Source organism: Brevundimonas albigilva, from assembly GCF_023503965.1.
In the GTDB taxonomy this organism is placed as follows: Bacteria; Pseudomonadota; Alphaproteobacteria; order Caulobacterales; family Caulobacteraceae; genus Brevundimonas; species Brevundimonas albigilva.
In genome coordinates this window covers 224429-279310 of record NZ_CP097298.1, presented here as the reverse complement: position 1 = coordinate 279310, position 54882 = coordinate 224429, and the positions used below count along the sequence as shown (strand labels likewise).

At 69.4% G+C, this 54882-nt stretch carries 51 protein-coding genes, 1 tRNA gene, 1 other RNA gene and 11 pseudogenes (1 of these 64 running past the window's edge); 41 read left to right on the top strand and 23 right to left on the bottom strand.

Annotated elements, in window-relative coordinates:
* Positions 1 to 17: 17 nt before the first annotated feature.
* From MU852_RS01485 to MU852_RS01475, 3 genes are read right to left on the bottom strand one after another with little or no spacing between them, the layout of a single operon-like run.
* Positions 18 to 494, bottom strand: a complete 477-nt coding sequence (locus MU852_RS01485; RefSeq protein WP_249750723.1) for an Hpt domain-containing protein — start codon at positions 492 to 494, stop codon at positions 18 to 20.
* A 60-nt stretch (positions 495 to 554) separates the two neighbouring features.
* The gene (locus MU852_RS01480) at positions 555 to 1319 is read right to left on the bottom strand and encodes an NAD kinase (protein ID WP_249750722.1); all 765 of its coding nucleotides are present in this window, start codon (positions 1317 to 1319) and stop codon (positions 555 to 557) included.
* Positions 1320 to 1350: 31 nt separating this feature from the next.
* Positions 1351 to 2484 (bottom strand): DUF2336 domain-containing protein, encoded by a 1134-nt coding sequence (locus tag MU852_RS01475; protein WP_249750721.1) that lies wholly within the window; start codon positions 2482 to 2484, stop codon positions 1351 to 1353.
* A 182-nt stretch (positions 2485 to 2666) separates the two neighbouring features.
* On the opposite strand from MU852_RS01475, the pseudogene MU852_RS01470 reads away from it, so the two are divergent.
* The 4 genes and pseudogenes from MU852_RS01470 to MU852_RS01455 all read left to right on the top strand — a co-directional run bounded on the left by MU852_RS01470 (position 2667) and on the right by MU852_RS01455 (position 8631).
* Positions 2667 to 3430 (top strand): annotated as a pseudogene (locus tag MU852_RS01470) (class II aldolase/adducin family protein).
* A gap of 62 nt (positions 3431 to 3492) precedes the next feature.
* Positions 3493 to 4182, top strand: a complete 690-nt coding sequence (locus tag MU852_RS01465; protein ID WP_249750720.1) for a hypothetical protein — start codon at positions 3493 to 3495, stop codon at positions 4180 to 4182.
* Between the two features lie 113 nt (positions 4183 to 4295).
* Positions 4296 to 5426, top strand: coding sequence for an efflux RND transporter periplasmic adaptor subunit (locus tag MU852_RS01460; protein WP_249750719.1), 1131 nt, complete (start codon positions 4296 to 4298; stop codon positions 5424 to 5426).
* A pseudogene (locus MU852_RS01455) lies at positions 5426 to 8631 on the top strand (efflux RND transporter permease subunit). The gene MU852_RS01460 and the pseudogene MU852_RS01455 overlap by 1 nt, the downstream one beginning before the upstream one ends.
* On the opposite strand, the gene MU852_RS01450 reads toward MU852_RS01455, so the two are convergent.
* The gene (locus MU852_RS01450) at positions 8632 to 9138 is read right to left on the bottom strand and encodes a c-type cytochrome (RefSeq protein ID WP_249750718.1); all 507 of its coding nucleotides are present in this window, start codon (positions 9136 to 9138) and stop codon (positions 8632 to 8634) included.
* 149 nt (positions 9139 to 9287) lie between these two features.
* Here MU852_RS01450 and MU852_RS01445 point away from each other — a divergent pair, with 149 nt between their 5' ends.
* The 3 genes from MU852_RS01445 to MU852_RS01435 are packed head-to-tail and all read left to right on the top strand — an operon-like array spanning position 9288 to position 12211.
* A complete protein-coding gene (locus MU852_RS01445) occupies positions 9288 to 9554 on the top strand; it encodes a FeoA family protein (protein ID WP_249750717.1) in 267 nt (88 codons plus the stop codon).
* On the top strand, positions 9554 to 11422 hold the full coding sequence (gene feoB, locus MU852_RS01440; protein ID WP_249750716.1) for a ferrous iron transporter B: 1869 nt from the start codon (positions 9554 to 9556) through the stop codon (positions 11420 to 11422). Before MU852_RS01445 ends, feoB begins: the two co-directional genes overlap by 1 nt.
* A gap of 33 nt (positions 11423 to 11455) precedes the next feature.
* Positions 11456 to 12211, top strand: a complete 756-nt coding sequence (locus MU852_RS01435; RefSeq protein ID WP_249750715.1) for a prepilin peptidase — start codon at positions 11456 to 11458, stop codon at positions 12209 to 12211.
* On the opposite strand, the gene MU852_RS01430 is transcribed toward MU852_RS01435, so the two are convergent.
* The 3 genes from MU852_RS01430 to MU852_RS01420 all read right to left on the bottom strand — a co-directional run bounded on the left by MU852_RS01430 (position 12208) and on the right by MU852_RS01420 (position 13430).
* On the bottom strand, positions 12208 to 12834 hold the full coding sequence (locus tag MU852_RS01430) for a TetR/AcrR family transcriptional regulator (RefSeq protein ID WP_249750714.1): 627 nt from the start codon (positions 12832 to 12834) through the stop codon (positions 12208 to 12210). The two genes, MU852_RS01435 and MU852_RS01430, sit on opposite strands and share 4 nt — an antisense overlap.
* Positions 12835 to 12856: 22 nt before the next feature.
* Positions 12857 to 12932 (bottom strand) — tRNA-Thr (locus MU852_RS01425).
* Positions 12933 to 12992: 60 nt separating this feature from the next.
* Positions 12993 to 13430 carry an HIT family protein gene (locus MU852_RS01420; protein WP_249750713.1) on the bottom strand — a complete coding sequence of 146 codons (438 nt, stop codon included), beginning with the start codon at positions 13428 to 13430 and terminating at the stop codon, positions 12993 to 12995.
* A gap of 109 nt (positions 13431 to 13539) precedes the next feature.
* On the opposite strand from MU852_RS01420, the gene MU852_RS01415 reads away from it, so the two are divergent.
* The 10 genes and pseudogenes from MU852_RS01415 (at position 13540) to secF (ending at position 21478) form a co-directional block, all read left to right on the top strand.
* Positions 13540 to 13893: a phage holin family protein gene (locus tag MU852_RS01415; protein WP_249750712.1), complete on the top strand. Its 354-nt coding sequence runs from the start codon at positions 13540 to 13542 to the stop codon at positions 13891 to 13893.
* Positions 13894 to 13981: 88 nt separating this feature from the next.
* Positions 13982 to 15290 (top strand): annotated as a pseudogene (gene serS / locus MU852_RS01410) (serine--tRNA ligase).
* Between the two features lie 4 nt (positions 15291 to 15294).
* On the top strand, positions 15295 to 15687 hold the full coding sequence (locus MU852_RS01405) for a hypothetical protein (protein ID WP_249750711.1): 393 nt from the start codon (positions 15295 to 15297) through the stop codon (positions 15685 to 15687).
* A 4-nt stretch (positions 15688 to 15691) separates the two neighbouring features.
* Positions 15692 to 16486: a 5'/3'-nucleotidase SurE gene (gene surE, locus MU852_RS01400; RefSeq protein ID WP_249750710.1), complete on the top strand. Its 795-nt coding sequence runs from the start codon at positions 15692 to 15694 to the stop codon at positions 16484 to 16486.
* Positions 16487 to 16615: 129 nt separating this feature from the next.
* A complete protein-coding gene (locus MU852_RS01395; protein WP_249750709.1) occupies positions 16616 to 17260 on the top strand; it encodes a protein-L-isoaspartate(D-aspartate) O-methyltransferase in 645 nt (214 codons plus the stop codon).
* Between the two features lie 121 nt (positions 17261 to 17381).
* Positions 17382 to 18227 carry a LysM peptidoglycan-binding domain-containing protein gene (locus MU852_RS01390; RefSeq protein ID WP_249750708.1) on the top strand — a complete coding sequence of 282 codons (846 nt, stop codon included), beginning with the start codon at positions 17382 to 17384 and terminating at the stop codon, positions 18225 to 18227.
* Complete coding sequence (locus tag MU852_RS01385; protein WP_249750707.1) at positions 18113 to 18442, top strand: murein hydrolase activator EnvC family protein; 330 nt, start codon at positions 18113 to 18115, stop codon at positions 18440 to 18442. The genes MU852_RS01390 and MU852_RS01385 overlap by 115 nt, the downstream gene beginning before the upstream one ends.
* Before the next feature lie 105 nt (positions 18443 to 18547).
* On the top strand, positions 18548 to 18865 hold the full coding sequence (gene yajC, locus MU852_RS01380) for a preprotein translocase subunit YajC (RefSeq protein WP_249750706.1): 318 nt from the start codon (positions 18548 to 18550) through the stop codon (positions 18863 to 18865).
* A 32-nt stretch (positions 18866 to 18897) separates the two neighbouring features.
* A pseudogene (secD, locus tag MU852_RS18075) lies at positions 18898 to 20489 on the top strand (protein translocase subunit SecD).
* Entirely contained in the window at positions 20489 to 21478 is a 990-nt protein-coding gene (gene secF / locus MU852_RS01365; protein WP_249750703.1) for a protein translocase subunit SecF, read from the top strand. Before secD ends, secF begins: the two are co-directional and overlap by 1 nt.
* 72 nt (positions 21479 to 21550) lie before the next feature.
* On the opposite strand, the gene MU852_RS01360 is transcribed toward secF, so the two are convergent.
* Complete coding sequence (locus MU852_RS01360) at positions 21551 to 22756, bottom strand: pyridoxal phosphate-dependent aminotransferase (RefSeq protein WP_249750702.1); 1206 nt, start codon at positions 22754 to 22756, stop codon at positions 21551 to 21553.
* 108 nt (positions 22757 to 22864) lie between these two features.
* On the opposite strand from MU852_RS01360, the gene MU852_RS01355 reads away from it, so the two are divergent.
* The 9 genes and pseudogenes from MU852_RS01355 (at position 22865) to rodA (ending at position 30435) form a co-directional block, all read left to right on the top strand.
* A complete protein-coding gene (locus MU852_RS01355) occupies positions 22865 to 23278 on the top strand; it encodes a TVP38/TMEM64 family protein (RefSeq protein ID WP_249750701.1) in 414 nt (137 codons plus the stop codon).
* An 8-nt stretch (positions 23279 to 23286) separates the two neighbouring features.
* Positions 23287 to 23592, top strand: a complete 306-nt coding sequence (locus MU852_RS01350) for a VTT domain-containing protein (RefSeq protein ID WP_249750700.1) — start codon at positions 23287 to 23289, stop codon at positions 23590 to 23592.
* A gap of 83 nt (positions 23593 to 23675) precedes the next feature.
* Positions 23676 to 24101, top strand: coding sequence for a hemerythrin domain-containing protein (locus MU852_RS01345; protein WP_249750699.1), 426 nt, complete (start codon positions 23676 to 23678; stop codon positions 24099 to 24101).
* Positions 24102 to 24307: 206 nt separating this feature from the next.
* Positions 24308 to 25348 carry a rod shape-determining protein gene (locus MU852_RS01340; RefSeq protein WP_201215772.1) on the top strand — a complete coding sequence of 347 codons (1041 nt, stop codon included), beginning with the start codon at positions 24308 to 24310 and terminating at the stop codon, positions 25346 to 25348.
* Between the two features lie 124 nt (positions 25349 to 25472).
* Positions 25473 to 26570, top strand: a pseudogene (gene mreC, locus MU852_RS01335) (rod shape-determining protein MreC); the annotation flags it as partial.
* 161 nt (positions 26571 to 26731) lie between these two features.
* The gene (locus MU852_RS01330; RefSeq protein ID WP_249750697.1) at positions 26732 to 27250 is read left to right on the top strand and encodes a hypothetical protein; all 519 of its coding nucleotides are present in this window, start codon (positions 26732 to 26734) and stop codon (positions 27248 to 27250) included.
* Positions 27247 to 27963, top strand: a pseudogene (locus MU852_RS18070) (penicillin-binding protein 2); the annotation flags it as partial. The gene MU852_RS01330 and the pseudogene MU852_RS18070, both read left to right, overlap by 4 nt.
* Before the next feature lie 119 nt (positions 27964 to 28082).
* A pseudogene (locus tag MU852_RS18065) lies at positions 28083 to 29012 on the top strand (penicillin-binding transpeptidase domain-containing protein); the annotation flags it as partial.
* 259 nt (positions 29013 to 29271) lie between these two features.
* Entirely contained in the window at positions 29272 to 30435 is a 1164-nt protein-coding gene (gene rodA / locus MU852_RS01320) for a rod shape-determining protein RodA (protein ID WP_249750696.1), read from the top strand.
* 94 nt (positions 30436 to 30529) lie between these two features.
* Here rodA and MU852_RS01315 read toward each other — a convergent pair.
* A pseudogene (locus MU852_RS01315) lies at positions 30530 to 31887 on the bottom strand (MFS transporter).
* A gap of 238 nt (positions 31888 to 32125) precedes the next feature.
* On the opposite strand from MU852_RS01315, the gene cyoA reads away from it, so the two are divergent.
* From cyoA to MU852_RS01275, 8 genes are read left to right on the top strand one after another with little or no spacing between them, the layout of a single operon-like run.
* Positions 32126 to 33286, top strand: a complete 1161-nt coding sequence (gene cyoA / locus MU852_RS01310; protein ID WP_249750695.1) for a ubiquinol oxidase subunit II — start codon at positions 32126 to 32128, stop codon at positions 33284 to 33286.
* Positions 33287 to 33296: 10 nt separating this feature from the next.
* Positions 33297 to 35300 (top strand): cytochrome o ubiquinol oxidase subunit I, encoded by a 2004-nt coding sequence (gene cyoB, locus MU852_RS01305; RefSeq protein WP_249750694.1) that lies wholly within the window; start codon positions 33297 to 33299, stop codon positions 35298 to 35300.
* Positions 35301 to 35302: 2 nt separating this feature from the next.
* On the top strand, positions 35303 to 35944 hold the full coding sequence (gene cyoC, locus MU852_RS01300; protein ID WP_249750693.1) for a cytochrome o ubiquinol oxidase subunit III: 642 nt from the start codon (positions 35303 to 35305) through the stop codon (positions 35942 to 35944).
* Positions 35941 to 36333 carry a cytochrome o ubiquinol oxidase subunit IV gene (gene cyoD, locus MU852_RS01295; RefSeq protein WP_249750692.1) on the top strand — a complete coding sequence of 131 codons (393 nt, stop codon included), beginning with the start codon at positions 35941 to 35943 and terminating at the stop codon, positions 36331 to 36333. Before cyoC ends, cyoD begins: the two co-directional genes overlap by 4 nt.
* A 22-nt stretch (positions 36334 to 36355) precedes the next feature.
* Positions 36356 to 37090, top strand: coding sequence for an SURF1 family protein (locus MU852_RS01290; protein WP_347342364.1), 735 nt, complete (start codon positions 36356 to 36358; stop codon positions 37088 to 37090).
* Positions 37087 to 38418, top strand: a complete 1332-nt coding sequence (locus tag MU852_RS01285) for an ATP-binding protein (protein ID WP_249750691.1) — start codon at positions 37087 to 37089, stop codon at positions 38416 to 38418. The genes MU852_RS01290 and MU852_RS01285 overlap by 4 nt, the downstream gene beginning before the upstream one ends.
* Positions 38408 to 38944, top strand: coding sequence for a response regulator transcription factor (locus MU852_RS01280; protein WP_249750690.1), 537 nt, complete (start codon positions 38408 to 38410; stop codon positions 38942 to 38944). The genes MU852_RS01285 and MU852_RS01280 overlap by 11 nt, the downstream gene beginning before the upstream one ends.
* 59 nt (positions 38945 to 39003) lie before the next feature.
* A complete protein-coding gene (locus tag MU852_RS01275; RefSeq protein ID WP_249750689.1) occupies positions 39004 to 39297 on the top strand; it encodes a hypothetical protein in 294 nt (97 codons plus the stop codon).
* Here MU852_RS01275 and MU852_RS01270 read toward each other — a convergent pair.
* Positions 39294 to 39992, bottom strand: coding sequence for an MBL fold metallo-hydrolase (locus MU852_RS01270; protein WP_283843728.1), 699 nt, complete (start codon positions 39990 to 39992; stop codon positions 39294 to 39296). The two genes, MU852_RS01275 and MU852_RS01270, sit on opposite strands and share 4 nt — an antisense overlap.
* 62 nt (positions 39993 to 40054) lie before the next feature.
* Positions 40055 to 41664, bottom strand: a pseudogene (locus tag MU852_RS01265) (amino acid permease).
* 143 nt (positions 41665 to 41807) lie between these two features.
* Between MU852_RS01265 and hrpB the strand changes: the two are divergent.
* The 3 genes and pseudogenes from hrpB to MU852_RS01255 all read left to right on the top strand — a co-directional run.
* Positions 41808 to 44243: an ATP-dependent helicase HrpB gene (gene hrpB / locus MU852_RS01260; RefSeq protein ID WP_249750688.1), complete on the top strand. Its 2436-nt coding sequence runs from the start codon at positions 41808 to 41810 to the stop codon at positions 44241 to 44243.
* A 59-nt stretch (positions 44244 to 44302) separates the two neighbouring features.
* A pseudogene (locus MU852_RS17635) lies at positions 44303 to 44695 on the top strand (MFS transporter); the annotation flags it as partial.
* Between the two features lie 40 nt (positions 44696 to 44735).
* Positions 44736 to 45584: pseudogene (locus MU852_RS01255) on the top strand (MFS transporter); the annotation flags it as partial.
* Here MU852_RS01255 and MU852_RS01250 read toward each other — a convergent pair.
* Together MU852_RS01250 and MU852_RS01245 are read right to left on the bottom strand one after the other, a co-directional pair.
* Positions 45581 to 45799, bottom strand: a complete 219-nt coding sequence (locus MU852_RS01250; RefSeq protein WP_249750687.1) for a ribbon-helix-helix domain-containing protein — start codon at positions 45797 to 45799, stop codon at positions 45581 to 45583. The pseudogene MU852_RS01255 and the gene MU852_RS01250 overlap by 4 nt on opposite strands.
* A gap of 4 nt (positions 45800 to 45803) precedes the next feature.
* Positions 45804 to 46133, bottom strand: coding sequence for a YbaY family lipoprotein (locus MU852_RS01245; protein WP_249750686.1), 330 nt, complete (start codon positions 46131 to 46133; stop codon positions 45804 to 45806).
* A gap of 190 nt (positions 46134 to 46323) precedes the next feature.
* Here MU852_RS01245 and MU852_RS01240 point away from each other — a divergent pair, with 190 nt between their 5' ends.
* Entirely contained in the window at positions 46324 to 47208 is an 885-nt protein-coding gene (locus MU852_RS01240; RefSeq protein WP_249750685.1) for a DMT family transporter, read from the top strand.
* Positions 47209 to 47212: 4 nt separating this feature from the next.
* Here MU852_RS01240 and MU852_RS01235 read toward each other — a convergent pair whose 3' ends face one another.
* On the bottom strand, positions 47213 to 47389 hold the full coding sequence (locus tag MU852_RS01235; protein WP_249750684.1) for a DUF4169 family protein: 177 nt from the start codon (positions 47387 to 47389) through the stop codon (positions 47213 to 47215).
* A 71-nt stretch (positions 47390 to 47460) separates the two neighbouring features.
* Here MU852_RS01235 and MU852_RS01230 point away from each other — a divergent pair, with 71 nt between their 5' ends.
* Positions 47461 to 47700: a DUF2171 domain-containing protein gene (locus tag MU852_RS01230; RefSeq protein ID WP_249750683.1), complete on the top strand. Its 240-nt coding sequence runs from the start codon at positions 47461 to 47463 to the stop codon at positions 47698 to 47700.
* 72 nt (positions 47701 to 47772) lie between these two features.
* Here MU852_RS01230 and fumC read toward each other — a convergent pair whose 3' ends face one another.
* Positions 47773 to 49164, bottom strand: coding sequence for a class II fumarate hydratase (fumC, locus tag MU852_RS01225; RefSeq protein WP_249750682.1), 1392 nt, complete (start codon positions 49162 to 49164; stop codon positions 47773 to 47775).
* Positions 49165 to 49238: 74 nt separating this feature from the next.
* Here fumC and MU852_RS01220 point away from each other — a divergent pair, with 74 nt between their 5' ends.
* Positions 49239 to 49592 (top strand): RusA family crossover junction endodeoxyribonuclease, encoded by a 354-nt coding sequence (locus MU852_RS01220; protein WP_249750681.1) that lies wholly within the window; start codon positions 49239 to 49241, stop codon positions 49590 to 49592.
* A gap of 5 nt (positions 49593 to 49597) precedes the next feature.
* Here the strand turns inward: MU852_RS01220 and MU852_RS01215 are convergent, their stop codons facing one another.
* The 3 genes from MU852_RS01215 to miaA form a co-directional block, all read right to left on the bottom strand.
* Positions 49598 to 50068 (bottom strand): SspB family protein, encoded by a 471-nt coding sequence (locus MU852_RS01215; protein ID WP_249750680.1) that lies wholly within the window; start codon positions 50066 to 50068, stop codon positions 49598 to 49600.
* A gap of 114 nt (positions 50069 to 50182) precedes the next feature.
* Positions 50183 to 50550: a transfer-messenger RNA gene (gene ssrA / locus MU852_RS01210) on the bottom strand.
* A complete protein-coding gene (gene miaA, locus MU852_RS01205) occupies positions 50551 to 51435 on the bottom strand; it encodes a tRNA (adenosine(37)-N6)-dimethylallyltransferase MiaA (RefSeq protein ID WP_249750679.1) in 885 nt (294 codons plus the stop codon).
* A 73-nt stretch (positions 51436 to 51508) separates the two neighbouring features.
* Between miaA and MU852_RS01200 the strand changes: the two genes are divergently transcribed.
* Positions 51509 to 52576 (top strand): Mrp/NBP35 family ATP-binding protein, encoded by a 1068-nt coding sequence (locus MU852_RS01200; RefSeq protein WP_249750678.1) that lies wholly within the window; start codon positions 51509 to 51511, stop codon positions 52574 to 52576.
* On the opposite strand, the gene MU852_RS01195 is transcribed toward MU852_RS01200, so the two are convergent.
* The 5 genes in view from MU852_RS01195 to MU852_RS01175 are tightly spaced (at most 29 nt apart) and all read right to left on the bottom strand, a layout consistent with a single transcriptional unit that may run on beyond the window.
* Positions 52573 to 52893 carry a YbjQ family protein gene (locus MU852_RS01195; protein WP_249750677.1) on the bottom strand — a complete coding sequence of 107 codons (321 nt, stop codon included), beginning with the start codon at positions 52891 to 52893 and terminating at the stop codon, positions 52573 to 52575. The genes MU852_RS01200 and MU852_RS01195 overlap by 4 nt on opposite strands.
* 10 nt (positions 52894 to 52903) lie before the next feature.
* Complete coding sequence (locus MU852_RS01190; protein WP_249750676.1) at positions 52904 to 53431, bottom strand: dihydrofolate reductase; 528 nt, start codon at positions 53429 to 53431, stop codon at positions 52904 to 52906.
* A complete protein-coding gene (locus MU852_RS01185; protein WP_249750675.1) occupies positions 53428 to 53739 on the bottom strand; it encodes a nucleoside triphosphate pyrophosphohydrolase family protein in 312 nt (103 codons plus the stop codon). Before MU852_RS01185 ends, MU852_RS01190 begins: the two co-directional genes overlap by 4 nt.
* A gap of 7 nt (positions 53740 to 53746) precedes the next feature.
* Positions 53747 to 54598, bottom strand: coding sequence for an alpha/beta hydrolase family protein (locus MU852_RS01180; protein WP_249750674.1), 852 nt, complete (start codon positions 54596 to 54598; stop codon positions 53747 to 53749).
* Between the two features lie 29 nt (positions 54599 to 54627).
* Positions 54628 to 54882 carry the final stretch of a thymidylate synthase gene (locus MU852_RS01175; protein ID WP_249750673.1) on the bottom strand. Its footprint extends 603 nt past the window's final position, so 255 of the gene's 858 nt are visible here — the last part of the coding sequence; its start codon lies off the right edge, out of view — the gene reads right to left on this strand; its stop codon occupies positions 54628 to 54630.

The following is a 54882-nucleotide window of genomic DNA, read 5'->3' as shown; positions in this document are numbered from 1 at the left end:
GTCCTGTCAGCCGGCGATCAGGCCTGGCGGTGCTCGGCGACCTTGGCTTCAAGGGTTTCGGCCAGAACCCGGCCGGTCGGATGGTCATCGGTCTTGATCTGGTCGCGCACCACGGCGCGGATGGCGTCGATATGGGCGTCCAGAACCACGACGGGCGCGTTCATGCGCGTATCCGCGTCGTCCAGCAGGCGGCACAGCGACCCGGCGATGCGCGTCACCAGCGGATATTCGTAGGTCGTGCCCAGGCCCTTCAGGTCGTGGGCGCGGAAGTAGAGGGCCTCGGCGGTCTGGGGCGTGTAGCCCTGGTCGCGGATGTCCGCCTGGGCCTGATCGAGCTTGGCGACCTCGTCGTTCAGCCACTGGCTGAACTGGGCCGACATGGCCTTCAGGGCCTCCTCCGCCTTGGCGATGGCGTCCGCATTGATGCCGAAACCGCCGCCGACCTTCATGCGAAGGGTGTTGGGCGGGCGGATGACTTGCGCGGAATTGCTCATGGCGTACTCCCTACGATCTGCGGCGACGCTAGGGCATCTGCCTTAAGAAGCCGTGACCGCTCACTGGGAGAATTGCTCGGCCATGACCCGCTCCTCATAGGATCGGCCGGCGTCGAACAGCATGGTCAGGGCCACGTCGCGGCGCTCTCGCACCTCCACCCGCGCCACGCGCCGCACTTCGAAGTTGTCGGCGGTGGCCGAGACCGGACGCTTGTCCGGCTCCAGCACCTCGAAGGCGACCTTGGCCTCGTGCGACAGCAGGGCGCCGCGCCAGCGACGCGGCCGGAAGGCGCTGATCGGCGTCAGCGCCAGGATGCGCGCATTCAGCGGAATGATGGGGCCGTGCGCCGACAGGTTGTAGGCGGTGGAGCCGGCCGGCGTCGCGACCATGCACCCGTCGCACGACAGCTCGTCCAGCCGCACCCGGTCGTCGATGGTGATGCGCAGCTTGGCCGTCTGGCGGGTCTGGCGCAGAAGCGACACTTCGTTGATCGCCAGGCCGGTGTGCACTTCTCCGCTCTCGGTCCAGGCGTCCATCTGCAGGGGATGGATGACCGTCCGCTCGGCCGAGGCGATCCGTTCGGGCAGGTCATGCTCGCTGAAGTCGTTCATCAGGAAGCCGACCGATCCCCGGTTCATGCCGAACACGGGCGTGCGGCGTCGCAGGTTGGCGTGCAGGGTCTCCAGCATCTGGCCGTCGCCGCCCAGGGCGACGATCACATCGGCCTCGGATTCCGGTACGGCCCCATAGCGCGCGGCCAGGGCTGCACGAGCCTGCTGCGCTTCCGGGCGGTCGCTGGCGACGAAGGCGAGGGTCAGGGTCACGCGGGGACGTGAACCGAGCTTGGCGGCGATGTCAAATGCCCGCCGGCCTTTCCATCATCTGGCGGAAGGCGCGGGCGGCGGCCGCGCCGCCCAGGGTGGTGGGGGTCCAGCCGCCCTGGCCCGGCAGGCCGCCGGACAGATGACGGACCTCGGTCAGCAGCGACGGAAAGACCGCGCGGTCGACGCCGACGGCGATGCACGCCAGATACAGGGGTTCGGCCGTGGGGGACCGGATCGCGCCGCGCACCTGGGCCAGGCTGAAGCCGCCCAGCGCCATCAAGGCCTGCTCGAACAAGCCGAAGCGCTGTTCGCGCAGCGCCCGCACCAGAAGGCCGGGACGAAGCTGGCCGGCGCTCTTGAGCTTTTCGACCAGCCGACGTTCCATTTCCTGGCGCTCCAGGTCCTCGGCCCGCCCCGACGGTTGGGGCACGGTGCGACAGGCCGCGCCGCCGGCGGCGACGTGGGCGGCGTCCTGTATCGCGGCGTTCAACAGCCGGTCGTCGATGCGGAACCGTTCGCTGATCGACTGTCGCAGCGCCTGGCCGACCCACTGATAGAGCTGCTGGGCCATCTCTTCGCTCAGGCGGGGATGGCGGGTCAGGGGCGCGCGCAGGCCGGCGATCCGCTGCGAATGGGCCACCAGCCGCCGCATCGCCGCCTCGCCGATCTCGGCGGTGCGATTGGAGGCCAGGGCGGTCATGGTGACCGCCTCGCCCCGGTCGATGATGGCCTCGACCACGGGTCCGGCCAGGTGCGGACGTCGCGCGACCGCGATCTGATGTTCCAGGGTGGACTCGATCAGGACGCGCAGCAGGTCGGCGTCCTTGAGCAGGGGGCTGGCCAGGATGACGGGACGCGCGATCTCGATCTCGTCCAGGGCCAGCATGTTGATCAGCGCCGGCGGCGCCCAGGACGCGTCGGCCAGACGCTCGGACAGCAGCTGGCGCACATCCCGCTCGGCCTGGGCGGCCAGGGTGACGAAGATCTCGCTGAGGACCGGCTCCATCTCGCTGCCGGGCGGGGCGGCGTCGCACAGGGCGACGACGCCGAGCAGCAGCCGCTGGCGGTCGTCCGGCGATCGGCTGTGGGCCAACTGCAGCAGACGCGACACGTCGGCGGCTCCCGAAGCGTCGGAGGACGGCCTGAACTGTAGAACAGCGGACACGGCGGCTCCTGGCTCCAGGATGGAATCACGCAAAGGACTGTGCCGTCAGGGTCGTGAAGGTGCGGTTAACGAGGTGTGAAACGGAAGGGTTAACGGCCGGCGGCTGGCGCGGATTCGGTTGACGCCGAGGCGGCGACGGGGGACGCTGCGGGCAAAGCCCAGCAGAGGCAGGAGGAATGGCAATGGCGGACGGCGCCCCCGTTTCGATGAAGTCCCGCGTGAGCGAAGCCGAATGGCGGACGCGCGTTGAGCTGGCCGCGCTCTACCGGTTGGTCGCCCTGCACGGCTGGGACGACATGATCTTCACCCACATATCGGCCCGCGTGCCGGGGCCGGAGCATCATTTCCTCATCAATCCGTACGGCTTCTATTTCGACGAGATCACGGCCTCGTCCCTGGTGAAGGTGGACCTGGACGGCGACATCGTCGGCGAGACGCCGTATTTCATCAATCCCGCGGGCTTCACCATCCACTCGGCGGTCCACGCCGCGCGCGAGGACGCCAAATTCGTCATCCACCTGCATACGGTCAACGGGGTCGGAGTGGCGGCGCAGCAGGGCGGCCTGCTGCCCATCAGCCAGAACGCGTGTTTACTGCAGCATCAGGTTGCGTATCATGGTTATGAGGGGTTGGCCCTGAACCATGACGAGCGCGAGCGTCTGGTGGCCGACCTGGGGGACAAGCCGCTGATGCTGCTGCGCAACCACGGCACATTGGCGGTCGGGGAGACCGCGGCGCAGGCATGGATCGGCATCTTCTTCCTGGAACGGGCCTGCGCGCAGCAGGTGGCGGCGCTGTCCGTCGGGCGCGAGCAGGTGCTGATCGCGCCCGACGAAGCGCAGGCCGAGACGAAGGAGCAGGGACGGGGATCGGTTTCATCTCCGCCCTGGCCTGGCCCGGCGCGCTGCGTCAGCTGGATCGAAAGTCGCCTGGCTACGACGTCTGAGCCTGGCCGCCGGCGGCGCCGTCGCGATCGCCGCTTCGCAGGCGCACGCCAGCGCCTGGGTCATGCCGCGCGGACAGGGCCAGGCGATCGTCAAATATGAGCGGATGGAGGCGCAGACCGCCTTCGATCCCGCCGGGATCGAGCAGCCGCTGCAGGCGCTTCGACGCGACGACGCCCTGGCGCTCCACGCCGAATACGGCGTCGCCGATCGGCTGTCCGTCCAGCTCAAGGCCGAAGTGCAGTCGGGAGAGGACGCCTTCGTCGACTACGAGGGCCGCGGGCCGATCGAGCTGGGCCTGACGTGGCAGGTTCACCGCGGCGCCGCCGGGGCCGTCAGCGCCTACGTGGGCTACGCCCAGGCCGGGGTCGGGCGAAACGCCGGCTATGCGCCTCCGGGCGTGGGCGAGCACGATTGGGAGGCGCGGGTTGCGGCCGGACGCAGCTGGGGGCCGGCGCGCGGGCTGGACGGCGTCTTCGTGGAGGCGCAGGCCGCGCGGCGGCTGCGCGACCAGCTTCCGGACGAGACCCGGCTGGACGCCACGGCGGGCGCCCGCTTCGCCGGGCGCTGGATGGCGCTGGCCCAGGCCTATGGCGGCGCGGCCGACGCCGGGGCGCGGTGGCTGTCGGTGGAGGCGTCGCTGGTGCGCGACGCCGGCGACTGGAGCCTTCAGGCGGGATGGCGGCGCACGGTGGCGGGCCGCGAGACGCCGATTTCCAGCGGGCCGATCGTCGCGGTCTGGCGACGGTTCTGAAAAGAGGCGATTTCCGCGACGGAAACGGCCGGGCGGCGCGTTACAGAGACTTAATCTTGCGTTGGCGGCGCCAGCCGTTAAGCGTGCGCCACTCCCCGTCTTGCGAGTCTCGCGTGATCAAACGGCACTTCTTCCTCATCGCGGCCGCGGCGCTGCTTGTCCTGATGGTCGTGGCCGCGATCGTGCGGATCACCTTCGCCTCGTCAGGGCCGGAGGGCGCGGCCGGTCCCGCGGGCGGCGCGCGACACGCGCAGCAGGTGTCGCAGGTCGAAGTGACGCAGCGCCCCTTCTCGGACCAGATCCGGGTGCTGGGCGTGGCGCGGGGCGCTCGCTCGGTGAACATCACCTCGTCGACGACGGAGCTGATCACGCGGGTGATGTTCAAGGACGGTCAGCGCGTCAGCGCCGGCGCGCCGCTGGTCGAGCTGCAGGCGCTGGAAGAGGACGCCGCCATCATCGAGGCGCGCGCGCAACTGGCCCAGGCTCAGCGCGAGTACGACCGGTACAAGGCCCTGGCGGACCGGGGCGTCGCGCCGCGCGTGACGGCCGAGAACGCCGAAACCGCCCTGGAGAGCGCCCGCGCGTCGCTGGAGGCCGCGCGTGCGCGGCGCGGCGACCGGGTCATCCGCGCGCCTTTCGCCGGCACCCTGGGGCTGACGACGATCACCCCCGGCACCCTGATCAATCCGGGCGCGGTGATCACGACCCTGGACGACACCTCGACGATCCGCGTCGATTTCCCCCTGCCGGAACGCTATTTGAACCAGCTGCGACCCGGCACGCCGATCGTGGCGACCGCCGACGCCTATGGCGACGAGCCCTTTTCGGGCCGGATCGACCTGATCGACACGCGCGTCAATGAGACCACCCGCGCCGCGACGGCGCGGGCCGTCTTCCCCAACCCGGGCGGGCGCATCCGCCCCGGCATGCTGCTGCGCGTCGCCGTTCAGCAGGGTCAGCGCCAGGCGCCGTCGGCGCCGGAGTCGGCGATCCAGTACGAGGGCGCCGGCGCCTTCGTCTATCGGATCGCGCGCGGCGACGACGGATCGACCGCCCAGCGCGTCGAGATCGAGACCGGCGCGGTCGAAAACGGTTTCGTCGAAATCCTGTCGGGGATCGAGCCCGGCGACCGGATCGTGGGGTCCGGCCTGAACCGCATCCAGCCGGGCTCGCCGATCGTCGTGGCCGGCCAGGGTCAGAACCAGGCCCAGCGTCAGCCCGCGGCGCAGGGCGCCGCCCGATGATGTTGTCCGATGTTTCGGTCCGGCGGCCGGTCTTCGCCGCCGTGGCCGCGATTGTGCTGTGCGTGATCGGCGCGGCGGCGTTCTTCTTCCTACCGGTGCGCGAGCTGCCGGACGTGGATCCGCCGATCGTGTCGGTCAACACCACCTACGCCGGCGCCTCGGCCGAGGTCATCGAGAGCCGGATCACCGAACCGATCGAACAGCAGATCGCCGGCATCCAGGGCGTCGAGCGCATCAACTCGACCAGCCGCGACGGTCGCTCCAACGTCAACATCGAGTTTTCGCTGGACCGCAATATCGACGACGCCGCCAACGACGTGCGCGACCGCGTCAGCCGCGTGGTCGGCAACCTGCCCGACCAGGCCGATCCGCCCGAGGTGGCCAAGGCCGACTCAGACAGCCAGCCGATCATCATCGTCTTCCTGCGGTCCACGACGATGAACCGCCTGCAGCTGACGGACTACGCCGACCGCTATCTGGTCGACCGGATGGCGACCGTGCCCGGCGTCGCGCAGGTGAACATCTACGGCGACCAGCGCTATTCGATGCGGATATGGCTCGACCCGGCGGCCCTGGCGGCGCGCGGCCTGACGGTCACCGACGTCGAGACGGCGCTGACCACACAGAACGTGGAACTGCCGGCGGGTTCGCTGGAGTCAACGGACAAGGACTACACGGTCCGGGTGGCGCGCAACTACGCCCGGCCCGAGGATTTCCGCCAGCTGCCGATCGGCACGCGCGGCTCCGCCTCGGCGTCCAATGCGGTGGCGACCGGGACCGGCAGCGGCTCCTCGGCCATCATCCAGGGTCAGCCCACCTATGTGACGCGCCTGGGCGACGTGGCCCGCGTGGAGGAGGCGCCGGAGGAGGAGCGTCGCCTGTTCCGCGGCAACGGCATGGATCAGATCGGCCTGGCCGTGACGCGTCAGGCCCAGTCGAACGACCTGGCCATCTCCGAAGGCGTCCAGAAGATGATCGAGGAGATCCGGCCCAGCCTGCCGCCGGGCGTGACGATCGAGGTCGGGTCGGACAATTCGGTCTTCACCTCCCACGCCATCGACGAGGTCTGGATCACCATCGGCATTTCGATGGCGCTGGTGGCCCTGGTCAACTTCATCTTCCTGGGCAGTCTTCGCGCGGCGCTGATCCCGTCGATCGTGGCGCCGATCTGCCTGCTGGCCACCTTCATCGTGCTGGCCCCGCTCGGCTTTTCGCTGAACCTGCTGACGCTGCTGGCGCTGGTCCTGGCCATCGGCCTGGTCGTCGACGACGCCATCGTGGTGGTCGAGAACATCCAGCGCCGGCTGGACCACGGCGAGCCGCCGCTGGTGGCGGCCGAGCGCGGGGCGCGGCAGGTCTTCTTCGCCGTGGTGGCCACCACCATCGTGCTGCTGTCGGTGTTCGCGCCCTTGCTGTTCCTGCCGGGGTATGTCGGGCGGTTGTTCGTGGAGCTGGCGGCCGCCATCGCCGCGGCCGTGGCCTTCTCGGCCTTCCTGGCGCTGAGCCTGTCGCCGATGCTGGCGTCCAAGATTCTGAAGCCCGCCCACGGCGGCGGCTGGGTCGCGCGGCGCGTCGACTGGGCCATGGACCGGCTGAAGACGTCCTACGGCCGTTCGCTGGATCTGCTGCTGGGCCGCCGCATCGCCGTCATCGGCGTGGCCGGGCTGATCGCCCTGGTCGCGGCGGGGGCGGTGGGGATGTTCCTGGTGCTGCCCAACGAGCTGGTGCCGGACGAGGACCGGGGCCGCGTCACCGTGCGCGTCGCCGGGCCCGAGGGCGCGGGCTTCGACTACACGCGCAAGATCATGATGGGGCTGGAGCCGCTGCTGGCGGAATATCGCGCGGACGGAGAGGCCGACAGCTTCCTGATTTCCGCCCCCGGCTTCGGCGGCGGCAGCTTCAACTCCGGCAATGCGGTGCTGGTCCTGTCGGATTGGTCCAAGCGCGACCGTTCGGCGGCGGAGATCGCGCAGGAGCTGAACGGCAAGCTGCGCAATCAGACCGACGCCCAGGTCAACGCCTCGACGCCCGGCGCCTTCCAGCGCGGCGGCGGCAATCGAACTCCATCGAGCTGATCGCGACGGGCACGGACTATCAGCAGATCTACAACTGGCTTCAGCCGCTGCTGGCGGCGGCGCAGGGCAATCCCGGCTTCTCGCGGCCGCGCCTGAATTACGAGCCCAATTCGCCCCGGCTGCTGGTCGATGTCGATCCGCAGAAGGCGGCCGCGCTGGGCGTCTCGTCCCAGTCGATCGGCCGGACCCTGGAGACCATGTTCGGCTCACGCCGGGCGACCACCTACATCAAGGGCGGGCAGGAGTACGACGTCATCCTGCAGACCGACCGCGACAACCGGCGCGAGGTCGCGGACCTGGAGGCGCTGTACGTGGCGACCGGCGGCGGGCAGCTGGTGCCCCTGTCCACGGTCGTGAAGACCCAGACCACGGGCGACACGCCGGACCGGCGGCGCCTGGATCGCCAGCGCGCCATCACCCTGCAGGCCGACCTGAACCCCGGTATGACCATCGACGACGCGGTGCAGTTCTTCCGCGCCGAGGCGGCCAAGCAGCCGCAGGGCGGGGTGATCGTCCAGTGGGGCGGGGCGGCGCGCGATCAGCAGGAGGCGGGCGGCGCGGTCGTCGCGGCGTTCGGCCTGGCGCTGCTGCTGGTCTTCCTGGTCCTGGCGGCCCAGTTCGAGAGCTGGATCACGCCGGCGGTCATCATGCTGACGGTGCCGCTGGCCGCCGCCGGCGGGCTGTTCGGCCTGCTGATGGCCGGGTCCAGCCTGAACATCTACAGCCAGATCGGCCTGATCATCCTGATCGGGGTCGCGGCCAAGAACGGCATCCTGATCGTGGAATTCGCCAACCAGCTGCGCGACCAGGGCCGCTCGATCCGCGAGGCGATCATCGAATCGTCCTCGCTGCGCCTGCGTCCGATCATCATGACCTCGATCGCCACCGCCTTCGGCGCCCTGCCGCTGGTGCTGTGGCAAGGGGCGGGCGCGGGCAGCCGCCAGACCATCGGCGTGGTGATCTTCACCGGGGCGATCTTCGCGACGGTGCTGACCCTGTTCGTGGTGCCGGTGATCTACGGCCTTCTGGCGCGCTTCACCAAGTCGCCCGAATATACGGCGCGCAAGATCGAGGAATGGGAGGCCCAGGAGATGCGCGAGGGCGGCCCCAAGCCCATCGCCGAAGGCTGATCAGGACGCCGGCGTCGGCGACGGCGTCGGCCGGTAGCCCGTCTCCACCTTCAGGAAGGCGATGACGTCGCGCCTGTCCGTCGCGTCGGGCAGTCCGGGGAAGGTCATCTTGTTGCCCGGCAGGAAGGTGCGGGGGTTCTGCAGCCAATGATCCAGGGCGGCGGCGTCCCAGGTGAAGTCCGCCGTCCGCATGGCGTTGGAATAGTTGTAGCGCGGCCGTTCGCCGGCCTTGCGGCCGAACACGCCGTAGAGGTTCGGCCCCGTCATGTCCGCCCCGCCTTCGCCCAGCGTGTGGCAGGCGCGGCAGCGGGCGAAGGCCCGACGACCGTTTTCCAGGTCGCCTTGGTCGTAGGGGGCGGGAAGGGCGGCCAGAAGCTCGGCCTTCTCTCCGTCCGTGAGGACGCGCGGCGGCTTGGCCGGCGCGCTCTGCGGCGCGTCGCCGCCGTCGCCGCACCCGACGAGGGCCAGGGGCAGGACAAGGATCGCGGCAAGGGCGAGGCGGGTCATGGTCGGCTCCGATTTGGACGCCCTTGATAGCGCACCGGCGCGACGCGGCAATTGGGCAGGCTGTCCTGCTGGACGGCGAGCGGTCGCGGCTGATAATCACTGTCAGAACATCGCGGCGCGGACGGCGGCCGCCTCATCGAGCGTAGATTTTGACCGATATCATCAAGCTGAGCCAGGCCCGACGCGGCGACCGCGGCGTCATCGTCGAGGTGGGCGGCCACACGCATCACCAGGCGAACGGGGTGGAGTTGGAGCGCCGGCTTCTGGAACTGGGTTTCGTCGAGGGCGCGCGGGTCGAACTGCTGCACGAGGGTCTGTTCGGCCGCGACCCCATCGCCATCAGGGTGGACGATATGCGCGTCGCCCTGCGCCGACACGAGGCCGCCAGCCTGACGATGAAGCGGGATCTCGCCTGATGGACATTGCGCTGAAGACGGCCCGCATCGCCCTGGTGGGCAATCCCAACAGCGGCAAGACCGCCCTGTTCAACGCCCTGACCGGCGCGCACCAGAAGGTCGCCAACTACGCCGGCGTGACGGTGGAGCGGAAGGAGGGGGTGGTGCGCGCCGCCGCCGGCCGTTCGATGTCGGTGCTGGACCTGCCCGGCACCTATTCCCTGCGCGCCCGCAGCCCGGACGAGGAGGTGACGCGCGACGCCGTGCTGGGCCGCCTGGCGGGCGAGACGCCGCCGGACGTGGTCGTCTGCGTCGCCGACGCCACCAACCTGCGCCTGGTCCTGCGCCTGATCCTGGAGCTGAAGGCCGTCGGCCGGCCGATGGTGCTGGCGCTGAACATGTACGACATCGCCCAGCGCCAGGGGCTGCGGATCGACCTGGACGGCCTTCGCGCCGAACTGGGCGTGCCGATCGTCACGACCGTCGCGACGCGCAGGCGGGGCGTCGACGACCTGATCGCCGCCATCGAGACCCAGGCCGAGATGGCCGCCCTGTCGGACAGTCGGTGGCGCAGCCCGGACGCGGCCGAACTGCGCGCGGCCGCCCGCGAGGCCGAGCGGATCATGAAGGCGCACGTGCGCCCGCCCGAGCGGCCCGACACCCTGACCGGCAAGATCGACGCCGTGCTGCTGCACCCCGTCGCCGGGCTGGCCATCCTGCTGGCGCTGCTGTTCGTCATGTTCCAGGCGGTGTTCAGCTGGGCCGCCCCGCTGATGGACGGGATCGAGGGCGGCATCGGCTGGCTGGGCGGCCTGGTCGCCGCGGTGCTGCCCGACGGCCTGTTGCAGAGCCTGATCGTGGACGGGATCATTTCCGGCGTCGGCAGCGTGCTGGTCTTCCTGCCGCAGATCCTGATCCTGTTCCTGTTCATCATCGCGCTGGAGGACTTCGGCTACATGGCGCGGGCGGCCTTCCTGATGGACAAGATCATGGGCGGCGCCGGCCTGCACGGCCGGGCGTTCATTCCCCTGCTGTCCAGCTTCGCCTGCGCCATTCCCGGCGTGATGGCGGCGCGGGTGATCGATTCCAAGCGCGACCGCCTGACCACCATCCTGGTGGCGCCGCTGATGACCTGTTCGGCGCGGATCCCGGTCTATACGCTGATCATCGCCGCCTTCATCCCGAACGAGACGGTCTGGGGCTTCGCCAATCTGCAGGGGCTGGTGATGTTCGGCCTCTACGCCGCCGGCATCGTCAGCGCGCTTCTGGTGTCGCTGGTCATTCGCAAGGTGTTCTGGCGCGGCGCGGTCGAGCCCTTCATGATGGAGCTGCCGACCTACAAGGTTCCCGACCTCAAGAGCGTCGCCTTCAACCTGTGGCTCCGGGCCAAGATCTTCCTGAACCGGGCCGGGCGGATCATCCTGCCGGCGGTGACCATCCTGTGGGTGCTGGCGACCTTCCCCTATCCGCCCGAGAACGCCACGCTGCCGGCCATCGACTATTCTTTCGCCGGCATGATCGGGCGAGCGCTGGAACCGATTTTCGCCCCCATCGGCTTCAACTGGCAGATGGTCATCGCCCTGATCCCCGGCATGGCGGCGCGCGAGGTTGCGGTGGCGGCGCTGGGCACGACCTACGCCATCGCCGACGCCGAGAACGCCACGGGCCTGCTGGCCTCGACGCTGGCGGCGCAATGGTCGCTGGCGACGGCCCTGTCCTTCCTGGCCTGGTACATCTTCGCGCCGCAGTGCGTGGCGACGCTGGGCGTGGTCCGGCGCGAGACCAACTCGCTGAAATGGACCTGGATCATGATCGGCTACATGTTCGGCCTGGCCTATCTGGCGTCGTTCGTGACCTATCATGTGGCGAGGGCGCTCGGAGGCGGCTAAGGCGAGGGGAGACGCCCCCGCGAGCCGCGCCGCATGACCTCCGTTCTGATCCCCGCCGTCCTGGGCGGCCTGGGCCTGATCTTCGGCAGCTTCGTCGCCGCCGTCAGCGTGCGCCTGCCGCGCGAGATGGACGTGGTGGCCCAGCGGTCGCGCTGCATGGGCTGCGAGGCCACGCTGCGCCCGTGGGAGTTGGTCCCCGTCTTCAGCTGGCTGGCGCTGCGCGGGCGGTGCGCGCGCTGCGACGCCCGCATCTCGCCGCGCTATCCGCTGATCGAGCTGGGGGCGGCGGCCCTGGGCGCCTGGGCGGGCCTGGCGGCGCCGGATCTTGCGACGGCGATCGCCACGGCAGCGCTGGGATGGCAGCTGCTGTTGATCTCGCTGGTCGACGGCGAGCATTTCTGGCTGCCGGACGCGCTGACCTGGCCCCTGGCGGCCAGCGGCGTTCTGGCGGCCGGCCTGCTGCATGGCTGGAGCGGGGCGGGATGGAGCCTGTTCAGCCTGGCCGTAGGCTTCGGCGTCCTGCGGGGGGTGGCGTGGCTGTATCGGCGCGTGCGGGGGCGTGACGGCCTGGGCGGCGGCGATCCCTTCCTGTTCGCCGGCGCGGGGGCCTGGGTCGGCTGGATCGGGCTGCCCAGCGTGCTGCTGTGGGCCTGCGCGGCGGGGCTCAGCGTGGTCTTCGCCCAACTGATGGTGCGCCGGCGGGTCAGCGGGAGCGACCGGCTGCCGTTCGGCGTCTTCCTGGCGATCGGGATCTGGCTGACCTGGCTCTACGGACCGCTGGGCCTCTAGCGACCCGTCGTCAGCTTGACGACGATGATGGCGGCCGTGTCCAGGATGGCCTCGGGCGTGTCGGCGCGGCGCAGCAGGTCGAAGCTGGCGGCCGTCGATTCGGCGATGGAGGCGATCTGGTAGGACGCCAGGCGCGGATTGTAGTCACGCGGATGCAGGCCGGCGGCGTGGGCCTGGGCCACGCGCCGCTCGATGGCCAGGTGCAGGCGGCGCAGGCGCCGGACGCGGCTTTCGACGAAGGCGGCGTCGCCGTTGTCGGCCAGCATATGCTCGACCCGCAGCACCTGTCCGTGCGCGCGCCAGATGGCCATGACGTCCAGGATGAAGGCGCGGGCGATGGCGAAGGCCCGGTCGCCGGGCCAGTCGGCCTGAAAGTGATTGGCCAGGCCCTGGAAGTCGTCGGCCGCCGCTTCGCACAGGGCCAGAACCGGCTCCTCCACCGTCTTGAAATAGGTGTAGAAGTTGGACGGCGAGACGTCGGCGGCCGAGGCGACGTCGGCCACGCGGATTTCGCCGTAGTGCCGCTCGTTCAGAAGCCGGCGGGTCGCGTCCAGGATGGCCTGACGCGTGCGCCCGCCCCGCGCGCCGATCCTGTGCCCCAGCTTGTTCTTTGTCTCGGCCATGTCCTCGGACGGGAAGGAGGGTTGGTGCCGGTTGCAGGAATCGAACCCGCGACCTTCGGTTTACAAAACCGCTGCTCTACCAGCTGAGCTAAACCGGCCTCGCCCCGTCGGGCAAGCGGGCCTTATGCGGACGGATCGCCGCGGGCGCAAGTCGGCTGTCAGTCCAGCTCGGCGGCGATCCGGCCGGCCAGGGCCTTCAGGGTCTCGCCGTCGGCCATCGGGGCGTGGCCGTGCCCTTTCAGCGGCCGGTCCTCCCAGCGCGGGATGATGTGGAAATGCAGGTGGAAGACGGTCTGGCCGCCGGCCGCGCCGTTGAACTGCATCACGCTGAGGCCGTCGGGCCGCAGCGCCTTTTCCACCGCGCGCGCCGTGCGCTGCAGGGCCAGCGCCATGTGGCTGAGGACCTCGGGCTCCACCTCCAGCAGGTTGCGGGCCTGGGACGCCTTGGCGATGATCAGGACGTGGCCCTCCGACTGGGGAAAGACGTCCATGAAGGCCAGGACCTGGTCGTCCTCCCACACCTTCACCGAGGGCATGTCGCCGCGCAGGATGCGGGCGAAGACGTTGTCGGGATCATAGTCGCCGTGCAGGCTCATGGAGGTCTCCGTCGCTGGGTCCGGCCTTCGCTTAGCAGTCGCGGCCGGGAAGGGGGAGCCTTCCGTCGTTTCGTGCATTATGGCGAAGCTTGAACCTTCGGAGGGCGTCATGATCCGTTTCATCATCCAGGCCGTGGTGACCATGGCCGGCCTTTGGCTGTCGGCGCAGGTGGTGCCTGGCGTGGACTTCACCAACACCGGCTCGCTGATCGCGGCGGCGATTATCCTGGGCCTGGTCAACGCCATCGTGCGGCCGATCATGGTGGTGCTGACCTTTCCGATCACCGTGCTGACCCTGGGCCTGTTCCTGCTGGTGGTGAACGCCGCCATGATCGGGCTGACGGCCATGTTCCTGGGCGGTTTCGCGGTCGACGGCCTGTGGGCGGGCGTCGGCGCGGCCATCGTGACCGGCTTGGTCAGCTGGATCGCCGGCGCCTTCATCGGCGACGGCGAGCGGGCCTGACACGGCGCGAAACCGTGCAGCGCGTTGCCCGACTCCGCGCGGGAGGCTAGAGCGTTCGGCTTCTCCCGCCTGACCGAAGTTTCCGACCATGCACGACATCAGAGCCATTCGCGAAAACCCCCAGGTTTACGTGGCGGGGTGGTCGTCGCGCGGGGTGGACGGGGCTGACGGGCTGGTCGCCGACATCCTGCGGCTGGACGCCGAACTGCGCCGGGCGCAGACGGCGGGCCAGGATGCGCTGTCCAAGCGGAACGCGGCGTCGAAGTTGATCGGCGCGGCGATGGGCCGAAAGGACATGGCCGAGGCCGACCGCCTGAAGGCCGAGGTCGAGGCGCTGAAGGGCGAGATCGCCGCCGCCGCCGAGGTGGAGGCGTCCGTCGGCAAGGACCTGCGCGACCTGCTGGCGGCGCAGAAGAATCTGGCGGCCGACGACGTGCCGGACGGCGAGGACGAGGCGGGCAATGTCGAAGTGTCCGCCTGGGCCTCGGAGCGGGAAGGCGCGCCTGGAGGCGCGCGCTCCACGGGGCCGGCCAAGGATCACGCCGACCTGGGCGAGGCGCTGGGCCTGCTGGACTTCGAGGCGGCGGCGAAGATGTCGGGCGCGCGGTTCGCCGTGCTGAAGGGCCAACTTGCGCGGCTGGAGCGGGCCGTCGGCCAGTTCATGCTGGACATGCAGACGGACCAGCATGGGTATCTGGAGGTGAACCCGCCCTATCTGGTGCGCGATGAGGCGATGTTCGGTACGGGGCAGTTGCCGAAGTTCGAGGAGGATCTGTTCCGCGTCGGCGAACATCTGCTCATTCCCACCGCCGAAGTCTCCCTGACCAATCTCGTACGCGAGACGATCCTGTCCGAGGACGATCTGGCGACGCCGATGCGGATGACGGCGTTGACGCCGTGCTTCCGGGCCGAGGCGGGGTCGGCGGGGCGCGATACGCGCGGGCTGATCCGCCAGCACCAGTTCTCGAAGGTCGAGATGGTGTCGATCACGCGGCCGGAGGACAGCGAAGCCGAGCACGAGCGGATGACGGGGTGCGCCGAGGCGGTGCTGAAGGCGCTGGAGCTGCCGTTCCGGCGGATGCTGCTGTGCAAGGGCGACATGGGCTTCTCGGCGCAGAAGACCTTCGACCTGGAGGTCTGGCTGCCCAGCCAGGGGACCTATCGCGAGATCAGCAGCTGCTCGAACTGCGGGGACTTCCAGGCGCGGCGCATGGACGCGCGGTTCAAGCGGGCGGGCGAGAAGAAGACCGAGTTCGTCCACACCCTGAACGGCTCGGGCCTGGCGGTCGGTCGCACCCTGGTCGCGATCATGGAGAATTATCAGGACGGACGGCCGTATCGCCGTCCCGACCGCCCTTCGTCCCTATATGGGCGGTCTCACCCATGTCGGAGCCTGAAGCCATGACCAAGACCCTGACCCTGATCGCCGTCGGCGCCGCCCTGCTGGGCGGCTGCGCCACGGCGGCGACCGCGCCCAATCCGTATTTCGACCCCTCGGCCACCGAGTTCGCCGGCTGGGTGCGGGTTTCGGGCGGCGAGTTCCAGCTGTTCCGGGAACAGCGCGATCTGGACAATCCGCCGTCGCCGACCAACTGCGTCAGCGGGGCTCTGCCGCGCGACCCGCAGGCGGCGGCGCGCGACCTGAACGGCGCGAAGGTCGTCTTCACCGGGCGCGCCGCGGCCTGGGCCGACCGCGACGGGGTGCAGACGCTGATGCACGAGGGCGCCCGGATCACCAACCAGTGCCGCGCCGACTATGTGATCAAGGCGGATTCGGTGCGGGTTCTGCGCTGAGCCGATGCGGATACTGCTGACAAACGACGACGGGATCGAGGCGGAAGGCCTTGAATGCCTTGAAAAGATCGCGCGCACCCTGACCGATGACGTCTGGGTGTGCGCCCCCGCCGTGGAGCAGTCGGGCAAGGGGCGGGGGATCACCCTGACCGAGCCGCTGCGGGTCAATCGGCTGGGCGACAAGCGGTTCGCGGTGACGGGGACGCCGACCGACTGCGTGGTGCTGGCGGTCAACGACCTGATGCCGGAAAAGCCCGACCTGGTGCTGTCGGGCGTGAACCGGGGGCACAACATCGGCGAGGACGTCAGCTATTCGGGCACGGTGGCGGGCGCGCTGCAGGGCATGGCGTTCGGCATCCGCTCCATCGCCCTGTCGCAGAGCCTGGAGCGGTTCCACGACGAGGTCATCGCCCACTGGGAGACGGCCGAGGCCTTCGCCCCGGCCATCATCAGCCGCCTGCTGGACCAGAAATGGCAGCCCGGCGTGGTGATGAACCTGAACTTCCCCAACCGGCGGCCCGAACAGGTCGAGGCGGTGGAGGTGACGACCCAGGGGTTCCGCGACGTGGGCGAGATGCACGCGGTGCGCCGAACCGACCTGCGCGGGCGGGATTACTATTGGATGAGCTTCCGCGGCCAGAAGCAGGAGCACGCCGAGGGCACCGACCTGCGCGCCATCGACGAGGGCCGCATCTCGGTCACGCCGCTGCATATCGACCTGACCCACATGGCCAGCGTCAACGACCTGAAGAAGGTGCTGGGCGGCGCGCCGCCTCGCAAGGTGGAGCGGGTGGCTTGATCCTCCACCGCAAAGCGGGGAGGGGGACCGCGCGCAGCGTGGTGGAGGGGGCGACCCCGGACACGGCGCGTGCGTCCGCCCCCTCCACCCGTTCGGGGTCCCCCTCCCCCGTAAATGGGGGAAGATATCTTGAACCTGCGCGACGACCGGGCCGGGCGTCTGATCCTGTCGCTGCGCCAGCAGGGGGTGACGGACCCGCGCGTTCTGGCGGCGATGGAGAGCGTCGACCGCTCGGTCTTCGTGCACGAGAAGTTCCTGGACCAGGCGTGGGAAGATCAGGCCCTGCCCATCGACTGCGCCCAGACGATCAGCCAGCCCTATATCGTCGGCCTGATGACCCAGGCGCTGGAGGTGCAGCCGCGCCACCGGGTGCTGGAGATCGGCACGGGCAGCGGATACCAGTGCGCGGTGCTGAGCCGGCTGGCGCGCTATGTCTATTCGGTCGAACGCTATCGCAGCCTGCTGAACGAGGCCGAGGCGCGGCTGCGGACGCTAGACATCGACAACGTCATCACCCGGCACGGCGACGGCGGGCTGGGCTGGCCCGAACAGGCGCCGTTCGACCGCATCATGGTCACGGCGGCGTCGCCGCACGAGCCGACCGAGCTGCTGAAGCAGCTAAAGCCGAACGGCGTGCTGGTGGCGCCGGTGGGGCGCACCTCGGTGCAGATGCTGCACCGCTATGTGGGCCAGGGCGACGGCTCCTTCCGCCGCGAGAGCCTGACGGAGGTGCGGTTCGTGCCCTTGGTCGAGGGGACGGCCAAGGAGGGGTGATCGGCGCCGAAGCCGGTCCTGTTAACCTTCACGTCAAACTTTCGCGCCCATTGCGGGGTTGGCTTGGCGGCGCCGACGGGGCACACCGGGCGGGCGAGTTTAACCATGCGAGGAGCGGCCGGTGACGGGTCTGACGGGCTGGACGAGAACGGTTTTGATCCTGGCGGCGGGGGCCAGCCTGACGGCGTGCATCAGCTATCCGTCCGAGCCGCGCTATCCGACCCATCCGATGGCCCTGCCCGGGCAGGGCGCGCCGACCACGTCCTATCCGCCGCAGGGCCAGCAGGGACCGGCCTATCCCGGCGGAACCCAGACGCAACCGTATCGTCCCGGCCAGTATGAGGCGCCGCCGCCGGCGACCGCGCCGGTCGGATCGGTGGAGGGCGGCGCCCTGCCGCCGACGGTCAGCGTGACGCCGCCGACCCAGAGCCAGACGCCCCCGCCGCCGCCCTACAGCGGCCAGCCGGGCGCGGCCTATGTGATCCAGCCGGGCGACACCATCTCGGGCGTCGGGCGCCGGTTCCAGACGCCGGTGCAACTGTTGATCGACCTGAACGGCCTGGGGCCCAGGGGCGCGATCACGACGGGGCAACGGATCATCCTGCCCGAATCGGCGGTCGACACCGGCCGCGATCCCTATGCGACCGGCCCGTCGCCGGTGGGCGTGCTGGTGCCCAACGGTTCGGTCCCCCGCCTCCGCCGCCGCCTTCGGGCAATGCGGCCCTGCCGGCCCAGACGCGGCCCGTCGCACCCGCGCCCAGCGTCGGCGCGCCGCCGCCGTCCGCGACCAGCCCGGCCCATCTGGTCTGGCCGGTCAGGGGCGAGATCCTGCGCCGCTTCGGCCCGGTGGGCATGGGCGAGCGCAACAACGGCATCAACATCGGCGCCTCGGCCGGCGCGGCCGTTGTGGCCTCGGGCGCCGGGCGCGTGGCCTATGTCGGCGATGATCTGGTCGGGCAGGGGCTGACGGTGCTGATCGTGCACAACGGCGGCTGGCGGACGGTCTATGGCCACCTGGGCTCGGCCACCGTCAGCGACGGCGACGATGTGCGCCAGGGCCAGCAGATCGGCACGGTGGGCCTGACCGCCGGCGACGGCCGCCCCTCGATCCACTTCGAGACCCGGCAGATGCAGGGCGACGACCCGGTGGCGATCGACCCGCTGACGGTCCTGCCGCGATAGCGCTTTCGCCGCGTTGCATTCCGTCAACGTCGGCCCTAGGTTCCGCGCCTCGTTTTTGATGGGGCGCCGACGAGGGCCGACCCCTCGTGTCTTGGAGACTAACCTATGGGCGCTCCCGCTGACGGCGGCATGATGGCCGTGATCATGCAGTTCCTGCCGATCGTCGCCATCTTCATCCTGTTCTACTTCCTGCTGATCCGTCCGCAGCAGAAGCGCGCCAAGGAACACCAGGCGGCCATCGGCGCCGTCAAGCGCGGCGACACGGTCGTCCTGTCCAGCGGCATGATCGGCAAGGTCACCCGCGTCGAGGACGCCGAGGTCAACGTCGAGATCGCCCCCAGCGTCAACGTGCGCGTGGTCAAGGGCATGATCGCCGAGGTGCGCAACCGCACCGCCATCGCCGCCAACGACTCCAAGGCCTGACGCGCGCCTATCGCTGATCCGGGATCGCCCACATGATTCAGCTCTCGCGCTGGAAAGTCACCCTCGTCGTCCTCGCCGCGCTGTTCGGGGTGCTGTTCGCCTATCCGAACGTGCTGAGCCCCGCCCAGCGCGAGGCGCTGCCCGGCTGGCTGCCCAAGAACACGCTGAACCTGGGGCTGGACCTTCAGGGCGGGTCGTATCTGCTTCTTGAAGTGGACGTGCCGGCCATGCGCGCCGCGCGGGTCAACAACCTGATCGAGGACGTGCGCGTCACCCTGAACGAGGCGGGGATCAGCACCGGCGGCTTCCAGCGCGAGGAAGGCGGCGTGGTCGTGACCCTGGCCAATCCGGCGCAACAGGGCGCGGCGTTCGAAGCGCTGCGGACCCTGGCCGGCGCGGCCGGTCCCAGCGGCCAGGTGGAACGCACCGCCGCCCGCGTCGGCGACAACCGCATCCGCTTCGCCTACACCGACGCCGCGCTGAACGGCATGGGCTCCACCGCGGTGGACCAGTCGATCGAGGTGGTGCGCCGCCGGATCGACAGCCTGGGCACGCGCGAACCCTCGATCACCCGCCAGGGCGCGGATCGCATCGTGGTCCAGGCCCCGGGCGAGAGCGATCCGACCAAGCTGGAAGAGGTCATCGGCCAGACCGCGCAACTGACCTTCCAGATGGTGGACGTCGAGAACTCGGTGCAGGACGCCCTGGCCGGCCGGGTGCCGCCGGATTGCAGCTTCTGGCCGACGAGCAGGGCACGCCCTATCTGGTCAAGCGCCGCATCCTGGTGGCCGGCGAGAACCTGACGCGCGCCAGCGTGGGCGCCGATCAGAGCGGCCGTCCGGCCATCGACTTCCGCTTCGACGGAACCGGCGCCCGCCGCTTCGGCGAGGCGACCGCCGCCAATCTGGGCAAGCCCTTCGCCATCATCCTGGACGGCAAGGTCATCTCCGCCCCCACGATCCAGAGCGCGATCACCAGCGGCTCGGGCCAGATCACCGGCCAGTTCACCATCGAGGAAGCCTCCACCCTGGTGAACCTGCTGAACGGCGGCGCCCTGCCGGCGCCCCTGAACGTCGAGGAACGTCGGGTCGTCACCGCCGAGCTGGGCGCCGACGCCGTGGCCGCGGGCGCCCTGTCGACCGCCATCGGCTTCGCCATCATCGTGGTCTTCATGCTTCTGGCCTACGGTCTGCTGTTCGGCGGGGTGTCGGTGCTGGGCCTGATCCTGAACGGGGTGCTGATCATCGCGGCCATGTCGCTGACCCAGGCGACGCTGACCCTGCCGGGCATCGCCGGTTTGATCCTGACCTTCGCCGTGGCGGTGGACGCCAACGTGCTGATCTACGAGCGGATGCGCGACGAGGCCCGGTCCGGCCGCAGCGTGATCGCCAGCATGGACGCCGGCTTCTCCAAGGCCTGGGGCACCATCCTGGACGCCAACGTCACCACCCTGGTGGCGGCGGCCATCATGTTCGTCTTCGGCGCCGGTCCCGTGCGGGGCTTCGCCTGGACGCTGAGCATCGGGGTGATCACCTCGATGTTCTCCTCGATCCTGGTCGCCCAGGTCCTGCTGGCGTACTGGCTGAAGAAGGCCAGGCCCAAGAAACTGCCGATCGCGGAGTGATGGCGATGCGTGGATGGCCCCTCATCAAGATTCTGCCGCAGAAGACGAACTTCCATTTCGTCAAATATGCGCGGCCGGCCGGCATCCTGTCCGTGCTGCTGTGCGTGGCCTCGATCGTGGCCTGCTTCTATCCTGGTCTGAACATGGGCATCGACTTCCGGGGCGGCGCCTCAATGGAGGTGTCCAAGCCCGCCGGACAGGAAATCCAGCTGGACCGCGTGCGCGAGGCCGTCAGCGGCCTGAACCTGGGCGACGTCCAGGTGCAGGGCATCGCCCGGCGCGACACCAACGCCAATGACGGTTCGACCGCCATCCTGCGTTTCCAGGTGCCGGAAGGTCGCGACCAGACCCAGGTGGTGCGCCAGGTCGAGGGCGCGGTGAGCCAGGCCGTCGGCCAGGTCAGCTATTCCGGGGTCAGCGTGGTGGGCTCCAAGGTCTCGGGCGAGCTGTTCACCTCGGGCCTGATGGCCCTGGCCGTCGCCGTGGGGCTGATGTTCCTCTACGTCTGGTTCCGGTTCGAGCCCCAGTTCGGGTTCGGCGCCGTGATCGGCCTGCTGCACGACGTGATCCTGACCTTCGGCCTGATCGTCCTGTTTCGGCTGGAGTTCAGCTTGAACATGGTCGCCGCCATCCTGACCATCATCGGCTATTCGATGAACGACACGGTCGTGGTGTTCGACCGGCTGCGCGAGAACCTGCGCAAGTACAAGACGATGCCATTGCGCGACGTCATCGACCTGTCGCTGAACGAAACCCTGACCCGGACCATCATCACCGGCGGCACGGCGGTCATGGTGCTGGCGGCGCTGGCGCTCTTCGGGGGCGAAGCGCTGTTCGGCTTCTCCATCGCCCTGATGTTCGGCATCGTCGTCGGCACCTATTCGTCGATCTATGTCGGCGCGCCGGTGATCCTGCTCTGGGGCGTCAAGCGCGGCGGGGCGAACGACGAGGCCAAGCCGATCAAGCTGGGCATGGCCAGCCGGCCCTGAACGGTCGTTCGGCAAGAAAAAACGGCGGCTCCGAAGGGGGCCGCCGTTTTCGTTTAAGGACCGTTCGTTCGATCAGCGCAGCGAGGCCGCGAAGCGCTGGATGCGGCTGCAGGCCTCTTCCAGCACGGCGTCCGAGGTGGCGTAGCTGATGCGGAAATAGGGCGACAGGCCGAAGGCCTCGCCCTGGACCACGGCCACGCCCTCGGCGTTCAGCAGCTCGGCGGCGAAGGTCGAATCGCCGTCGATGACGACGCCGCCGTCTGTCGTCTTGCCGATCAGGCCGGCGATGGACGGATAGACGTAGAAGGCGCCCTCGGGCGTCGCGCAGGTGATCCCCGACGCCTGGTTCAGCATGGAGACGACCAGGTCGCGACGCTTCTCGAAGGCGTCGCGCCGTTCGGCCATGAAGTCCTGCGGCCCGTTCAGCGCCTCGACCGCCGCCCACTGGCTGATGCTGGCGGGGTTGGAGGTCGTCTGGCTGGCGACCTTGCGCATCAGGTCGATCAGCGGCTTGGGACCCCCCGCATAACCGATGCGCCAGCCGGTCATGGCGTAGGCCTTGCTGACGCCGTTGACCGTCAGGGTGCGGTCGATCAGGTCCGGCGCGACCTGGGCGATGGTGGTGTATTCGAAGTCGCCATAGACCAGGTGCTCGTACATGTCGTCGGTCAGCACCCAGACGTGCGGATGGCGGCGCAGCACCTCGGCCAGGGCCTCCAGTTCGGCGCGCGTGTAGGCGGCGCCGGTGGGATTGGACGGGCTGTTCAGGATCAGCCAACGGGTGCGGGGCGTGATGGCGGCTTCCAGCACGGCGGGGCGCAGCTTGAAGCCGTCCTTTTCCTCGCCGACGACCGTGACCGGCTCGCCGCCGGCCAGCAGGACCATGTCCGGATAGGACACCCAGTAGGGGGCGGGCACGATCACCTCGTCGCCCGGGTTCAGCGTCGCGACCAGGGCGTTGAAGATGACCGGCTTGCCGCCGGGCGCCACGTGGATCTGCGACACGTCGTAGGTCAGGCCGTTCTCGCGCGCGAACTTGGCGGCGATGGCCTTCTTCAGCTCGGGCATGCCGTCGGCGTCGGTGTATTTGGTTTCGCCGCGATTGATGGCGTCGATGGCGGCCTGCTTGATGTTGTCCGGCGTGTCGAAGTCCGGTTCTCCGGCGCCCAGCCCGATCACGTCGCGACCCTCGGCTTTCAGCTTCCGCGCCTGGGCGGTCACCGCGATGGTGGCCGACGGCTTGACGCGGGCGAGGGCGGAGGATTGCAGGCTGGACATGATATTCCCGTCGATTTGGAAGTTTCGTGCCGGGGAGGCGCGGTTTCTTACGCGGCGTGGCCCGCCGGGACAATGGATGGCGGCTCGCTAATGTGCGGATCGGGTGATATGCGCGCCCTGATGCGGTGGATCGTCGACTTTCTGTCCAACATGGAGGCGCGACGCTGGCGCGCCGTGCTGGCGACGGCGCTGCTGCTCGGCGCGATGATCGCCCTGTTCGCCGTCGGCAAGAGCCAACTGGGCCTTGACGCCGAGACGCGGCTGGAAGCGTGGCTGGGCGGGTTCAGGCACGGGCCGTGGGGACTGCCGGCCGCCGTGGTCGTGTTCAGCGTGGCCGCCGTATTCGGCGCGCCGCAGTTCATCCTGATCGCCGCCTGCGTGGTGGCCTTCGGCCCGTGGTACGGCTTTCTCTACAGCTGGGTGGCGACGATCGCCTCGGCCGGCCTGACCTACTGGATGGGGCGGGGGCCGACGGCGCGGGGCTGCTGGAGCGGCACGGCGGGCGAACGGTCGGGCGGCTGACCCGGTTCGTGGGCAAGAACGCCTTCTACGCCAGCTTCATGATCCGCAACGTGCCCTCGGCGCCCTTCATCGTGGTCAACATGGCCTTCGGCGCGGCGCGAGCGTCGTTTCCGCTGTTCCTGGCCGGCTGCGCCCTGGGCGTGCTGCCCAAGACGGCGCTGGTCGCCTTCTTCGGGGGCTCGTTCATGACGGCCGTGAGCGGCGACGGGGTGTGGACCTCGGCCATATTGGCGGGGGTGGCCCTGGCCTGGCTCGGCCTGATGCTGGCGGTGCGCGAAGTGGTGCGACGCCGCGAAGCTGCGCGCGGAGACTGATCCGGATTATCCCCTAATCAGCGATTTATCCGCCCTTCATCCCGCCCTGCGAAATCTGCGAGCCGAGAGGAGCCGGCGTCATCATGGATTTCCGGAAACTGCACGGGCAACATCAGGCGATCATCCGCCTGGCCAGCGACCTGGTCGGCCTGGTCGGCAAGATTCGCACGCGCGAGGACGCGACGGAGGCCCGCACGCTGCTGGAGCGGCTGGACCGCGTGCTGGGGGCGCATCTCGAACTGGAAGATCGCTCGGTCATGCCGTTGCTTTCCGACAGCGACGATCCGGCCACGCGGGCCCTGGCCCTGGATTGCGTCGAGGAGATGGGCGGCATCGCCCAGGTCTGGGCGGGGCATCTGGCCCTGTGGACGGTCGAGGCCATCCAGCGCGCGCCGGCCCGGTTCGCCTCGGCGACGCACAATCTGATGGGCGCGGTCGCGCGGCGGGTGGAACGCGAGGAGCGCGAACTCTACCCGCTGGCGCAGGGGCGAGCGAACCGGGCCGCCTGAGCCCGTCGCGAAGCCGTGAACGGCCAAGCTGACGAGGCCGTTATCGGGGCTTGCCATCGTCTCCGCATGCGGGCAAACGGGCTTCCGGTAGGCGTGGCGAAGACGATCAGGACGCGGACGGGGAAGGGGATCCCCATCGTGTGGGCGTCGCCAGGTCGACTGCGAACAAAGACGCCCTCGGCCCAGAACATACGGTATCCTTTCCCATGAGCTTTTCCCTCTTCGGCGCGATCTCCAACGACATCGCGATGGACCTGGGCACCGCCAACACCCTGATCTACCAGAAGGGCAAGGGCATCGTGCTGAACGAGCCGTCGGTCGTGGCGCTGAGAAACGTCGGCGGGCGCAAGATCGTCCACGCCGTGGGCATAGAGGCCAAGCAGATGCTGGGCCGGACGCCCGGCCACATGGAAGCCATCCGCCCGATGCGGGACGGGGTCATCGCCGACTTCGAGGTCGCCGAGGAGATGATCAAGCACTTCATCCGCAAGGTGCATAACCGCAAGGGCTTCGTGAACCCCAAGATCATCGTCTGCGTGCCGTCGGGCGCCACGGCGGTCGAACGCCGCGCCATCAACGACAGCTGCCTGAACGCCGGCGCGCGCCGCGTGGGCCTGATCGACGAGCCGATGGCCGCCGCGATCGGCGCGGGCCTGCCGATCCACGAGCCGACCGGCTCGATGGTCGTCGACATCGGCGGCGGCACGACGGAAGTCGCCGTTCTGTCCCTGTCGGGCATCGTCTATTCGCGCTCGGTCCGCGTCGGCGGCGACAAGATGGACGACAGCATCATCAGCTACATGCGTCGCAACCATAACCTGCTGATCGGCGAGACGACCGCCGAGCGCATCAAGAAGGACATCGGCACCGCCCGCATCCCGGCCGACGGCGAAGGCCTGTCGATCGAGGTCAAGGGCCGCGACCTGATGCAGGGCGTGCCGCGCGAGGTGCGCATCAGCGAGCGCCAGGCCGCCGAGGCCCTGGCCGAGCCGGTCACCCAGATCATAGAGGCCGTGAAGGTGGCGCTGGAGGCGACGCCGCCGGAACTGGCCGCCGACATCGCCGACAAGGGCATCATGCTGACCGGCGGCGGCGCGCTGCTGCGCGGTCTGGACGTCGAGATCCGCGACCACACCGGCCTGCCGGTCTCGGTGGCGGACGATCCGCTGTCGTGCGTGGCCGTGGGCTGCGGGCGCGTGCTGGAGCATCCGCGCTGGATGAAGGGCGTGCTCGACGCGGCCTTCTGAGGCCGCGCAGTCCCGATAAGGCCTTCGTGATCGCGGTTTTATTCCCGCCGCGATTTTGCGATAGGCTGGCCTCCGGCGGTGGAAGGCGTCCACCGATTCCATTTTCCTGATTGGTAGGTCGCCCGTGGCGTTTCGCGACGGCCCTTTCGAGAACCTCAAGGTCCCGCTGACGTGGACGGCGGCCGTCGTGGTCGTGGTGGCCATCGTCGGCGCCATCCTGCTGTTGGCGACCGACCGCCGGTCCGATGACGGCGTATCCGCCTATGGCGCGCTGCGCAGCGGAACCGAGGCCGTGGCGGCGCCGGCGGGCGGGGTGCTGTCCGCCCCCGTGCGTTGGGTCGGGGCGGTCGGCGACTACATCGGCGGCTATTTCTTCGCCGTCTCCGAGAACCGCCGGCTGAAGGCCGAGATCGCGGACCTGCGCGCCTGGCGCGACGAGGCCATCGCCCTGAAGAACGTCAACGGCCGCTACGAGGCCATGATGGGCCTGCGGACCGAACCGCCGATGCCGATGGTGACGGCGCGCGCGATCTCGGACGTGCGCGGTCCCTTCGCGCGCGCTCGGCTGCTGGACGCGGGCCAGGCCAAGGGCGTGCGGATCGGCAATCCGGTGATGAACGAGTTCGGCCTGGCCGGGCGCGTGACCGGCGTGACCGGCGGCGTCAGCCGCATGGTGCTGCTGACCGACGTGGCCTCGCGCGTGCCGGTGCTGATCGAGCGGACGGACACGCGCGCCATGCTGGTGGGCGACGGCGGCGAGAATCCCCGTCTGGACTATGTGCGCGGCGCCGGCGCCCTGCAGCCGGGCGACCGGGTGCTGTCGTCGGGCGACGGCGGCGGGGTGCCGCGCGGCCTGCCGGTGGGCGTGGTGGCGCGAGGCGTCGACGGCGCCTGGCGCGTCAAGTTGTTCAGCGATCGCGGCCCCATCGACTACGTCCGCATCCTGCTGTTCCAGAACTTCGCGCAGTTGGTAAGCCCGGAAGCCCTGAACGCGCCGCCCCTGGCCGGCCTGACCACGGCGCCGGAGCCGACGCCGGAACAGGCCGCCCAGATCGCGGACGTGGCGGCCCGCCGCCGCGCCGAGGCCGAGGCCCAGGCCGAGCGCACCCGACTGGCCGTGGCGCAGGCGGAACAGGCCGAGCGCCTGCGCGCCGCCCAGCAGGCCCAAGCCCAAGCCCAAACTCAGGCTCAGCCTCAGGGCCAGGCTCGCCCGAACGCACCGGCTCCGACCCAAGGACGGACGGCGCGCCCCGTCGCGGCTGAAACCCGTCCCTCTACGGGCCAGCCCAGACCGCAGGCGCAAGCGCAGGGCCAGGCCCAGACCCCGCCTCAGGCGGCCCCGGCCGCCGCGGCGCCCGCCCGCCCGGATGCGGAGGACGAGACGTGAGACGCCCCGCCGCGGTTCGTGTGGTCGGGCCCCTGCAGTGGATCATCTATCCGGCCCTGGCGGCCGTCGCCGCCACCGTCATCCTGGCCACGCCGGCAGAGTTGTTCGGCCTGAGGTTGCCCGAGCCGGTGATCCCGATGGTCCTGGCCTTCGCCTGGCCCCTGATCCGGCCGTCGATGCTGGGCGCGGCGATGCTGTTCGCCCTGGGCCTTTTCCTGGACCTGTTCTGGAACGGGCCGCTGGGCCTTTGGCCGTTGTGCCTCATGGGCGTGTACGGAGCGGTTCTGGCCTCGCGCAGCCTGCTGGCGGGGCATGAGGGGTTGGTGCGCTTCGCCTGGTATCTGGTCTGCGTGGTCGCGGCGTTCGTCCTGGCCTACGCCATCGTGGCCTTGCGGGCCGGCAACCCGCCCGCCATCCTGCCCGTGGTGGGCCAGGTGGCGCCGACCCTGTTGCTGTATCCGCTGGCCCACTGGCTGATCGAGCGGTTCGACGACGGCGATACGAGGTTCCGATGAGCAGCGAACCGTCCATCTTCTTCGCCGACGCCAACGAGCGGCAGGGGTCGTTCCTGCGCCGAACCTTCGTGGTGGGCGGACTGACCGTGCTTGGCGTCACCGCCCTGGTCGGGCGACTGGGACAGCTTCAGGTCGTCCAGGCCCAGGAATATGCGACCCTGGCGACGCAGAACCAGTTCAACTTCCGCCTGGTGCCGCCGCCGCGCGGGCTGATCAAGGACCGCAACGGCGTGGTGGTGGCGGGCAACCGGCCCAGCTTCCGCGTGCTGATCGTGCGCGACGAGACCAAGGATCTGGACCAGACGCTGGACCTGCTGGGCCGGCTGCTGCCGGACACGATGGAACGTCGCCGCGCGATCATTCGCGACGTCAATGCGGCGCGCAAATTCATGCCGGTGCCGGTCAAGTCCGACCTCAGCTGGGAGGAGTTCGCCAAGGTCAACCAGTACGCCAACGAACTGCCCGGCGTGATGGTCGATATGAACGAGGCCCGATACTACCCCTTCGGCGGCGCCTTCGCCCATGTGGTCGGCTATGTCGCCAAGGTGTCGGATCGCGACGTCAAGGCGATCCGCGACGCGGGCAAGGACCCGCCGGAAATGCTGTTCAACCCCGCCTTCCGCATCGGCAAGCAGGGGATCGAAAAGGCGCTGGACGAGGACCTGCGCGGCGTGGCCGGCGGCAATCGGGTCGAGGTCGACGCGCGCGGGCGGGTGGTGGCCGAGGACGTGGGCGGGTCGCGCCCCGCCGTGCCGGGCGCCGAGGTGGTGCTGACCCTCGACGCCGACGTCCAGAACCGCGCGCTGGAAGTGATGGGCGACGAGTCGGGCTCATGCGTGGTGATGGACGTTCGCAACGGCGACATCCTGTGCATGGTGTCGTCGCCGTCGTTCGATCCCAACCTGTTCGTCAGCGGCGTGCCCACGCGCATCTATCGCGCCCTGGCCGACTACGAGCGCAAGCCGTTGCTGGACAAGGCGCTGGGGGGACCTTCCCCCCGGGGTCGACCTTCAAGCCGACGACGGCCCTGGCGCTGCTGGCCGCGGGCGTCGATCCCGAGATCAAGGTGGTGTGCAACGGCGCGTGGCGCACCGGCAACCGGGTCCAGCGCTGCTGGGGCCGTCACGGCGCGCAGAACATGCACGACGCCATCAAGAACTCGTGCGACGTCTATTTCTACGCCATGTGCAATCGCGCCGGGGTGGACCGCATCCGCGACACGGCGCGCGAACTGGGTTTCGAGCACACCTTCGACATCGGCATCGCCAACCAGAAGAAGGGGCTGCTGCCCAGCACGGAATGGAAGGCGCGCACCTTCCCCCGCGATCCGGTCTGGCATCCGGGCGAGACCACCTCGGTCGCCATCGGCCAGGGGGCGATCACCGTCAACGCCCTGCAGCTGGCGGTCATGACCTCGCGCCTGGCCAACGCCAAGAAGGCGCTCCAGCCCCGGCTCATCAAGTCAGTCGGCGGGGTCGATCGGCCCAGCGGCGCCGAGGCGCCCGACCTGCCGTTCAAGCCCGAGCATCTTCAACTGGTGCGCGGCGGCATGATCGCCGTGGCCAACGACCGGTCGGGCACCGCCTATCGCCAGAGCCAGCTGGGTCTGGGCGACCTGCAGATGGCCGGCAAGACCGGCACGGCCCAGTCGCGCGACTATGGCTCGGGTCCGCGCAAGAGCGACATCTGGGCGCTGAAGGACCACAATCTGTTCGTGGCCTTCGCGCCGATCGACGAGCCGCGCTACGCCGTGGCGGTCATCATCGAGCACGGCGGCAAGGGCGGGGCCACCGCCGGCGCGCCGCGCGCCCGTGAAGTCATGCGCACGGTGCTGCTGAAGGATCCGGACATGCGAGCGCGGATCGAGCGCCCGCCGCCGCCCGAGCCCACCGGGCCGCCGGAGTCCGACGACATCGTGGCCGGGGCCGCGCCGCCCCCGCCGGAGATCGCCGAACCCGATCCCGCGCCGCGCCCCGCGCGCCCCGCACCGGACCGCGTCCCTATTATTCCGAGGATCCGCGATGACGGCGTCGGCCCTGACGCGGCCCGGCCAGCGCGAGCGGCTGTCCAGCAAGATCGCCGAGATCGACTGGCGTCTGGTCGGCCTGGTCGGCGTCATCGCCGGTTCGGGCGTCGCCATGCTGTATTCCATCGCCGGCGGTTCGTGGGAGCCGTGGGCGCTGAACCAGCTGATCCGCTTCGTCGGCATGCTGGTCGTCATGCTGGCCCTGGCGCTGGTCAATCCGCGCTGGTGGTTCCGCGCCGCCTATCCGCTGTACGGCGTGCTGCTGATCCTGGTGCTGATGATCGAATTCACGCCGCTGGGGTATCAACCCGTGGGGGCGGGCGCCAAGAACTGGCTGAACCTTGGCTTCATCCGGATCCAGCCGGCCGAGTTCATCAAGCTGGGCTTGGTGCTGGCGCTGGCGCGCTGGTACCACAACCATTCGGCCGAGGATGCGCGCTTCAGCTGGAAGCTGATCGTTCCGGCGGCCATGATCGGCGTGCCCTTCGTCTTGGTGGCCAAACAGCCCGACCTGGGGTCGGCCATGATCATCGGCCTGACCGGCGCGGTCGTCATGTTCATGGCGGGGCTGAGTTGGCGCATCATCGGCGTCCTGGCCGCCGCCGCCATCGCCATCGTCCCGCCCTTCGTGATGTTCGGGATGCACGACTATCAGCGCAATCGGATCCTGACCTTCCTGAACCCCGAAGGCGACCCCAGCGGGACCGGCTACAACATCATCCAGTCCAAGATCGCCCTGGGCTCGGGCGGCATCCTGGGCAAGGGCTATGGCCTGGGCAGCCAGAGCCAGCTGGAATTCCTGCCGGAACGCCACACGGACTTCATCTTCTCCACCGTGGCCGAGGAGTTCGGCTTCGTCGGCTCGTGCTTCCTGCTGCTGTGCTATGTCGGGGTCATCATCATCGCCCTGCGCATCGCCTCGCTGGCCCACAGCCACTTCGGGCGCATCGGCGCGGCGGGGATGACCGCCTTCTTCGCCCTGTTCGTGATGATCAACGGGGCGATGGTGATGGGGCTGGCGCCTGTCGTGGGCGTGCCGATGCCGCTGCTGTCCTACGGCGGATCGTCGATGATGACGGTGATGATCGGCTTCGCCTTCGTTCTGTCGATGCGGGTCCATCGCTACAACGAACTGCCCAAGGGCTCGGGTCTGTTCTGAGGCCGGTCGTCCCGTCGACGGAAACGAAAACGCCGCCCGCTGAAGTCCAGCGGGCGGCGTCGTCGCGTCGGGGGCAGGGGAGAGGCGGCGCCGATCAGGCCGCCTTGGCGCCCCGCTGCTTGTCGGAGGCGCTGCGGGCCAGTTCGCGGTTCAGCCACAGGGCCAGCAGCGTGAAGACCGCGCCGGACAACAGATAGGCGCCGGCCGCGATCAGGCCGAACTGGCTGGAGATCCACAGCGCCGCCAGCGGCGCGAAGCCGGCGCCGAACAGCCACGCCAGGTCCGAGGTCAGGGCCGAAGCGGTGTAGCGGTTGGCCAGGCTGAAGCTGGACGCCACGGGGCCGGACGCCTGCCCGAACGACACGCCCAGCAGGATGAAGCCCGAGATCATGAACACCAGTTCGCCTATCGTACCGCCATTCAGCAACTGGGGCGCGAAGCCCGAGAAGGCGGCGATGCCGGCTGCGGTGATCGCCAGCAGGGTGCGTCGGCCGTAGCGATCGGCCAGGACGCCCGAGGCCAGGATGGCCAAGAGGCCGAACACCGCCCCCACCATCTCGATCAGCAGGAAGCGCACCGGCGTCTCGCGCGTGAACAGATAGATCCAGGACAACGGAAACACCGTGACCATGTGGAACATGGCGAAGCTGGCCAGCGGGGCGAAGGCGCCGATCCAGATGCGCGGGCCTTCGGCGCGGACCGCCTGGGCGACGGCAACGGGCTGCAGCTCGCGCGTCTCGAACAGCTTCTGGAAAGCCGGCGTGACGACGATCCGCAGTCGGGCGAACAGGGCCACCACGTTGATGGCGAAGGCCACGAAGAACGGATAGCGCCATCCCCAGTCCAGGAAGTCGGCCGGGGACAGGGTGTTCAGGAAGAAGGCGAAAAGGGCCGAGGCGACGATAAGGCCGATCGGCGCGCCCAGCTGCGGCACCATGGCGTACCAGCCGCGGCGGTTCTCCGGGGCGTTCAGTGCCAGCAGCGAGGCCAGCCCGTCCCAGGCGCCGCCCAGGGCCACGCCCTGGCCGATGCGGGTGATGGCCAGCAGCACCGGCGCCCACAGGCCGACGGTCTCGTACCCGGGGATGAAGGCCACCGACACCGTCGAGGTGCCCAGCAGGAACAGCGCGGTCGTCAGCTTGGCCCCGCGACCGAACTTCTGGTCGATGGCGATGAACAGGGCCGTGCCCAGCGGGCGGGCCAGGAAGGCCAGGGCGAAGACGGCGAAGGACAGCAGCGTGCCCCCCACCGGGCCGGCGAAGGGGAAGATCAGCTGCGGGAACACCACGACCGAGGCGATGCGATGGCGTAAACGAAGAAGTCGAAGAATTCGGACGTTCGGCCTATGATGACGCCGATGGCGATTTCGCCCGCATCCACCTTGCCATGCCGCGTGTTGATATGCGCGGCGTCGCGTTCCAGGGATTCTGACGAAGGGGTCGAGGCGGTCATGAGCTCCGGTCGCTCCAGTTCGGCAACTTATACGGCGGATCGCCGCAGGATTGAACCGCGCCCTTTGCGCCGAAAGGCCGTTCGAGAGGATAGGACAGATTGTCCACTGTCGTTCCCGGCGAACCCATCCTACGAGCCGCGCCACAACGCCCCTGAACCGTCGCGACGCCTCCCCCTTGTCCGACGCCGACAGATTGGAGCTCCCGTGCGCCGTTTGCGCCTGCTTATGATTTTGCCTGTGCTGGCCCTGCTGTCCGCCTGCGACATGGTGGTGATGGCTCCGGCCGGCGACATCGCCGGCCAGCAGCGCGACCTTCTGGTCATCTCCACGCTGCTGATGCTGCTCATCATCGTGCCGGTGATGGCGCTGACCGTCTTCTTCGCCTGGAAGTACCGGGAATCGAACAAGGCGGCCGAGTACGAGCCGGACTGGGATCACTCCACCTCGCTGGAGCTGGTGATCTGGTCGGCCCCGCTGCTGATCATCATCTGCCTGGGCGCCCTGACCTGGGCCGGCACCCACCTGCTGGATCCCTATCGCCCGCTGGACCGCATCAAGCCGGGCCAGGCCGTGGCCGAACAGGTCGAGCCGCTTCAGGTCAATGTGGTCGCCCTGGATTGGAAGTGGATGTTCATCTATCCGCAGTACGGCGTCGCCACGGTCAATGAGCTGGCCGCGCCGGTGGATCGGCCGATCCGCTTCCACATCACCTCGTCGTCGGTGATGAACAGCTTCTACATTCCCGCCCTGGCCGGCCAGATCTACGCCATGCCGGGCATGGAGACGAAGCTTCACGCGGTCATCAATCACCCCGGCGAATATGTGGGCTTTTCCGCCAACTATTCCGGCGACGGCTTCTCCAACATGCGGTTCGCCTTCCACGGCCTGGACCAGGCCGGGTTCGACCGCTGGATCGCCGGCGTGCGCCAGGGCGGCCAGCCTCTGGACCGCGAACGCTATCTCGAGCTCGAAAAGCCCAGCGAGAAGGTCCCGGCCCTGCACTTCGCCAGCGTCGAGGGCGGCCTGTGGGACGCCATCCTGAACATGTGCGTCGAGCCCGGGAAGATGTGCATGGGCGAGATGATGGACATCGACCGCAAGGGCGGACTGACCATGGCCTCGGTGCGCAACACCATGCCGCTGATCTACGATAAGTACGCCGGCCGCGGCTCCAACCCGGCCTATTTCGGCTCGGACGACAGCTATGTCATGACCATCTGCACGCCGTTGCAGGCCGCCGCCGCCGCCGCCGAGCGCACCCGCCGCTCCGAACTCCAGAACGCCGAGCGCGGTCCCGTCGACCGGGCGCCGCTGAGGGGGATGGGGCTGGTTCCGCCGGGCGTGCCGATGGCCTCGCTTTCCCTTTCCGCGCCGGCGTCCGCCGCTCCCAACGCCTGATTGATCGACGATGTCCGCTGACCAACTGATCCCGCTGATCTTCGGCCGCCTGACCTGGGAGGCCCTGCCGCTGCACGAGCCGATCCTGGTCGTGACCATGATCGTCGTCGCCCTGGGCGGCGTCGCCCTCTTGGGCGCGCTGACCTACTTCAAGCTCTGGGGCTATCTCTGGAAAGAGTGGTTCACGACCGTCGATCACAAGAAGATCGGCATCATGTACATGATCCTGGGCATCATCATGCTGCTGCGCGGCTTCGCCGACGCCATCATGATGCGGATCCAGCAGGCGATCGCCTTCGGCGGGTCCGAGGGCTATCTGAACGCCCACCACTACGACCAGATCTTCACCGCCCACGGCGTCATCATGATCTTCTTCGTGGCCATGCCGCTGGTCACGGGCCTGATGAACTACGTCGTGCCGCTGCAGATCGGCGCGCGCGACGTGTCCTTTCCGTTCCTGAACAACTTCAGCTTCTGGATGACCACGGCCGGGGCGATCATCATCATGGCCTCGCTGTTCGTGGGCGAGTTCGCCCGCACCGGCTGGCTGGCCTATCCGCCGCTGTCGGGCATCGGCTACAGCCCCGGCGTCGGGGTCGACTATTACATATGGGCCCTGCAGATCGCGGGGGTGGGCACGACGCTGTCCGGCATCAACCTGATCGCCACCATCGTGAAGATGCGCGCGCCGGGCATGGGCCTGATGAAGATGCCCGTCTTCACCTGGACCTCGCTGTGCACCAACGTGCTGATCGTGGCGTCCTTCCCGGTGCTGACGGCGGTGCTGGCCCTGCTGACGCTGGACCGTTACGTCGGGACCAACTTCTTCACGAACGACTTCGGCGGCAACCCGATGATGTACGTGAACCTGATCTGGATCTGGGGCCACCCTGAGGTCTACATCCTGATCCTGCCGCTGTTCGGCGTCTTCTCTGAGGTCGCCTCGACCTTCTCGGGCAAGAAGCTGTTCGGCTATACGTCCATGGTCTATGCGACGGTCGTCATCACGATCCTGTCCTACCTGGTGTGGCTGCACCACTTCTTCACCATGGGCTCGGGCGCCTCGGTGAACAGCTTCTTCGGCATCACCACCATGATCATCTCGATCCCGACAGGGGCGAAGATCTTCAACTGGCTGTTCACGATGTACCGGGGGCGCATCCGGTTCGAGCTGCCGATGATGTGGCTGGTCGCCTTCATGCTGACCTTCGTGATCGGCGGGATGACGGGCGTGCTGCTGGCGGTGCCGCCGGCCGACTTCGTGCTGCACAACTCGCTGTTCCTGATCGCCCACTTCCACAACGTCATCATCGGCGGGGTGCTGTTCGGCCTGTTTGCGGGCATCAACTTCTGGTTCCCCAAGGCCTTCGGCTTCAAGCTGGACAAGACGTGGGGCCTGGTCAGCTTCTGGTGCTGGATCGTGGGTTTCTGGCTGGCTTTCGCGCCGCTGTACGTGCTGGGCCTGATGGGCGTGACGCGCCGGATGCGGGTGTTCGACGACCCCTCGCTGCAGATCTGGTTCGTGATCGCCGCCATCGGCGCGGCCGTCATCGCGGTCGGCATCCTGGCCTTCCTGATCCAGATCGCCGTCAGCATCCTGAACCGCGACAAGCTGCGCGACACGGACGGCGACCCCTGGGGCGGGCGCACCCTGGAATGGGCCACGTCCTCTCCGCCGCCCGATTACAACTTCGCCTTCACCCCGGTCATCCATGACAGCGACGCCTGGTGGGACATGAAGAAGCGCGGCTACAAGCGCCCCGCAAAGGGCTTCCGCGACATCCACATGCCAAAGAATACGGGAACAGGCGTCATCATCTCGGGCCTGTGCCTGGTGATGGGCCTGGCGCTGGTTTGGTACATCTGGTGGCTGGCGGCGCTCAGCTTCCTGGCCGTGCTGGTCGTGTCGATCGCCCACACCTTCAACTACGACCGCGACTATCACATCCCCGCCGATGAGGTGCGCGAGACCGAGGAGACGTTCGAACGCCGCCTCAAGGCGACGGAGGCCTGATCATGAGCGCGACCGCCGTCAAGACCGCGTCCAACCCGCTGGACGACAAGACCGTCTTCTATCTGGAAGAAGAGCCGCACCACGAGGAAGGCGCCAGCACCATGCTGGGCTTCTGGCTCTATCTGATGAGCGACTGCCTGATCTTCGCGATGCTGTTCGCGGTGTTCGGGGTGCTGGGCGGCAACTACGCCGCCGGGCCGGGGCCCAAGGAGCTGTTCGACCTGGAACTGGTCGCGCTGAACACGGCCATGCTGCTGTTCTCGTCGATCACCTACGGCTTCGCCATGCTGGCGATGGACCGCAACAACCAGCGCCAGACCCTGGCGTGGCTGGCGATCACCGGCCTGTTCGGCCTGGCCTTCCTGGGCATCGAGCTCTACGAGTTCGGCCACCTGATCCACGAGGGCGCAACGCCCCAGCGCAGCGCCTTCCTGTCGTCCTTCTTCACGCTTGTTGGCACCCACGGCCTGCACGTCACCTTCGGCATTATCTGGCTGGTGACGCTGATGGTGCAGGTGAGCATGAAGGGGCTGATCCCCGCCAACAAGCGCCGGCTGATGTGCCTGTCGATGTTCTGGCACTTCCTGGACGTCATCTGGATCGGCGTCTTCACCTTCGTCTATCTGCTGGGGATGCTGCGATGAGCGCCGCCAACTCCGACCATTCGCCGGACTCCCACGACGTCGACCACCTGGGTCACGAGGCGCACAATCACGGCTCGTTCAAGAGCTACATGATCGGCTTCGTGCTGTCGGTGATCCTAACGGCCATCCCGTTCGCCCTGGTGATGACGGGCGTGCTGCCGACCCAGGCGACGGCGCTGATCGTGATGGGCTTCGCGGTGGTGCAGATCGTCGTGCACATGATCTACTTCCTGCACATGAACTCCAAGTCCGAGGGCGGCTGGACCATGCTGGCGCTGATCTTCACCATCATCGTGGTGGTCATCGCCCTGTCGGGTTCGCTGTGGGTCATGTACCACCTGAACACCAACATGATGCCGACCCACGACATGACGCAGATGGTCGGCTGAGCCTCGACCGCAGGAGCCCGCCATCACGTCCGATCGGACCCGTCCGCCGCGCCGCGCCTCCGCCCTGGGATGGGCCGGCGTCGGCGCGGCGCTGCTGTTCGCCGGCTTCGTCGCCCTGGGCGTCTGGCAACTGCAGCGACTGGCCTGGAAGACCGAACTGATCGCCCAGGTCGACGCCCGGGTCCACGCCGCGCCCGTTCCCGCGCCGGGTCCGGCGCAATGGCCCGCCGTGAACCCCACGGACGACCCGTACCGGCGGGTCAGCGTCCACGGCGTCTTCCTGAACGACCGCGAGACCCTGGTGCAGGCGGTCACGGACCTGGGCGGCGGCTTCTGGGTGATGACGCCGATGCGCACGGACCGGGGGTTCGTGGTTCTGGTCAACCGCGGCTTCATTCCGCCCGAGCGCCGTGATCGCGCCAGCCGCCCGACGCCGCGAGGGCCGCAGTCGGTCACCGGCCTGCTGCGCATGGCCGAGCCGGGCGGCGGGTTCCTGCGCCGCAACGACCCCGCGGCGGACCGCTGGTTCTCGCGCGACGTGGACGCGATCGCCCGGGCCAAGGGCCTGGCTGACGCGGCGCCCTATTTCATCGACGCCGAGGCGGGCGCGCCGGACGCCTGGCCCCGAGGCGGCCTGACCGTGATCCGCTTCGCCAACAGCCACCTGATCTACGCCCTGACGTGGTTCGGCATGGCCGCGCTGACGCTGGTCGGGTTCGGCGTCTTCGTGCGCGAGCGGCGGCGGAGGCGGGCGTGACCTCGGGCGTCGAGCGGCTGCTGGGGCTAGGCGGCTGGCGCGAGCAGGTCGCGTCGCACGACGGCGCGAACCGGCGCAACCTGCTGCTGCTGATCCAGTTGCGCTGGCTGGCGGCCGCCGGGCAGGTGGCCACGATCCTGATCGTCCACTACGCCATGAAGATCCCGCTACCGCTGTTCTGGCTGCTGGCGGCGCCGGCGGCGCTGGCGGTGCTGAACCTGGTCAGCGCGCCCGTCGTGGCGCGTCGGCAGGGGGTGTCGGATCGGGAACTGATGCTGGCGCTGGTGTTCGATGTCGCGGCCCTGACCTGGCAGCTCTACCTGACCGGGGGACCGGCCAATCCGTTCGTATCGCTGTATCTGCTGCAGGTCGTGCTGGGCGCGGTGATGCTGGCCCCGGCCTACGCCTGGGCGCTGATCGCGGCGACCAGCCTGTGTTTCGCGGCCCTGGGGCTGCACAACCAGCCGCTGGCCCTGCCGCCCACGCGCGAGGACGCGCTGCTGAGCCTGTATCTGCAGGGCAGCCTGATCAGCTTCGTCCTGATGGCGGTGCTGCTGGTGCTGTTCGTCACCCGGATCGCGGCGAATCTGCGTGAGCGGGACGCGGCGATGGCGGCCATGCGCCAGCAGGCGATCGAGCACGACCACATCGTGCGGATGGGGCTGCTGGCGTCCGGCGCGGCGCACGAGCTGGGCACGCCGCTGGCCTCGCTGTCGGTGATCCTGAGCGACTGGAAGCGGATGCCGGCCCTGGCGGACGACCCGGACCTGGTTCAGGACATGACGGTGATGCGCGCCGAGGTCGAACGCTGCAAGGCCATCGTCACCGGCATTCTGATGTCCGCGGGCGAGGCGCGGGGCCAGGCGCCCGAACGCACCACCGTGCGCGCCTTCCTGGCCGGGGTGGTCGAGGGCTGGAACGGCGGCGAGGTGCGCGCCGAGGTCCGCGACGGCCTGGCCTTCGATCCCGTCATCATCGCCGATCCGGCGTTGCGCCAGGTGCTGGGCGTGCTGTTCGACAACGCCGCCGAGGCGGGCGCGCGTCATGTCGTGATCTCGACCCGGATGGTCGACGAGGTGCTGCGGATCGACGTGCGCGACGACGGGCCGGGGTTCCACCCGGACGTGCTGGCGCGGCTGGGACAGCCCTACACCTCGACCAAACCGCGGCCCGGGGCTGGACTGGGGCTGTTCCTGCTGGTGAATGTCATCCGCTCGCTGGGCGGATCGGTCGAGGCGGGCAACCCGCCGGCCGGCGGCGGCGAGGTCCGCCTGAGCCTGCCGCTGGCGTCGCTGACGCCGAACGAGGAGACGGACGATGGCCGATGAGAGCCGCCTGTTGCTGATCGTCGAGGACGACGAATCCTTTTCGTCCACCCTGCGGCGCTCGTTCGAACGGCGCGGCTACACCGTACTGGTCGCCGCGGGCCCCGAGGCGATGGAGATGGTACTGAAGACGCGCCGGCCGGGGTACGCCGTGGTCGACCTGAAGCTGGGCGCCGCGTCCGGCCTGAGCTGCGTGGAGCGTCTGCACGCCTTTGACCCGGGCATGAACATCGTCGTCCTGACCGGTTTCGCCAGCATCGCCACGGCGGTCGAGGCCATCAAGCTGGGCGCGCGCCACTATCTGGCCAAGCCCGCCAGCACTGACGACATAGAGGCGGCCTTCGGCCGGGCGGAAGGCGACGCCGCCGCGCCGCTGGGTGCGCGTCCGACGTCGATCAAGACGCTGGAATGGGAACGCATCCACGAGGTGCTCGCCGAAACCGACTTCAACATCTCCGAAACGGCGCGCCGGCTGGGAATGCACCGCCGCACCCTGGCGCGCAAGCTGGAGAAGCGGCAGGTCACCTGAGCGGGAACCCGCGCCGGGGCCGGGGGTTGATCGCTCGACAGACCAGCGGAGATTTCAGCATGACCCAGACCCCCATCGCCCCGGCCAGCCCCGACGACATCGTTCTGGAAGACGACAGCCTGACCCATCGGCTGGATGTCGCGGCCGACGAGATGATCGCCGCCGGCGAACGCCGCAGCTTCGATCGCCCGGACTCCCTGCGCGGCGCCGTAAAGGCCGACGCGGCCCGCCTGCGTGAAGGCGTCGAGGACGGCGTCGTCCAGGCCCGCGAGCGGATCCGCCAGTCGCCCGAGCGCGCGACGCTTTACGCCCTGGGGATCGGCGTGATCCTGGGGATGCTGCTGCGGCGTTAAGCCGGGCCGCTGGCGGGGCGCGTCAGCGGAGCGCGCCTGAGAGCGGCGTCCGAGACGAACGGATTGGCGCGCCGCTCTTCCCCGAAGGTCGAGATCGGCCCGTGGCCGGGCACGAAGGTCACGTCGTCGCCCATCGGCCACAGCTTGTCGACCACCGAGCGGATCAGGGCCGGCGGGTCGCTCATAGGAAAGTCGGTGCGGCCGACCGAGCCCTTGAACAGGACGTCGCCGACCTGGGCGAAGCGGGCGGCGCGATTGAAGAAGACGACATGGCCGGGCGTGTGTCCCGGGCAATGGCGCACCTCCCACACCGTTTCGCCCAGGGCGACGGTGTCGCCGTCCTCCAGCCACCGATCGGGGGTGAAGGGACGCGCGTCCGGCAAGCCGTACATCCGACCCGATTCGACGATGCGGTCGATCCAGAACTGATCGGCGGCCTGGGGGCCGATGATCTTGGCCCCGGCCTTCTCCTGCATCTCCGCGGCGCCCCCGGCGTGGTCCAGGTGCGCATGGGTGATCCAGATCTGGTCTAGGGTCAGCCCCCGCCGCGCGACTTCGCCCAGCACCGCATCGACCGACCCGCCGGGATCGATCACGGCGGCCTTGTTGGTGGCGGCGCACCACACGGTCGTGCAGTTCTGCTGAAGCGGCGTGACGGGCGTGACGAAGACGCCGATGGGCGAGGACTGGCTCATGGCCTCTTCAATAGGGATGCAAGGGCCAAAAAAGAAGGCGGCCCGAAGGCCGCCTTCCGTCGTTATCGGCGCTCTTCGTCCGAGCCCGGCGCGGGCGCGCCCGGCATCGGCGGCACCGGTCCCGGAGGCGCGTCCGGGGACAGTTCCGGCACATCGACGATGCCGCGGCCCACGTGGCTCTTGCGGAAGCCGTAGATGAAATAGATCACCAGGCCGATGGCGCCCCAGATGGGCAAGACCATCTTGGCGTCGTGGGGCAGGTTCCAGAACAGCGCCAGGCAGCCCAGGGCCGACAGCGGCGCGATGACCCAGACCGCCGGCGTCTTGAACGGCCGGTGACGGTTCGGATCCTTGACCCGCAGCATCAGCACCGCGATCGACACCATGAAGAAGGCGAACAGCGTGCCCGAGTTGGAGATGTCCGCCAGCTGTCCGACGGGGAACAAGGCGCCGGCGATGGCCACCGCGATGCCGGTGAACAGGGTCACGATGTAGGGCGTCTTCCACTTGGAATGCATCTTGGTCAGGCCTTCCGGCAGCAGACCGTCGCGCGCCATGACGAAGAAGATGCGGGTCTGGCCGAAGATCATCATCAGGATGACCGACGGCAGGGCCAGCAAGGCGGCGGTTCCCAGGGCGTTGCCGACCTGCGGGTGCCCGATGACGCGCAGGACATGCGCCAGCGCTTCGTTCGAGCAGACCAGCCGGTCGGCGTTCTCGGTCAGGGCGCAGGCGGCCATGAAGGCGGCCGATCCCGGTTGGACGGCCGAACCGTCGGCGGCCAGGACCGGCTGCGCGCCGATGGCGCCCGCCGCGCCCAGCGCGACCAGCAGGTAGAAGACGGTGCAGAAGGCCAGCGAGCCGATCAGGCCGATGGGCACGTTGCGTTGCGGATTCTTGGTTTCCTCGGCCGCCGTCGATACGGCGTCGAAGCCGACATAGGCGAAGAAGATCGAGGCGGCGGCCCCGACGATGCCCATGCCCGAATAGGCGCCGAACATTCCGTTGGGCGCGAACGGCGACAGATTGGCCGTCTCGACGACCGGCAGGGTCAGGGCGATGAAGATGGTCAGGGCCACGACCTTGATGGCCACCAGGATGGCGTTGACGCGCGCCGATTCCGTGGTGCCGATGATCAGCAGGCCGGTGACGGCCAGGGCCACGATGATGGCCGGAACATTGATCAGGCCGACCGAGAAGTCCGGCGTCGGGATCAGGCCGTTCATCGACCAGGCGGGTCCGGCCGACAACATGTCCGGGAAGTCGATCCCAGCCCTTTCTCGATCAGCCCCAGCACATAGCCCGACCAGCCGACCGACACGGCCGAGGCCGCCACGGCGTATTCGAGAATCAGCGCCCAGCCCACGCACCAGGCCAGAAGCTCGCCCATGACGGCGTAGGTGTAGGTGTAGGCCGAGCCCGACACCGGCGCCATCGAGGCCAGTTCCGAATAGCAGAGCGCCGCCACGGCGCAGACCGCGCCGGCGATGACGAAGCTGATCATCATGCCCGGCCCGGCCTTCTGCGCGGCCGCGGCCGTCAGCACGAAGATGCCGGTGCCGATGATGGCCCCGATGCCCAGCAATGTCAGTTGGATCGGACCCAGCGACCGGTGAAGCGATTTCTTCTCGGCCGTGGCCAGAATCGCGTCGAGCGACTTAACGCGCCACATAATTACCCCCACGTTTTACGGCAGCCCTCGCTGCGTCGGGCGGGACGCTAGCGGCCTACGCCCGGCCGCGCAACGCGGATGACGGCGCGGTTAACGCCAGACGACGCTTTCGTGATCGCCCCGCGCCGGGCTAGAGCCGTCCGATGCTGCCGATCCACGCCGTGCTCGATCCGCTGAAGGCCGCCCTGTCGGGGGCCAATACGGCCGTGCTGGCGGCGCCGCCCGGCGCGGGGAAGACCACCGTGGTTCCCCTGGCCCTGCTGGATCAGCCGTGGCTGGGGGACGGCAAGGTCCTGGTGCTGGAACCGCGACGCTTGGCCGCGCGCGCGGCCGCCGACCGCATGGCTTCCGTCCTGGGCGAGAGCGCGGGCGGCCAGGTCGGCTATCGCACCCGGTTGCAGAGCCGCATCGGCCCCCGCACCCGCATCGAGGTCGTCACCGAGGGCGTCTTCACCCGCATGATCCTGGACGACCCCGGCCTGGAGGGGATCGGCGCGGTCCTGTTCGACGAGTTTCACGAGCGCAGCCTGGACGCCGACCTGGGCCTGGCCCTGGCGCGCGAGACGCAAGGGGCGTTGCGCGAGGATCTGCGCCTGCTGGTGATGTCGGCCACATTGGATGTGGCGGGCGTGTCGCGCCTGCTGGGCGGCGCGCCGGTGATAGAGGCGCAGGGGCGGGCCTATCCGGTCCAGACCCGCTATCTCGGCCGCAATCCGCCCGAACGGTTCGAGGAGGCGATGGCGCGCGCCTGCCTGACCGCCCTGGGAGAGGAGACAGGCTCCGTCCTGGCCTTCCTGCCGGGGCAGGGCGAAATCCACCGCGTGGCCCGTCTGGTCGGCGAGCGGCTGCGTCTGCCGAACGTGGACGTCGTGCCGCTGTACGGCGGCCTGGACCGGACCGAGCAGGACCGGGCGATCGCGCCGGCCGCGCCGGACCGGCGCAAGCTGGTGCTGGCGACCTCGGTGGCCGAGACCAGCCTGACCATCGACGGGGTGCGGGTGGTGATCGACGGCGGCCTGTCGCGCGTGCCCCGGTTCGAGCCGTCCAGCGGCCTGACCCGGTTGGCGACGGTGCGGGTCAGCCGCTCCTCGGCCGAGCAACGGCGGGGCCGTGCGGGCCGCACCCAGCCGGGCGTCTGCTACCGCCTGTGGGACGAGGAACAGACGCGCGGCCTGGTTCCACATCAGAAGCCGGAGATCCAGGAGGCGGACCTGACCGGGCTGGCGCTGGACCTGGCGCGCTGGGGCGCGCGCTCGACCGAGGGCCTGGCGTTGCTGGATCCGCCGCCGGCCGGGGCGATGGCGGAGGCGCGCAAGGTTCTGGGCCGCCTGGGCGCGCTGGACGCCGACGGCGGGCTGACGGCGCATGGGCGGCGTCTGACCCGCATCCCGCTGTCGCCGCGGCTGGCGCACATGGTCGCCATCGCCTCGGACGACGGCGACGCCCTGACGGGAGCCCGCATCGCCGCCCTGCTGAGCGAGCCGGGGCTGGGCGGCTCCAGCGTCGACCTGGCCGACCGGCTGGCGGCGTTGGCGCGCGATCGTTCCCCGCGCGCGCAGGATGCGGAAAAGCTGGCCGGGCGCTGGGCCAAGGCGGCGGGCGGCGGCGTCGGGCGCGTGGTCGAGCCAGGACTGCTGCTGGCCGAGGCCTTTCCCGAGCGCATCGCGCGCGCCAAGGGCCGGCCGGGCGAACTTCTGCTGGCCAGCGGACGCGGCGCCCTGCTGGACCCCGCAGACCATCTCGCGCGCGAAACCTGGCTGGCGGTCGGCGAACTGGGCGGCGGCGACGCCCGCGACCGGGTCCGCCTGGCCGCCGCGCTGGACGAGGAAACGCTGCGCGCCCGCCTGTCGCGCCTGATCGAGACCGAGGACCGCCTGGCGCGCGAGCCGTCGGGCCGGCCGGTGATCCGACGGGTCCGGCGCATCGGGGCCGTCGTGCTGGACGAGAGGATCGTCGGGGCCCCGGATGCGGCCCAGCTGGCCGCCGCCCTGCGCGCCGAGGTGGAGGCTGAGGGGCTGGCGGGATTGCGCTGGGGCGAGCAGTCGACGGCGCTGCGGGCCCGCCTGGCGTTTCTGCGCGGGCTGGACGACGCCTGGCCGGACGTGTCCGACGCAGGCCTGGCGGCCGCGCGCGAGACGTGGCTGTGGCCGCTTCTGGACGGCGCGCGTTCGCTGGAGACGATCGCCGACGCGCGTCTGGCGGACGGCCTTCGCGCCTTGATCCCGTGGGACTTGCAGCGCCGGCTGGACGAGCTGGCGCCGGTCCGGCTGACCACGCCGCTGGGTTCGGCGGCCATCGACTATGCGGCGGAGGGCGGTCCGCGCGTCGACATCCGCGTTCAGGAGCTGTTCGGCGTGACGACCCATCCGACCGTCGGCGGCGGGCGGGTTCCTCTGACGCTGGCTCTGCTGTCGCCGGCGCGCCGGCCGGTGCAGGTGACCCGGGACCTGCCCGGCTTCTGGGCCGGCTCGTGGGCGGCCGTCCGGTCCGAGATGCGCGGCCGCTATCCTCGCCATCCGTGGCCGGACAATCCCGCCGAGGCGTCCCCCACCACCCGCGCCAAGCCGCGCGGGACGTGATCGCGCTTGACGACGCGCCCGCCGGGCGGGCATCGCAGGCGCATAAGAGGGGAGAAACCATGGCCGACGCCGTCCTGCCCAGGAACTCGACCGGTCGGGTGCTGTTCGCCAGCCTGATCGGCACGACGATCGAGTTCTTCGACTTCTACATCTACGCCACGGCGGCGGTGCTGGTGTTTCCCGCCCTGTTCTTTCCCGGCGACGATCCGCTGACCTCGACGCTGTCGTCCTTCGCCACCTTCGCCATCGCCTTCTTCGCCCGCCCCGTGGGGGCGGTGGCGTTCGGCCATTTCGGCGATCGGGTGGGACGCAAGGCCACCCTGGTGGCGGCCCTGTTGACGATGGGGCTGTCGACGGTGGCGATCGGCCTTCTGCCCACCTACGCCCAGGCGGGCGTGGTCGCGCCGATGCTGCTGGCGCTTTGCCGCTTCGGCCAGGGGCTGGGACTGGGCGGCGAGTGGGGCGGGGCGGTCCTGCTGGCGACCGAGAACGCGCCGCCCGGGAAAGAAGGCCTGGTTCGGCATGTTCCCGCAACTGGGCGCACCCATCGGCTTCATCCTGTCGACCAGCGCCTTCATCCTGCTGACGGCCAGCCTCAGCGAGGAGGCCTTCCTGAGCTGGGGATGGCGCGCGCCCTTCCTGGCCAGCGCGGTGCTGGTGTTCGTGGGGCTGTGGGTGCGGATGAAGATCACCGAGACGCCCGAGTTCAAGACGGCGGTGGAACGCCACGAGCGGGTGCGCGCGCCGGTCGTCAGCCTGTTTCAGCGGCACAAGGCGGCGCTGGTTCTGGGCACGCTGGGCGCCACGACCACCTTCGTCCTGTTCTATCTGATGACCGTCTTCGCCCTGGGATGGGCCACGACCGGCATGGGGCTGGCGCGGGCCGACGTCCTGCCGGTCCAGCTGATCGGCGTGCTGTTCTTTGCCGCCCTGATCCCCGTGACCGCGCTGGCGGCGGACAAGTTCGGCCAGGTCAGGGTCCTGATCGCCTCCACAATCGGCATCGGCCTGTTCGGCGCCCTTTTCGCGCCCCTGCTGCACGGCGGATTGAGCGGGCTGCTGATCTTCTTCGCCCTGGGTTTCGCCTTGATGGGCTGCACCTACGGGCCGCTGGGCGCGGCGATGGCGCGGCCGTTCCCGACGGCGGTGCGCTATACCGGGGCGTCGATGGCGTTCAACCTGGCAGGCATATTGGGGGCGTCGCTGGCGCCCTATGTCGCGCTGAAGCTGGCGCAGGCGTGGGGGCCGGCGGCGGTCGGCGGCTATCTGTCGGCGGCGGCGCTGCTGACCGCCCTGGCGCTGTGGGGCATGGGGCGGGTGCTGCCGGAGGACAGGACCTAATCCGCCCCCTGGCGGGCCCATTCAAGCGCCAGGACGCGACAGGCCGAGGCCAGCGGCCGCCGGCCCCGGCCGGCGTCGATCTCGGCCAGCAGCCCGGCCTTGCTGAGGCCGCGCGATTTCGCCACCCGGTCCAGGACCTCCCAAAACTCGGGCTCCAGCGCCACCGAGGTGGCGTGACCGGCCAGAACGACCGATCGTTTCGTCAGCCCCGACACCCGATCAGCGAGCCGATTTAAGGATGATGTCGGCCGACGCGGGCGCCCCTTGCGTCAGCACGGCGTGGCGGGTGTCCGTGACGAAGACCAGCCGGCCGTCCGCATCGCGGATGTCGGCGCGGGCGGCGTAGGTGTGGCGGGGATCGATCTGGCCGGTGGGAACGCCCAGCGTCACGGCGTAGGGCGGCCCGCCCTCCAGCGGCTTGCGGGTCTCGGCCAGCACGACGGCGGGGGCGTCGGCCAGGCTGACATCCTCGATCCGCACCGTCAGCACATGGCCCGGAGGCAACATGATGCGCTCCCGGTAGGTGGAGGTGACGGAGACGGTCGTCATGCCAGTAGAGGCATTCGGCCCCGGCGTCGCGGCGCAGGCGGCCAGGACGAGGGCGGCGGGCAATATCATCGGCGCATGACGCATCGGGGTCTCCGTGGCTCGGTTCAGTGTGTCACAGTCGGGCGCAAGACGTGAGCGGCGCCGAGGCGACACTGATGTTAAGCGAGCTTTGCCGTTTGGAGTTCCCGTCTTGAGCCGATCCGCCGCCATCCTGGCCATCGTCGTCTGCGCCCTGATCTGGGGCACGACATGGTTCGCCATAACCCTGCAGCTGGGGCCGGTCGACCCCATCGCGTCGATCGTCTGGCGCTTCGGCCTGGCTGCGGCCCTGCTGTTCGCCGGATGCGCGGCGACCCGCCGGCCGCTGCGCCTGGATCGCGCCCAGCACCTGGCCGCGGCGGGGCAGGGGGCCTTCGTCTTCGCGGTCAGCTACGGCTTCGTCTATGCGGCCGAGGAGAACGTCGCTTCGGCCGTGGTGGCGGTGATCTTCGCCGCCCTGGCCTTCGTCAACCTGGTCCTGTTTCGCGTCCTGGTGAGACAGAAGGCCGCGCCCGGCGCATGGCTGGGCGCCGCGCTGGGCGTGGTCGGGGTCGCCGTGCTGTCGCTGGGCCAGCTGTCGGGGGCGGGGGCCGGCGCGGCGCCTGCGCTGGGCGTGGGTTTCGCCCTGGTCGCGGTCATGGCCTCGGCGCTGGGCAACTGGTTCGCCTGGCGGGGTCAGCAGGCGGGCGCCCCGGTGATCCCGGCGACCGCCTGGGCGATGGCCTACGGCACGGGGATGCTGGCGCTCTACGGCGTGGCGACGGGGGTGGAGTGGCGGATCGAGCCCAGCGCGGCCTATCTGCTGTCCCTGCTGCACCTGTCGATCCTGGGCTCGGTCGTGGCCTTCGCCCTGTATTTCACCCTCGCCCGCCATCGCGGCTACGCCCAGGCCAGCTATATCTCCGCCCTGACGCCGCCCATAGCCATGGGGGTGTCGGTGCTGTTCGAGGACGCGTGTTTCGGGTGGAGCGCCGTGATCGGACTGGTCCTGGTCCTGGCGGGGCAGGTCTTGCTGATCCGCGCGCCCAAGGCCTGAGGGGTCAATCCTCCCGCTTGTGCCCGTCGATGTGACGCTCCGCGCGTTCACGCTCGGTTCGAGCGGTCTTCTTCTCCGCTGCCGTTCGCCCGTGAGCCGCGCGATTGGCGGCGGCGCGCGCCTTGTCCTTGGCCTTGTCCCGCGCCTTGCGCGCGCGGTTCAGGTTGACGATTTCGCCCATGCTCAAGCTCCGCCGTTCGAAACCCGTCGCCGCCCAAAGCATTCTGGGGACAGGCAACGAAAGGAAACATCATGGTAGACGCCTCCCTCATCAAGGAACACCTGGAAGTGGTCGGTTCGGACGGCGGGCACGTCGGCCGCGTGGACCACGTTCTGGGCGACCAGATCGAACTGGCGAAGATGGATCTGGCCGGCGGCTTCAAGCACCACATGATCCCGGTCAGCTGGGTCGAGCGCGTGGACGACAAGCACGTCCACCTGAACCTGACCAAGGACGAGGCCAAGGCCCGCTGGACCGAAAAGCCGCACTGAGGCGCCTCGCCTTGATGACAAAAGGCCCCGCCGATCCGGCGGGGCCTTTTTCGTTTCGCGTTCGATCGGCGCCTACTGCGGCGCGATCATCTTTTCGGGGCGCACGTATTCATCGAACTCCTCGTTCGTCAGATAGCCGCCGCCGACGGCTTCCTCGCGCAGGGTGGTGCCGTTCTTGTGCGCCGTCTTGGCGATCTTGGCGCAGGTGTCGTAGCCCAGCTTGGCGTTCAGCGCCGTGACCAGCATCAGGCTGTTCTCCAGGCCCCGCTTGATGTTGTCCTCGCGCGGCTCGATGCCGACGACGCAATTGTCGGTGAAGCTGACGGCCGCGTCCGCCACCAGGCGCACCGACTGCAGGAAGTTGTAGGCCATCACCGGATTGAAGACGTTCAGTTCGAAATGACCTTGCGAGTCGGCGAAGGTCAGGGTGGCGTGGTTGCCGAACACCTGGGCGCACACCTGGGTCAGGGCCTCGCACTGGGTCGGATTGACCTTGCCCGGCATGATGGACGAACCCGGCTCGTTTTCCGGCAGGGCCAGTTCGCCCAGCCCCGAGCGCGGGCCCGAGCCCAGGAAGCGGATGTCGTTGGCGATCTTGAACAGCGACGCGGCGACCGTGTTGATCGCGCCGTGGCTGAAGACCATGGCGTCGTGGGCGGCCAGGGCCTCGAACTTGTTCGGCGCGGTCTTGAACGGCAGACCTGTGATCTGGGCGACGCGATCCGCCACCCCTTCCGCAAAGCCGATCGGCGCGTTCAGGCCGGTGCCGACCGCGGTGCCGCCCTGGGCCAGTTCCATCAGCTTGGGCAGGGTCTGCTCGATCCGCTCGATTCCGTTGCGAACCTGCGCCGCGTAACCGCCGAACTCCTGGCCCAGCGTAAGGGGCGTGGCGTCCTGGGTGTGGGTGCGGCCGATCTTGATGATGCCCTTCCAGGCCTCGGCCTTGTCGTTCAACGCATTGCCCAGCTTCTGCAGCGCCGGGAGCAGGCGGTGCACCACCTCTTCGGCGCAGGCCACGTGCATGGCCGTCGGATAGGTGTCGTTGGACGACTGGCTCATGTTGACGTGGTCGTTGGGATGGACAGGCTTTTTGGAGCCCATCTCGCCGCCCAGGATTTCGATGGCGCGGTTCGAGATCACCTCATTGGCGTTCATGTTCGACTGGGTGCCCGAACCCGTCTGCCAGACGACCAGCGGGAAGTGGTCGTTCAGCTTGCCCTCGATGACTTCGTTGGCGGCCTGGATGATGGCGTCGGCCAGCTTGGGGTCCAGCTTGCCCAGGTCGCGATTGGTCTCGGCCGCCGCGCGCTTGACGACGCCCAGCGCCCGCACGACCGGCAGGGGCTGCTTTTCCCAGCCGATCTTAAAGTTGCCCAGCGAGCGCTGCGCCTGGGCGCCCCAGTAACGGTCGGCGGCGACCTCGATCGGGCCGAAGGTGTCGGTTTCGGTGCGGACGTTGCTCATGGGACTCGTCTTCCGGCGTGGCTTTGCGTTGCGCAGGCGTGTAGCACGGACGCCATGCAGGGCAAGGCGAAGGCATGACGGCGGGCTGGATCGGTACCGGCAAGGTGCGGGCGCGCGAGGACGGCCAGGCCGTCGAGATCGTCATCGACGGCCTGACCACCCAAGCCAAATACTACAAGCCCCTGGTCTATGAGTTCATGCGCAAGGAATGGCGCGGCGCGCGCCCGGCCTGGGGCGATCATGTCGTCGAGATCCGCATGGAGCACGTCGGCGACCCGCCCTGGATGGACCTGGACAACCTGGCCAAGGCGCTGCTGGACGCCATCAAGGGCTATCTGTTCCATGACGACGCCCAGGTCGCCCGCCTGCTGGTCGAACGCCATGAAGGCGAGCGCGAGCGGATCACGATCCGCGCCTATCCGCGATAACGCGCCTATTTCTTGCGGAACTGGTCCAGCGAGACGACCTTGGGGCCGTCATCGGACGGCGGGGTCGGCTCGGGCGGGGTGGGCTCCTCGACGGCTTCGTTGATTTCCGGCGCCTCGAACTGCAGCAGGAACTGGACGCTGGGATCGTAGAAGCGCGTCACCGCCGAATAGGGCATGGCCAGGGTCTTGGGCACGCCGCCGAAGCGCAGCTTGACTGAGAAGCGGTCCGCCTCGACCCGCAGATCGTCATACTGGTGCTGGAGCACGACCGTCATTTCATCGGGATATTTGGCCAGGATGTCGGGCGACACCGAAACGCCTGGGGCCCGGGTCTTGAAGGTGATGTAGAAATGATGCGCGCCCGGCAGGCCGTCGGCGACGACCCGCTCCAGCGCCGCACGCACGACGCCGCGCAGCGCCTCGTGGGCCAGCCGCTCGTAATTCATCTCGTCGACCGGAGGGGCCTGGTCGGTCATCGTCACCTCGCTTCAGTGCGCGACTGATAGCGGCGACCGTGCGCGGGCGAAAGATGGCATGAAGGTAAAGCGCCGGGATTCTGTCGCCAGGCGCGCGAAGGGCTTTCGAGGTGGAGTGGAGGGCTTCTGTTGCCAGGCGCCCTCCGGGCCCCGCCCAGGGATCTGAACCCCTAGGACTTAAGATCTGAAATCACTCGAACCGCATTACGCGGCGAGAGCGACTTCTCCAGCGAAGTTATCGTTCGCAGTTAGATAAAGGCCCGATACGGTGGGCCAGGACGAGCGAAAGCAATCCTCTTTACACGTCCGTCGATGCTAGTCGGCCCCAGGCTGCCTCCGCCGATAACGCGGGGAAGAAGATGGTGGAGCCGCCGGGAATCGCACCCGGGTCCGGTCCGCTTATTACAGGCGCCTTTATCGCCATAGTCCGGCCGAGGCCGGACAGGCTCAATATAGGCGGTCGGCGCTCGATCTCCAAGCCGTCATGCGACCCCGGACGCGCGACGCCATTGCGGCGTCTGGTTGCGAAACCAGGTCAGCTGGCGCTTGGCATAGTTGCGCGTGGCCTGTTTCAGGGCGTCCGTCGCCTGCTCGCGCGAGCATCGGCCCTCCAGAAAGTCCGCCAGTTCCCGCACGCCGACAGCCTTCATGGCGGGCAGCGACGGGTCCAACCCACGCGCCAGCAGCGTCTCCACCTCCGCCAAGGCGCCGTCCGTCATCATCCGGTCCACGCGCCGGTCGCAGGCGTCATAGAGAGCGACGCGGTCGGGCTCCATCACCATCCCCCGCCAGGCCTCCGGGGCCAGCAGCGGGCGGGTCTGCGCGCGCCAGGCGCTGAGCGGGCGGCCGCTGGCGGTCAGCACGCTCATGGCGCGGATCAGCCTCTGCCGGTCGCCGCGCTCGATCGCGGCCGCCGCATCGGGGTCGGCCTCGGCCAGACGGGCGCGGAAGGCGGTTTCCCCCTGCGTCTCATAGTCTCGCTCGACCGCCTCGCGCACCTCCAATGGCACATCGGGAATATCGGCCAGGCCTCGGGTCAGGCTCGTGAAATAGAGCCCCGTACCGCCGACCAGGACGAGGGGGCGGCCATCCGCGCCCAGGCGCTCGATCTCGGCCATCGCCGCGCGGCTCCAGCGGCCCGCCGACCAGGCGTCCGCCGCGTCCGCGACGCCGTACAGTCGATGCTCGGCCTGGGCCTCGTCCTCCTGGCTGGGCCGGGCGGTCAGGACCCGCAGATCGGCGTAGAGCTGCTGGCTGTCAGCGTTGAGGATGACCGCTCCCGTCTCGCGCGCCAGCTTCAGCGCCAGGGCGGACTTGCCCGAGGCGGTCGGGCCGGCGATGAGGGTGATTGAAGGCTGTTGCGACAAATCCAGGCTCGCGGGCGGCGTCCGTCGGCGATAGAACGCGCGCCTTCCCGTCCGCAAGCCCCCGGAGGCCGCCTTGGTCGAACGTTCCGCCGTCATCGCCGCCCTGGACGCCGTCATCGACCCGGCGTCGGGCCGGGGGCTGGTCGCCGCCGGCCTGGTGCAGGGCCTGGTGGTCGGCGAGGACCGCGCCGGTTTCGCCCTGGAGGTCGACGGCGCCAGGGCGGCGCTCTACGCTCCCGTTCGCGACGCCGCAGAGGCGGCCCTGAAGGCGCTTCCCGGCCTGGCGCGCGCATCGGTGATCCTGACGGCCGAGGCCAGGCCGGCCGCCGCGCCGCGCACCGCCGGCCTTTCCAGGGCCGCCGTCGACCAGGGGCGACCCAAGGCGCCGGTCCCGACCGATCGCCCGGCGCACGTCCGCCGCGTCCTGGCCGTGGCCAGCGGCAAGGGCGGGGTGGGCAAGTCCACCGTCGCCGTCAACCTGGCCGCCGCCCTGGCGACGCGCGGACTGTCGGCCGGCGTCCTGGACGCCGACGTCTATGGACCCTCGCTGCCGACCATGCTGGGGATCGCCGGCCAGCCCGCCTATGAGGACGGCGCCATCGTTCCGCATCAGGCGCACGGGTTGAAGGCCATGTCGGTCGGCTTGCTGACCCGGATGGACGACGCCATGATCTGGCGCGGGCCCATGGCGTCGCAGGCCATCACCCAGATGCTGACCCAGACGCGCTGGGGAACCGCCGAGGCGCCGCTGGACGTGCTGGTGGTCGACCTGCCGCCGGGGACCGGCGACGTGCAACTGACCTTGATCCAGAAGACGCCGCTGGACGGCGCGGTCGTTGTCTCCACGCCGCAGGAGGTGGCCCTGGCCGACGCCCGCCGCGCCCATACCCTGTTCCAGAAGGTCGGCGTGCCGACCCTGGGCCTGATCGAGAACATGAGCGGCCCGGTCTTCGGCCAGGGCGGGGCCGAGGCCGAGGCCGCGCGCCTGGGCGTGCCCTTCCTGGGCGACCTGCCGCTGGACGCCGCCGTGCGTCAGGCGGGCGATGCGGGACGGCCCGTCGTCCTGGCCGACCCGTCGGGAGAGATCGCCGGCCGCTTCGCTGCGGTGGCGGCGCGGGTGGCGGCGGAACTGGGTCTCTAGGCCGGCTCGACCACCACGGCGGTTCCATAGGCCAGCACCTCGGTCACGCCGGGCATGATCTCGGTGGCGTCGTAGCGGACGGCCAGGATGGCGTTCGCGCCGTGGGCCTGGGCGTGCTTGACCAGTTCGTCATACGCCTCTTGCCGCCCGGCCTCGGCCAGCTTGACATAGGCGCCGACCCGTCCGCCCAGCATCGACTGGACCCCGCCGATGGCGTCGGAGATGGCGTTGCGCGAGCGCACCGTCACGCCGCGCACCAGGCCGATGTTGCGGGTGACGCGAAAGCCCGGCAGGTCGTTGGTCGTGGTCACATACATGGCGGCCTCCTTATCGCCGTTCCAGCACGCGGAAGGTGAAGGCGTGGTCGTCCTTCTCGCCGGCCGGGTGCGTCTCCGACGATACCTCGGTCCAGGCCTCGGCGTCGAACGCCGGGAAGAACGCGTCGCCCTCGGGCGCGGCGTCGACCTCGGTGATGTACAGCCGGCGGGCGCGGGGCAGAGCGGCCTCGAACAGGGCCGTGCCGCCGATGACGCAGATTTCGCCGACGCCGTCTTCCTCGGCCGTCTCGCGCGCGATCTCGATAGCCTCATCCAGCGTGCCGCAGACCAGCGCACCCTTGGACAGCCCTTCGGCCTCGTACGACTGGTCGCGGGTCAGGACCAGATTCAGCCGGCCGGGCAGGGGGCGCAGCGGCAGGCTCTCCCAGGTCTTGCGCCCCATCAGGCAGGGCTTGCCGATGGTGATGGCCTTGAACCGCTGCAGGTCCGACCGCAGCCGCCAGGGCAGATCGCCGTCACGGCCGATGACCCCGTTGCGCCCGCGCGCGACCACCAGGGACAGGATCGGAATGCTCATGCCGCGTCGCCTTTCCTCGGCTCCAGCCAACGCAGCCATTTGCGCCGCATCGCCTCGTCCAGGTCGACCCCGGCGCGGGCGCAGTAGATCAGCAGCATCCCCAGCACGTCGGCCGCCTCGTCGCCCAGGGCCAGGGCGTCGGGTTTGCCGCGCGCCCGTTGCGACAGGCGCAGATGCTCGGCCGTCAACTCGCCCAGCTCCTCCTGCAGCTTCAGAAGCGCCCAGTCCCGGTCGCGGTCGATGGCGTGTTCGGCCGCATAGATGTCGGAGATGCGCAGGACATCGGCCTGCAACGCCTTCAGATCCATGACGGCCTCAGCGATGCTCGACGGTGACGCCGGGCGCGGACAGCGCGTCCAGCCGGCCCTTGGCCTCGGCGTCGCCCAGGGCGTAGGCGTCCAGAAAATCCTCGGTCGCCCGAACCAGAAGATCGAACTGTTCGCCTTCGGCGGTCGCCGGCGTCTGGTGACCGCCTCCCGCGATCACGATCAGGGTCTTGTCCCCCTCAGGCGCGGTGTCGAACGGCAGGCGGTGATCACGCCAGTCGTCGGCGTAGCCCGGCACGATGTCCTGATCGCCGGTCACGACCAGCAGGGGCGCGGCCAGGGTGCGATAGGTCTCGGGCGTCACCACGACCGGGATGGGGCCGGGCGAGGACAGGGCGATTACGCCCTTCACGGCGGGATCGCCTTGCGGGCCCAGTATGGTGGTCGCGCCGCCTGCGATCAGGGACATCAGCGAACCGAAGGAATGGCCGGCGACGACCAGCGGCTTGCCGAGGTGCTCGCGTTCGGCGACCGCGCGCGTCAGGGCCAGGTCCTCCAATCGCGTCGTCAGGGCGACCTGGCCGTTGGCGCTCCGATCCGGATGCTGCTGGGAATCGACGTGCAGCGGGGCGATGACGGTGAAGCCGTGCGCGGCCCATGCCGACAGCAGTCGCTGATAGGCCTCCGGCGCGCCGCCGAAGCCGTGGCTGAAGACAACGACGCCCCTTTCGTCGGGGGCGGTCCAGGTCGACAGGGGCACGACGCGGCCATCCGGCGTCGTCAGGGTCTGGCGGGTCGACGCGACGGCCGCGGCCTCGGCGCCGGACGGCGAAAAGGCGAGGGCGGGCGTGACCGGCGCCGACAGAAGCGCAAGGCTCGCCAGGACGGCGCGAACGATCATTACGGGCTCCAGGACGGTCGCGCGGCGGCTCACACCGACACAGGCGCCTTGATGTGCGGCCAGGGGGCGTAGTCGCCGAGGGTGAAGTCCGACAGCTGATAGGCGAACAGATCGTCCTTCGGCGCGATCGTCATGGTCGGCAGCGCCAGGGGTTCGCGCGTCAGCTGAAGTTCCGCCTGCTCCAGATGGTTCAGATACAGGTGCGCGTCGCCGAAGGTGTGGACGAACTCGCCCGGCTCCAGCCCGACCACCTGGGCCATCATCATCGTCAGCAGCGCATAGGA

Excerpts from the sequence above, each read along its gene's own strand:
- MU852_RS01485 (WP_249750723.1), bottom strand. The coding sequence starts at position 494 with ATGAGCAATTCCGCGCAAGTCATCCGCCCGCCCAACACCCTTCGCATG.
- MU852_RS01465 (WP_249750720.1), top strand. The coding sequence starts at position 3,493 with ATGCCGCGCGGACAGGGCCAGGCGATCGTCAAATATGAGCGGATGGAG.
- MU852_RS01450 (WP_249750718.1), bottom strand. The coding sequence starts at position 9,138 with ATGACCCGCCTCGCCCTTGCCGCGATCCTTGTCCTGCCCCTGGCCCTC.
- feoB (WP_249750716.1), top strand. The coding sequence starts at position 9,554 with ATGGACATTGCGCTGAAGACGGCCCGCATCGCCCTGGTGGGCAATCCC.
- MU852_RS01435 (WP_249750715.1), top strand. The coding sequence starts at position 11,456 with ATGACCTCCGTTCTGATCCCCGCCGTCCTGGGCGGCCTGGGCCTGATC.
- MU852_RS01430 (WP_249750714.1), bottom strand. The coding sequence starts at position 12,834 with ATGGCCGAGACAAAGAACAAGCTGGGGCACAGGATCGGCGCGCGGGGC.
- MU852_RS01420 (WP_249750713.1), bottom strand. The coding sequence starts at position 13,430 with ATGAGCCTGCACGGCGACTATGATCCCGACAACGTCTTCGCCCGCATC.
- MU852_RS01415 (WP_249750712.1), top strand. The coding sequence starts at position 13,540 with ATGATCCGTTTCATCATCCAGGCCGTGGTGACCATGGCCGGCCTTTGG.
- MU852_RS01405 (WP_249750711.1), top strand. The coding sequence starts at position 15,295 with ATGACCAAGACCCTGACCCTGATCGCCGTCGGCGCCGCCCTGCTGGGC.
- surE (WP_249750710.1), top strand. The coding sequence starts at position 15,692 with ATGCGGATACTGCTGACAAACGACGACGGGATCGAGGCGGAAGGCCTT.
- MU852_RS01385 (WP_249750707.1), top strand. The coding sequence starts at position 18,113 with ATGGGCGAGCGCAACAACGGCATCAACATCGGCGCCTCGGCCGGCGCG.
- yajC (WP_249750706.1), top strand. The coding sequence starts at position 18,548 with ATGGGCGCTCCCGCTGACGGCGGCATGATGGCCGTGATCATGCAGTTC.
- secF (WP_249750703.1), top strand. The coding sequence starts at position 20,489 with ATGGCGATGCGTGGATGGCCCCTCATCAAGATTCTGCCGCAGAAGACG.
- MU852_RS01360 (WP_249750702.1), bottom strand. The coding sequence starts at position 22,756 with ATGTCCAGCCTGCAATCCTCCGCCCTCGCCCGCGTCAAGCCGTCGGCC.
- MU852_RS01355 (WP_249750701.1), top strand. The coding sequence starts at position 22,865 with ATGCGCGCCCTGATGCGGTGGATCGTCGACTTTCTGTCCAACATGGAG.
- MU852_RS01345 (WP_249750699.1), top strand. The coding sequence starts at position 23,676 with ATGGATTTCCGGAAACTGCACGGGCAACATCAGGCGATCATCCGCCTG.
- MU852_RS01340 (WP_201215772.1), top strand. The coding sequence starts at position 24,308 with ATGAGCTTTTCCCTCTTCGGCGCGATCTCCAACGACATCGCGATGGAC.
- rodA (WP_249750696.1), top strand. The coding sequence starts at position 29,272 with ATGACGGCGTCGGCCCTGACGCGGCCCGGCCAGCGCGAGCGGCTGTCC.
- cyoB (WP_249750694.1), top strand. The coding sequence starts at position 33,297 with ATGTCCGCTGACCAACTGATCCCGCTGATCTTCGGCCGCCTGACCTGG.
- cyoC (WP_249750693.1), top strand. The coding sequence starts at position 35,303 with ATGAGCGCGACCGCCGTCAAGACCGCGTCCAACCCGCTGGACGACAAG.
- cyoD (WP_249750692.1), top strand. The coding sequence starts at position 35,941 with ATGAGCGCCGCCAACTCCGACCATTCGCCGGACTCCCACGACGTCGAC.
- MU852_RS01280 (WP_249750690.1), top strand. The coding sequence starts at position 38,408 with ATGGCCGATGAGAGCCGCCTGTTGCTGATCGTCGAGGACGACGAATCC.
- MU852_RS01275 (WP_249750689.1), top strand. The coding sequence starts at position 39,004 with ATGACCCAGACCCCCATCGCCCCGGCCAGCCCCGACGACATCGTTCTG.
- MU852_RS01270 (WP_283843728.1), bottom strand. The coding sequence starts at position 39,992 with ATGAGCCAGTCCTCGCCCATCGGCGTCTTCGTCACGCCCGTCACGCCG.
- hrpB (WP_249750688.1), top strand. The coding sequence starts at position 41,808 with ATGCTGCCGATCCACGCCGTGCTCGATCCGCTGAAGGCCGCCCTGTCG.
- MU852_RS01245 (WP_249750686.1), bottom strand. The coding sequence starts at position 46,133 with ATGACGACCGTCTCCGTCACCTCCACCTACCGGGAGCGCATCATGTTG.
- MU852_RS01235 (WP_249750684.1), bottom strand. The coding sequence starts at position 47,389 with ATGGGCGAAATCGTCAACCTGAACCGCGCGCGCAAGGCGCGGGACAAG.
- MU852_RS01230 (WP_249750683.1), top strand. The coding sequence starts at position 47,461 with ATGGTAGACGCCTCCCTCATCAAGGAACACCTGGAAGTGGTCGGTTCG.
- fumC (WP_249750682.1), bottom strand. The coding sequence starts at position 49,164 with ATGAGCAACGTCCGCACCGAAACCGACACCTTCGGCCCGATCGAGGTC.
- MU852_RS01220 (WP_249750681.1), top strand. The coding sequence starts at position 49,239 with ATGACGGCGGGCTGGATCGGTACCGGCAAGGTGCGGGCGCGCGAGGAC.
- MU852_RS01215 (WP_249750680.1), bottom strand. The coding sequence starts at position 50,068 with ATGACCGACCAGGCCCCTCCGGTCGACGAGATGAATTACGAGCGGCTG.
- MU852_RS01195 (WP_249750677.1), bottom strand. The coding sequence starts at position 52,893 with ATGTATGTGACCACGACCAACGACCTGCCGGGCTTTCGCGTCACCCGC.
- MU852_RS01190 (WP_249750676.1), bottom strand. The coding sequence starts at position 53,431 with ATGAGCATTCCGATCCTGTCCCTGGTGGTCGCGCGCGGGCGCAACGGG.
- MU852_RS01185 (WP_249750675.1), bottom strand. The coding sequence starts at position 53,739 with ATGGATCTGAAGGCGTTGCAGGCCGATGTCCTGCGCATCTCCGACATC.
- MU852_RS01180 (WP_249750674.1), bottom strand. The coding sequence starts at position 54,598 with ATGATCGTTCGCGCCGTCCTGGCGAGCCTTGCGCTTCTGTCGGCGCCG.